Origin of the sequence: Methylovulum sp. (genome assembly GCF_028687615.1) — a bacterium.
In the GTDB taxonomy this organism is placed as follows: Bacteria; Pseudomonadota; Gammaproteobacteria; order Methylococcales; family Methylomonadaceae; genus Methylovulum.
Genome location: NZ_JAQTZU010000023.1, coordinates 1 through 47,876 on the forward strand (window position 1 = coordinate 1; position 47,876 = coordinate 47,876).

Consider the following 47,876-nt stretch of genomic DNA (forward strand, 5'->3'; position numbering starts at 1 on the left):
CTGCGGTAGGCCGCTATTTTGCCAGCATCGCCATATCTTCAGCCACCTTAACCCGCCAAACGTCGGGGCTGGCGGGATAGTGCCGGTACGCCGACAACACCACGCCATAAGCCGCCGCAATGCCAATCGCCGGCGCACCGCGCACCCGCATGGTGGCAATCGCTTCGCTCACGCCAGCGGCATCATCATAGACATCATAAGCAATCGTTTCGGGCAACCGCCGTTGATCCAGCACTTTCAAAGCATCGCCCGTCCATTGCAGGGCTTGTACCGTTAATTTAGTCATTTGTTAAAAAGAAGGCTCTATATGGGTTTTAAGGTCTTTTGCTAAAATGGTCGGATGGAAACCTCAATCATCACCATCAAACAACTGGTCAGTGAAGCCCAATGCTACGACACCATCCGGCTGTATAGCTCCGCGCGATCATATACCCATCCGTAGCTGGCCGTTGTTCCGGGCAAAAGCGTATTTACAAGAACATTATCAGACTGCTAAACAGGAAACAAGCACATGGGCCACCAACATCCATTCCCAAGCAAGAACAACGCCCATAATCCGCCAAGAAATCAAGGGTTCGGCACTGTCAGGCCGGAAGCTGGCCGGGCGGTATCACATTAGCCGTAGCACGGCGAGGAAACCCGCTTCAACTCCGCCGAGGAACTGGAGAAGACTTTGTTGAGTTATTTGATCATCTACAACCATCATATTCCACAACGCGCCATTAACCATCAAACGCCCATGCAAGCTGTTCAAAAATGGCAAGTAGATAAGCCTAGGTTGTTTGTTAAAAAGGTTTATGAACAGGCGGGACTTGGCATCTAATACCTTTATTTTTACAAACTGGTTGATGACATAAGCGCGGACGATGCCGCCGAGCTCGGCCAGTCATTAATAGTTAGTTTGCTTACGGTAAATTTAACAGCAAAAAACTCCCACAGTTCTCCCATTACAGCAACGCCGTTTTATCCGATACTACACACCATGTTGTGAAAGCGGCTACCCAACGCAATGAAAAAGCCGCATTGCCAATTTTAAAGAAATGACCCAAACGCTTTAGGTTAAGGCCATTTATTCCAGCCAAAATCATGGGGAACACCAAAATGACCAGATTGCCAGAAACCGTCACCAGCAAAGTCGCCGACTTGTTCGCCGCGCTGCACTACGCCGCCGATGATTTGAAAATTGTCGGGCAGGAAGCCATGTTAAGCGGCGATTTTTCGCAAGTGACCGACAGCATGGAAGCCTGCCGCAAACTGCAAGCGTTAGAATTGGAAATTAAAACGGCTGTAGACAACTTCGATTACCTCTAAATGCCATTGCTGAATAATACAACTATGCCGAGGACATTAATCCGAAGCGAAAAAACCCAACAACCCAAACAGGACACAGCAATGAACATAGGCGACCACTTGGTGACACCCAGAACCGGATACACCCATCATGGCCTATATATTGGCAATGGCGAAGTGATCCATTACTCTGGTTTCGCCAACGGTTATTCCAGTGGTGAAATCGCCATTGCCTCACTTGAAGAATTTGCTAACGGGCGGGGCATTAGTATCAAAAATCATCCCTTACGCATACACGATGCCGCTAAAAGCGTTAAACGGGCTTATAGCCGTTTAGGAGAAGACTGGTATAACGTATTGCTCAACAATTGTGAGCATTTCGTCACTTGGTGCATTCAAGGCTTTCATTCTAGCTCACAAGTCAACCAGATGATTACGGCAGTTGCCACAGCCTATAGCGTCCTTAAACAAAAAGAAACGCTCCGTACCGTAACAACTGCCGCCGCACACCATGTCATCCAGAAAGAAGCAGAACGCCAAGTAACCCATGCGGTAACATCAAGCCTCGCTAAATCAGTGGCCAATAGATCACTTGAAGCGGCAACGGCGGGAGCCGCCGCATACAGTGCAAGCACAGCCGGAACGGCGTTGGTGTCAACTTTTGTTGGTGTCTCTACAGCCCCTGTTTTGGTTCCGGTTTTAACAACCGTTTTTGTTTTAACGGCAGTTGGGGCTATTTTTAACTGGTTTGATTGATTAGCTATCATCACGGGCAAATGGCAACCAAAGGCATTCTAGCTTTTGGTTGCCGCTGGTGTGAGTGGATGCTGTAAAATTGAATTGAAAGGCGCGTGTACAAAACAACAGGATTAAAAGTAATGGCAAATATTATTTATCCAGATGAAAATGGAAATGTCGATTGGAACGAGATAAGAAGATCGCAAGATCAAGATAACTTTAATCAATATAAAAAAAATGCCGAACAAGGAGATATGCAAGCCCAATATAAATTAGCTGAGAACTATCTCTGTGGAACAGGTGTAGAACAAAATTTTCACGAAGCTGTTAAATGGTTTCAAAAGGTGGCTCAACAAGGAGATAGTGCGGCTCAAGGCCGTTTGGGGGATTGTTATTATTACGGTCGGGGCGTAGAACAAAATTACAGTGAAGCCATAAAATGGTATGAAAAAGTGCTTATCACTAAAGGTTCTTTGAATTTTACGGCCACAAAGAATCTGACAGAGTGTTATATCCAAAAAAACAATCTAGCTAAGATGGTTGGATTGAGGGAAAAAGAAGTTAAATGGCTAGAAGAAGAAATTAAATCAAATAATCAGTATAAAAAGTGTAGATTGCAAGAAATTTTGCCTAGAGAAATAACTGGTCTAAAAAAAATATACTCAAATTTATCAAAAGCTAATCCCGATAATCAACTATTTCCTCCGCTTGAAAACGCAATTGAACAAAAATGCAAAACTGTTGAAAATGACATTGAAAAAAATATAGAGGAATTGTTAGCTCCTATCCGAATTAGGCTGGCAGAATGTTATAAGCAAGGGCTTGGTGTTCAACAAAATTCATCCATCGCTATTGAACATTTAAGAAAAGCCGCTGATAAGCAACGAGGAGGGAATGACAAGCTTGCCCAACGTAAATTAGCTATTCATTTCTTTTTTAAAGAAAATTATGAGGAGGCTTGCAAATATTTTGATATGGCACTTAGAGATAATAATAACTCGCTAGAAGAATACGGACAGAGTGAAGCAGAGCTAGGTATTTTTTATTATTACCGCAGTAAACTGGATCAAGCCATTGAATATTTTATCAATTCAGCGATACAAAAAAATAATGCCGTTGGAATTTTATGGTTAGCGTATGTTTATAACAAATATCTAGAAAGGACTATTGAATTATTAAAAGCTCAGGAAAAGACTTGTCATAGAAGCTCAAATATTTATGTTAATTTCAGTTCATTCGAAAAGTTGCGTGGTCTTACCACTGATTCCTTATTGCGTAAAACAGCCGCTAGTTTGTTTTTAAAAAACGATGAGGATTGCAACGACTCAGAGATGTTGAATTATGCTTTTCCTGTAGAGATTATTCAATTTTTAGAAAATCAAAATAGTTCGCCTGCTCATATTGTTTTGGCGTTTTACTATCAATGCCAAGAAGAAAAAGAAAAATATCTAGTATATTTAGAACAGGCATCCTCAAAAGATATGCTTGGTAGTTATTTATTAGGTAAATACCATAAAAATACAAAGAATTTTGATAAAGCAATCCTTCTATTTGAACAAGTAGAAAAAAATCAAATTGAACAAGTAGAAAAAAATCAAAAAATAAAATATTCTCCAATTGATGAAAAAAAAGCCACTTTAGATGAGTATGATTTAACAACTCAACAGTTCTTAGTTTATTCAGCCCAAGAAGAGATTAGTAATATTGGGCATCAAAGAGAAATAGAAAAAACAAATAATTATATTAAAGATGCAAATCACCGAATGCAAAGATTAGTCGAACAGTTCACGCATTCTTTAGGCAACGTGATTTTTCCCGACACCATTTACCAAGTTGCAGAGCGTTTAAAAAACAATCCTGAATGCCGTAAGGATGTTTTATTGCTCCATGAGGCTTATCACTCAGAAATCATCATCAAGTTACAAGGCGAACTATTGCGCCAACGCTATACCAACACCAATCCTGAAAAATTTCGCCAATTTATTAGGAGTTGCCGCCGAACTCCGAATTCTGCCGAAAACACCAAGTCCATTGAAGATATTTTGGATTATGCGGCTAGCCGGGTAACTGCACGGTTTCTCAATCAACATTATGCGGGGCTTAACAGCATCCGCGATAAAATGCTGTCAAAGAAAAATATCAGCCTTGATGCCTTAAAGCAAAAATTTGAGGATGACATTTTGCTCAACAAATCTTTGCGACCTATCGCATGGATTAACCAAAACCTGCGGCCTATTCAAATAGCCGAAATTAGCCCGCTGTGGAAAAAGGTTTTCATGCTTTCAGAAAGTCATGCCGAAGCCTTATTGTTTGGTTATTTTTCAGAAATTTTGTTTAATGCCTTTAAATATGCAGACCATGACAAGGATGAATTTTTAAGGTTAGATTTTGATGAAAAAACCATCAATGACAAAACGTATTTGACGTGTAGTTGGCTTAACCCTGTTAAAGACAAAAGCCCAGCAATGCTAGGCACCGGGAAAGGCTTGGATGCCATTCAAGAAGATTTAAAACAACTCAACGATACCGTTTACCCAGAAGAAAGTTTGTTGATTTTTCAGCAAAACAATCAATTTCAGGTGACGCTGTTCTTTAAAAAGGACTTGCTAGTGAATGACTTGCCTAGCCTTAAAATAAAACGCAAAGCCAATGTGGAGTAAAAAATGCTGAAAATACTGTGGGTTGAAGATGAGTATTCGGAACAAAAACAAGTTTCTTGGTTTAACAACAGGTCGGTTTGTGTAAAAACTTCCTTTGATGAGGCTGAAAACGCCATTAATCATTGTTTGACGCAATTCGATTTGATTGTATTGGATATTAATTTAGAGAATTCAGAACATACTGACAGAGTAAAAGCACTCGCAAAGCAATTTAAAATTTCCGAGCAGGCGTTTTTACAAGAAAGTGGAATGAATTTGTTTTTAAACTTGCTGGAGCATGGCTTTCCGAAAGACCAAATTATATTTTTAACCGCTAATGCAGATATTAATATCAGCAGGATAGATGAATTGCGGGAATTTTATAGGCAGGGCGATGATGATGCTTTTAATGAAATTCTAGGGGCTATCACAAACGGGCTTAGCGAAGAAACGGTAATAAAATGCGCTGAATTAATCAAGGCTGAAGATATTGAAGGCTTGTGCCAATATCTTGAAAATTATTTCAACAAATTGAATGATGGCGTAACAAATAATACCTACAACAGATTTTGTGAAGCTTATCGGCGTTGTCGTATTGAACCGCCTAAGGCTATCAATAAAAGTTTAAACGAGGCTAAGCACCATCTAAATCATTGGTTAGAAAATCACGAAAGAAACGATTATTTGGTTTTGCGGCGGGGGGTTATTGAGGCTTGCAGTTTTTTAAAATCCCACATTGAAAAAAACGAAGACACTATTCAGTTTAGAGATTTTATAAAAATTGAAAACCAGCAGCCTACTATAGAAATCCCTACCGCAGACATTGGCAACTACCTGGAAACGCTAGCGCAATTTTTGCCCCTCAAACAATCAGATGACCCAATTATTTTTTACCGCCTGTTTTTGCGGACTCTCGTCCATGAATGGGAAGAAAATATTGAGGCGAAATGGCTAAAAGAAAAGCATGGGAATGATTTGAGCAAAATCCGCGATATTTACACCTTCGCATGGCTAATGAAAATGACCCGTAACTGGGTTTCCCACGCCAATTTGCTTGAGCCGTTAAAACCTCAGTTCATTGCCTTTTTATTTTTGGTCAACATGCGGGCGATGTTCAAATTAACGAAAGCAATACAGCCTTACGAAAAGATTTTGTTGCGTTGTATTTCTCTATCACCAACCAACTCAATTATCCCCAAAGAGTTACAGGATTACGTTAGTGGTGTAGAAAAGGATATTGACGGTATTTTGACTGGGTTAAAATTAGACCAAACGGGACATTTCGGCGAAAAAATCAATGCTATTTACCGCCAAAATACAGGTAATCCAGATGCCGAACCACATGATTACCAAAAATTTTTATTGCACTATTTCTGGGTTAACCAAAAAGCTGATTTAATACATTTAACAGCCACTTCGGATGAGTTTTTGCCGACATTGGCAAGGCATATCTACAACCGTAGTTTCCCTTAAAAATACCGAGGTATAAAAAATGCAATGGTCAGACGTGTTAAACGACAAAAGCTTAAGCAATTTACCTTACAAAATCGAACTCAATGAATACGGACAAATCGTGATGTCACCCGCTTCCAATCAACACGGATTTTTACAAGTTGAAATCGCCTTTTTTTTACGCGGCAACAAAATAGGCAAAGTCATCACTGAATGTTCCATTGATACACCCAAAGGGGTAAAAGTCGCCGATGTGGCTTGGGGAACAAATGATTTTTTCTCAAAAAACGGCTTGGCAACACCTTATCAATCTGCACCTGAATTATGCGTGGAAATTTTATCGCCCTCGAATTCAAAACAAGAAATCACTGAAAAAATAAACCTTTATCTGCAACAAGGCGCGAAAGAAGTGTGGACTTGCAATCACAATGGCAACGTAGAAATTTATAACCTGTCGGGAAAAATACCCAACTCGATTCTTTTTGATAATTTGCCGAAAAAGTTTGAGTAGCACGAAGGTTGGGGTGTAAGCAAAAACAGTTAGTTTTGAAACGAAACTTATAAATAAAGTTAGGAGAAAACCATGCTTAACAGCCAAGAGCTTTACCAGCAAGCCAACCAATTGCCACCGCTGGAAAAATTACGGCTAGCGGAATTATTGCTGGCTGATTTGGACACCCCCGACCCCGGCATTGATGCTATCTGGCGCGATGAAGCAGAAAAACGCTGGCAAGCCTATCAAGCCGGAGAGCTAAAAACAGTCAGCCATGAAACGGTAATGGCAAAATATAAATGAAAATTGAATTTCTTGAAAATGAAAATCGAATTTCTTGAAGCGGCACAAGCTGAATTAGATGATGCTTTTGAATGGTATGAAGCCCAGCAAAAAACTTAGGCGTACAGTTTATCAATGAGTTTGAGGCGGCGGTTAAAAGAATATCCACCTATCCTGACCGGACTAATAATGTGATCCGCATTATTTCCGCCAGAAAAGCAACCCGCAACGAAAAAACAACCTATTTGAAGAGGGCTAGAAAATGAAAGATGAATATGATTTTTCCAACGCCGAACAAGGCAAGTTTTATGTGCCTATCGAAGACATTCAAGCACCGATTTATCTCGACCAAGACGTGGCAAGGGTTTTAAGCCAAACATGCAGCCCTGAAAAACTGCAAATGTTGGTCAATGATTTGCTGCGCAAAGATATTGAGATTGCCCAGCGGGTTGCAGTTTAAAACCTTTGCCGAAATATAACTGCCTTTTAGATGATTTTTCACCGACATTGGCCCGGCCTATTTGCAGCCTTAGATTTTTCATAAAATGCGAATCATAGCCAAAAAAGCCCTACGCGACTTTTGGGAGCAATACCCTAATGCACAAGAACCCTTGGAGCAACAGGGCTTAGGCTTAAATGACTTGACTGTTTATTTTGGCACGCTGGAAAAAGTCAAAGCGTTTTTTGATGGCAAAGTGCAACTCACCTTAGAAACCATCAGAAAATTACATGACGCCTTAAATATTCCTTTAGAAAGCCTGATTAATAGATAAAATCGTTCCAAGATGCCAAGGAATATGATTTTAAAAGCTGTTTATTGCAAAATTTCGGGTATCAACCGCGTAAAACTGGCTGGCGTTTATCAATCAAAGCAATGGCTGTTTAGCGGCTGATCCTTTCGGGCATCCAGTTGATGCCTGAGCGGAAAGCCAGCCTTTTAAAAAAACATAAGGGAGAAAATCATGTACACCACCATTAACGGCATTTACGACAATGGCAAAGTCACTTTAGAAGAGCTGCCGCCCACTGAAAAAAGAATGAAAGTGCTGGTTACCTTTGTTGAAGAGACTGAACCGATGCCCAACAAACTCACCGTAGCCGCCCTGCAAGCCGCCGAACAAGGCGATTTTGAAGCGGTTACCTTGGGTGATTTAAAACGGCAATGGGACAGCCTGTGAAAGCAATCGTCCAAACGTCGCAATTTAAGCAAGACTTGAAGCGGTTAAAGTACGCGGGACGTTATGATATAGACGATTTATTGGCGATTGTTGGTTTACTAGCCAAGGATGAGCCACTACCCGAAAATCACAAAGACCATAGTTTGCGAGGCAATTGGAAAAATTACAGGGAATGCCACATTAAGCCTGATTGGCTGCTGATTTATCAAGCCTTAGCAGACAAGTTGGTTTTAGTCCGCACGGGTTCGCACAGTGAATTGTTTTGATTTATGCAAAACAAGAGCCGCTGAAAAAAACGACTGTGCTGGAAAATTATCTTTAGGGCATGGGCGGATTTTAAGCACCGATAAACGCGATTTTCATACCTACCGTTGGAAAAATACCCAGCCTTTTTCTAATCTGCCATGCCCTTAACTTCCATGACAACCCCATTGATCCAAACCCTCATCCTCCATCTGCCCCGTTACGCCGAAGAAGAAGGCGATTTCTACGCCGTTCCACGCACCGCTTTGGTTGATGCGCTGTGCCAAGCGCAGCAGGTTGACTGTGCCGTTGCCGAAATGGCGGTTGCCTTGCTTGAAACCTTGCTCGACACCTTGGCGGTACTGGATACGGATTATTTGCAAAAGGGTGAATGGTGTTTTATCTCGTTTCCGGCGCAATTGCTGGCGTTGTCGTTGTTGACGGCGTGGGGTGATCCCGATTCGCGGTTTTTTGCCGCCCATTTTTGGAACACGCAAGGCATCGCCGATGCCAAGAAAGAGCAACAACGCGATGTGCTCCACGCAATTGAAACCCGCCGCGTAGAACATCACGCGCAACAAGCGGCGCAACCTATCCGCACCATTTATGTGGCCTGGAGCGTCATTAAATTGGATGGCAAGATTTTGTTGCACCAACGTGAAGACACCCGCAAACGCTATGACGTGCTGGCGGGCGATTATGGTTTGGTGGGCGGGCGGCTGAACCAGCGTGATGTGGCGGGTGCTTGGCAAACATCCGATTTGCTCGCCGCTTTGCAAGCCGCCAATTCCCCGTTGATGAAAGCGGCCTTGCCGACCACATTGCAACGCGAATTGCACGAAGAAACAGGGTTGGAATACGGGCGGCATTATCAGTTCAAACCTTGGCGGTGCTTGCGGTCTTATCGGCAAGTGCAAGGTGCCGCGCCTAACCACGCGCTGACGGATTATCATTTTGAGGTGTTCCAGATCGAATTGACGCTGGAAGGTTGTCTGTTCCTGCAACGGCAAGTCCGGCAAGATGAACGGCTGGTCTGGTTTAGCCCAAAAGACATGTTGCCAGGAAAGTCGGCGGGGGATTTGCCGTATCTACATGCGTTATTGGCGGATTTTGACAATGACAGTGTGGCGTTTGAAAAGGCTTTGGCGGCGTTGCCGGACAGTTTTGGCGCAGGTTATTTAGTCGATAAGCTCAAATATGGCGTGACGGTGTTGCTGGATGCGGAAAAACCTGTGTTGGCGGGTATGTTGGGCAAGGAAAAACCGTTAGATGTGGTTTTGACCGCCCGGCAAACGGCCTTATTGTTGGGTTTGGCGGCGCATGGGCGTGGGTTTGAATGGGCTTCGGTGACGGACAATGTGGCGTTTTTGCCTTATGGTTGGGTCGATGTCCACCCTCATCCGGCCTTGCCAGCGGAATTGATGGCGTTGGCGGGGCTTTTGCAAAACACAGATGCCTGTGTTGAGGTTTATCAAGATAGCCTGTTCCGTTTGTCGGTCAATCCGACGATGGTGTTTTTTGATGAAAGCTTGTTCACCTTTTCGGTGCAACAGGCGGATTTGCCAGGCAAGCAAACGAAAATACCCGCCACGTTGACCCGTAAACGTTTCATGACGGCGTTTGGTGAGGTGGCGGAGGCAAAGGAAGTATTCGGCCTTAAACGGGAATTTACAAAACAGTTATGGCAAATTGCCCAAGGTGCATTGGATGCAGTTTTAGATTTTGATTCCGTTCCCAAAGCGTTAAAAATCGAAGATGCTTACGAAAAAACGCTGCATAAGGAAACACGTTTTTTAGCCTTGGGCTTACGGAAGCTGCTACGCCATACGGGTGGTTCCATTAGGTTTTGTTGCCATTTCGATAATGCCTAACGGTTGCCTTTTAGCCTATTCCCTGCATAAGCCTTAGCCTTCGCGCCTTTCTGATTATCCAAAAAATAACTGGGGTCAAAATAACTGGGGTCAGAGCGAATAACTGGGGTCAGCGAATAACTGGGGTCAGAGTAAGCTTAAATCCTGCCATTTTAAGCTTACTCTGACCCCAGTTATTTTTGCGCTTTTGCCCGAAACAACGGCCAGCTACGGATGGGTATATAATCGCACGGAACTATACAGCTATGAAGCCTCCCCCAGCTACAAGTCCCTAAAGACTTTAGCCGTGGGCATCGTCATCAGGTTCATTTTTTGGGGCCGTTCTCGCCATTAATTCCGCTCGGTTTATCGAGTTTTGCAAGTTCCTCCAATTAAAAGATTGGGTAGTCCTGCAATTGGAATGATAATAGATTTGTCAATAAAATATTGCGATGACTGTACGCCTTGAAGTACGGGCATTCGACCCAATAAATCGGTAGGCTTGACTTTTTACAAATCATTCCGATTGCAGGACTACCAAAGATTGTAGACAATCTTTCTGAAAACCTTTACTTTGATGCCAACAAATTATTAGTGTTGTTCTGGTCTTTAAAAATGAAATCATAAGGATAAGAGCATTGAACATTCCCCATTCATCCGCAAAAACTATTCTCCCACCGAAGCTGTTCGATCAGTTGAAGATTAGCGAACAATCCTCAGAACCGGCCTATTTGCAGTTAAAAAGACAGATAGACGCTTTAATCGACAACGGCGTTTTGGAAACGGGACATAACTTGCCTTCGGAGCGGGTTTTGGCAGAAGCGCTGAGCGTAAGCAGGACTACGGTTAAGCGTTGCTACGATGAACTACGCAACAGCCAGCGCTTGAGCACCCACGGACGGGGCGGAACCATTGTGCAAAGCCCTTCCAGGGTTAATCCGACGCTGGGTAAACTGAAAGGCTTCACCGAAGAAATGCGCGAGCAAGGCAAAGTCGCATCCAGCCGCGTTTTGGAATACGGCATCGTTAGCGAACGAACGATAGCCTGCATTTTCAAAAGGCCTTCGGCAGCCATTTTCCTACATATCATACGCCTGCGTTTAGCGGACAATGTGCCAATGACGCGCGAAGTGGCCTGGTACGATTTGTCGGCGGTGCCGGATTTGGAAAAATGGGATACCAGCGGTTCTATTTATACCTTTTTGCAAGATACATGCGGCATCCCTCTGGTTTATGCGGAGCAGACCATAGAGGCGGTTATCAGCAACGAAAAAGAAGCGGAAGTATTCGGGTTTGACAAACCGGAGCCTTGCTTACTATTGAAACGGCACAGCTATTCGGCATCGGGACAGCTCATCGAATATGTGGAGGGTACTTTCCGCGGCGATGCGTATGTTTATAAGCTAAAGCTTCGGTAAATATTCTTGGAAGTCGGCTTGACTGGGAATCAAGTCTTGCATCCCTGCAAGCCTTGAATGTTTACTCCATTATTTTTCCTGATGGGCGGAGCAACAGCTCGCCCGCCCGGTATCCTTCAGTTTTAATTGACGTTCAGGTTGTCAACCGGCCATCCCATGATGCCCGCCGCACGCTTGCGGGCGGCTTCCGGCGTCGCGGCGATGACGCCTTTACAGGTGAACTGGCTAGGATTAAGGTTTTCCGATTCGATTCGGTACAGCGACCACATCATAAGCCCATCCCGGGTTCCCCGTGTTTGGTTGGCTATCTTGATAATATTGGCGAGAGTTTGTACTGAATAAGGACGGTCGATCACGCGCAAAACCGGCGGAGTTTGCCAGATGGCCGAATATTGGTCGTTGAGCATGACCGTACCCGGACACGCTTGGGCGTCCGTGTCCGTGTCATTGACCATCAACAGCGCTTTTTCCGGCCCGTTCGGGCCGCCGATGGTCGCGGAGTCGAGCACTTCCAGCCCTAAATTGACCGGAACGCTTTTAGGCAGTAAAGAACGGTATTGGCGATACGCCAGTTTAGGATCGTAAGCCGTATAGCCTATGTCGTAGGACATGATATTCAACATGTCGACATATTTGGCCATGTGAAGCCCTTTCAGGACACTGCGTTCGATGCCACCGGAACCCCAGGCGGAAGCTAGCTTCAAGTGTTGGCAATAGCTGTCCGTGGTGTTGGCAGGCGAGCAATCGGCGCCGGTTGGCGCGGCCGCCATCGTGAACAATTTAGGGTTGGCGTTGCCTGCCGCATTGATGTCGTTCAGGTTTTTCGCAACGCGGTACAAGGTGGCGAGAATTTTGCTGTACTCAGTTACCGTCGCATCGTTGTTGACATTGGCTGCTTCGTAGTCCATGTCGATGCCGTCCACGCCAAGCGCATTGGCGAGTAGCAACAGCCGTTTCCGGTATTTGTTGTCGTTAATGAGATTTTGCCAGCCGTTGCCGTGTCCTGCGCCATTCAGGGCGTTTTGCGAACCTCCGACCGACAAAATCACTTGGACTCCGTCTTGTTGCAAGGTGGCAATTTGGCTGCGGATTTGGGCGATGCTATCTTGGAACAATAGCCCGGTGTTGCTGAAAGTGGTCGATTGGGCGCTAAGCGGACCGATATCCGGGAAGGCGAAGGCCAAAAAAACATGGGTAAATGTCCGCGACACTTGATCCAGGCTTTTCCCGGGTTGGTTCAACCAGCTCGGATAATAACCTACGAACGGCGTGCGGGTGGCGGGAGTCACGCTCACTTGCCCACCTGCGGCCGCCAAGCTGCGGGTTTTTGCCCCAGCGGATTTGTCGAAGGTGATCCAAACGCTGTACGCTGGTTTTGGATAACCGGAAAAGGCTTCGCTTTCGATATCGTTGATATAAACTTCAGTCAAGTTGCTACCGATAAACGGCGCGGTTCCCCAGGCAAGTTTTTTGTTGTCGGTCGCGCTTGCCGTCAAGCCGTATTGAATCGACTGGTACGACCATTCCCAATCGCAAGGCATCAAGGCGGGCGCACAACCTTTTTTCAATGTCGAATTTTTGCCCCGGTCGTCCGACCAACCGCTGCCCAGGGTGCTGTCCTTGTAAAACTTGTTTTCGACAATGCCCATTTCGTATTGTCCTGCGACAAGCAAGTTATAACGCGCACCTGTGTCCAACGTATCCCACTGCCAGGTTGATTGCGTAGTGATGCCGCCCGTGGCGGTCGGCTGGGCAACGAACAGATATTTGTCGCCCCATTCCAAGCCGCTGATAATGCCGTCGCCGTTATTGTCGAAGCCCATGTTACCGTAAGGGCCGCGCATGTCGGCATAGACCACATTGGTTGGCAAAGCGGAAAAGTCGTATTCCACGCCCCATAATGGATAATCGACACCGTTGATAAATTCCCAGGTGATCTTCACGGGAATGTCGTATTTTTGATGGGTGGCCGGATTGGTCGAGACCAAGGCGTCATTGGCCATCGGATTGACTGTGCCCCAGTGCGGATAGTTGAGGGTAAATTGATGGACGGCCTTTTCCGTATCGGCGGATACGGCGGTGCCGGTACCGACGAAGTATTTGCTGAGCGGCGAATCGTCTTGTCCGTGCAAGCTGGCAATAGTCCCGCTTGTGCCGTTGGAGAAATTCCGGTATAGCTCGTGGGAAACGAAATAGCCAAAGCCGCTGTCGCCGCCAGCCACCGGGTTGATGACGACGGCAGTGCCATCGTCGGCCTGATAGGTGAATTGCCAGGCGTAACCGCCGCAATTCGTCCCGGCGGCGTCTTGACAGGCTAACGAGGCGCTGCGGGGTTTGTTGGCGCTGTCCCGCCAAGTGTAGCGCAACACGGTCTTGCCGTTGACGGTGCCGACTTCGGCTTTTACGTTGCCGCTGGGGTCGAGTACCGGCGGATTTAAATCAGTCGCTAGTGTATTGGTGGCTATGGTCAAAAAAACTAGACCCGATAACCACCGAGTTGTGGTAATGAACATGGTTAATCCCCTAAGTAAAAAATCAAGACTCAATGAAATAGGTTTTGCTATTCTCTCCAGTCTAACAGCGTTCAATTAAAAGCCTGTCAACTTGAGGACTTCTGGGCTGACTTGCTTCCAATCTCTACATACCCGCTGAGATAATCTCAAAACCTATTAACAGGATAACCATAAACCTAAATACATCCAATATAGATCCATTTTCTTTGTGATGGAATTCTCATAAAAGTATCCACTGCTATGACATAACGGCAATAGGCACTAACGTCGGCATCAGTAGAAAAATCAGGACTCCAGTAGGAAATTGACGGTTATTGGCAACCCCCAAATCAGCCTCTAAAAATGACCCTTCTCAGCCCTGTTTTTCCATTATTGAAACTAGCCCCTAGCCTACGGCACCGGGTTTACCCTAAGGTCTTTAGAAGAGTAACGTTGTAGGCGATGTCTATGATTTAAAATAAAATTTCAGTAAAAAATCTTGGAGTTCGGCTTGGCCGGGAAGCACCTCTAATACGCCGCAGTTAGATGCCATGATCGCTCCGCAGGCATTGCCGTAACGCAGTGCTTCCACAAGCGGCGCATGGTTGCCCAATTCTATTAAAAAAGCGCTGGCAAAGGCATCCCCGCAACCGACGCTATCCACGGCTTTCACGGCAAAGGAGGGAACATGATGCACCTGGCCGTCGCGTTCGATAACCAAACTACCGGCGCCGCCCATCGTGACAACCAATAATGAGCCATCCCATTTCAACCAAAATGATGCCAATACCTGCCGTAATTGTCGTAAACAAGCCGGTAATGATCCAGGCAAAGATGAGTCCAAGGCGAGCAATGCTTTCGCTTCCACTTCATTGACAATGAGTACATCAGTGGCGTCCAACAAATGTTGCGGTAATTCCTGCCACGGCGAAGGATTAAGCACGGTGCGTGCACCATAACGTTTGGCCAGATGAAAAGCGGCGCTAACAGCCATAAGCGAGGTTTCCAATTGGCCATAGACGATATCCGCCGCGCCGATAGACTGTTCGGCGGCCTGCACATGTTGTTCCGTCAGCAGTTGATTGGGTCCCGGACAAATAGCGATCATGTTTTGTCCATCGGCGGCTATCAACCCCGCACCGTGACCGGATTGGTTTGATAAGCGCCAAACATGTTGGGCGTCCAATCTTTCTTTAATCAACAACCTCAGCAATGCGTCGCCGGCTTCATCCCTGCCGATACCCAGCAGAACGTCCACCTCGGCACCGAGCCGCCGGGCTCCGATGGCGACATTAAGCCCTTTGCCTCCGGGTTCCATCGACAAAGCCAGAGCGGTCACCGTTTCACCGGGTTTCGGCAACCGCTCCACCTGCCAACAACAAGCTTGGATAAAACTGCCTAGTATGAACAAACGCAATATTTTTTCCTGCTATCAATTTAATAGTTTTGTTAAATAACTGGGGTCAGAGTAAGCTTAAAATGGCAGGATTTAATCTTACTCTGACCCCAGTTATTGGCAGGGATTGCCGGAATGACGACCAATAAAACTTGTGTAGATACTTATGCCATGACAGATAAGGCGTTCTCATCGACACCAATATTTTTTAATCAGCCACCCGCCCGCAAAAACGCCTCAAACATCAATAACGACCAGATCGGCGCACTGTAGTCACGCAAGCCGTTTTGATGCTGGTTGACGATATTCTCCAGCACCGCCGGTTCAAACCAGCCGGATTGCATCATGTTATCGCCTAGCAACGCATCCCTGACCTTGTCTTTTAACGCGCCTTTGAACCACGCATTCAACGGCACACCGAAGCCCATTTTCGGGCGGTACAAAATATCGTCAGGCAAATAATTTTCCAGTGATTTTTTGAAAATATATTTGCCTTCACGGCCTTTGAGTTTCAATTCCGGTTGCAAAGTCGCCAGCCATTCCACCAATTGATGGTCGAGCAAGGGTACGCGCACTTCCAAGGCGTGGGCCATGCTGGCACGATCCACTTTGGTCAGGATGTCGCCCGGCAAATAGGTTTTGATGTCCAGATATTGCACTTGCGACAAGGGATGGTCGGTGGGGGCATTGCGCAGATGTTGGCGGAACACGTCCACGGCTTGGTAGCCTTGCAGGTCATGCTTGAGTTGCTGGCTGAACAATTTGCCGCGCAATTCGTTGGACATGACCGAAACGCTATGGAAATAGCCTTCCACGGAATCGCGGCCTATGGATTCCAGGGTGGATTTGGCGCGGAAGATTTTCGGGGCCCAATCGGCTTTCGGATAGACGCGGCCTAAGGTGCCAAACACCGGCTTGCGGAGGCTGTCCGGCAACCATGAACGCATTTGTTCTTCGTAAGTATGCCATCGGTGGCGGCGGTAGCCACCTAGGTTTTCATCGCCGCCGTCACCTGACAACACCACGGTCACTTGTTTTTTTGCCAATTCACAGACGCGGTACGTCGGCAACGCGGAACTGTCGGCATAAGGCTCGTCATACAAACCAGCCAATTGGTCAATCAGGCTAAAATCATCAGGATCGACTTGTTCGACGCGGTGCGCGGTGTGGTAGCGTTCGGCGACTTGCGCGGCGAATTTTGATTCGTTGTAGGCCGGATCGCCGAAAGAAATCGAACAGGTGTTGACCGGATCAGGCGACAAACCCGCCATCATCGCCACCACGCCGCTGGAATCCACGCCGCCGGACAAAAACGCGCCCAGCGGCACATCCGCCATCATACGGATTTTCACGGCTTCGCGGAAACGTCCGACCAGCTCTTCGCCAATCTCCTTCTCGCTACGCGGCGCGGGATTGACGGCAAATTTGACATTCCAATACTGGCGTGGCTTGATAGCCATTTGTCCTTGTTTTAAAGTCAGGCAGAATCCTGGCTCCAGTTTGTAGACGTTTTTATAAATGGTTTTCGGGTCAGGTACATAGCCAAAACCGAAATATTCTTCAATGGCGGTAGGGTCAAGCTCGCGCGGCAAATCAGGGTGTTCTTTCAGGGCTTTCAATTCGGAAGCGAAAATAAATTGCCCGTTGGCAAGCAGCGCGTAATACAAAGGCTTGACACCGAGGCGGTCACGCGCCAGAAACAAGGTCTGTTGGTTACGGTCCCACACCGCAAAGGCGAACATGCCCCGGAAGCGGTCAACACACCCCTCCCCCCAGGCTTGCCAGCCATAGACGATGACCTCCGTGTCGCAATGGGTTTGGAAGCTATAACCCATCGTTTCCAATTCCTTGCGCACGTCCATGAAATTATAGATTTCGCCGTTGAAGGTGACGACGACATTGTTATCCCTGCTGTGCATGGGTTGCTGGCCGCCGCCCAAGTCGATGATGGACAGGCGTCTATGGCCCAAACCCAAACCCGCTTCGATATGGATGCCGCCTTCGTCGGGGCCGCGATGAAACTGGCTTTCGTTCATGCGCGACAGCAATTCGCGGTTGATCCCACGTCTGGCTTGCAAATCAAAAATACCGACAATACCGCACATAATTATTTTCCTGGTTGGGTAAATGCTTGCCTTGAAAGGCTTAGATCTTAGGTAATTCGCAAAAAATAAACTGTCACAGATTCACAGAACAACGTCATTAAATCCACTAAAAGAGTTGTCCACGAAAGCCAACAGTAGGCGCATTACGACTGCATGGATGCCCCACAAGGGGGTCTATGGACAGAGCAGCGTAGCGGTGTGCCGGGGCGACACGAAAAGCACGAAAACTCTACAACACGATGCATTCGATTGTTTTTTCGTGCTTTTCGTGGACTATTTTTTTCTTGTATTTAATGCGCGAGCTACCTTAAGTATTCTTGCTTATAACGGGTCTGCAAGCGCCTGCAACACGGCTTCGGGATTTTTTGCAATCACCCGCAAATACGATTTTGCCGCGCTGTCTGGCTCCCTGACATGTTGTTCCCAGTCCCTGAGTGTGCCGAGTGGCAATTCGAAACGGGTGGCAAATTGTTGCTGGGTCATTTTTAGACGTTTGCGGATTTCTTTGGGATTAGGCACTGGCCGCAAGGTTTTCAGCTCCTCATCGGTCAACGGCGGATTATCAATATCTGCTTGTGCCGCCGCGTCAATGTTTTGTTCGGTCATCGCTTTTAACCGCGCCCAGTCGGTGCTGTCTTCAATAGCGCGTTTGCTGCCGTCCGCCATAAGCTGCATGACGGCACCGTTTGTTCGTTCAACTGTGATTGGCATATTGGAACCTCTAGGCTGGGCTGGATTGCCTTGTTGTCGCATCGCATAATGCTTCCGTTCATTCTTGCTGGCTAAGCGGGCGGAAATCAGCCGGATTCGCTGCGCCCTATCGGTGGAAACCACCGCCACAATGAACAGGCCGTCCATTTGGCCTATCGTTTTTGTACGGATTTCCCCTTGTCCTGATTGTGTGCAATCCATTTCCAAGCGATTGGGATCATCATACACGGCGGTTGCCGCCACAAAATCTATACCGTGCTTTTGCCTGTTAATCAGGTTTTTCTGCTCATCCCATTCAAATAGTTTCATAATGGCAACTACTAGATACTGGTAACCAGTATAAACCTAATGGCTATCATTGCAAAGCTTCACTTTGAAGGCAAAGAGAGTCATAGACCGCTTGGTAATTCGCCACCATCGCCGTTAATGAGAAATTCTGCAACACCCGCTGGTGGCCTTGCGAGCCATGTTGGCGCAAGGTTTCGGGATTGTGGACGTAAGCGAGGATTTTATCCGCCATTGCTTCGGGGTCGTTGGCGGGAACCAGCCAGCCTGTCACACCATCGACCACCAGCTCTGGATTGCCGCCCACCTCAGTGGCGATGACGGGCAAGCCGCAGGCCATCGCTTCCAAAATGGTGTTGGATATGCCTTCGGCTAAAGAAGGCAAAACAAAAATATCCAGACGGCGGTCAATTTCCGCGACATCGTCCCTCACCCCTGGCAACCACGCTTGCGCCGACAAACCCGCCGCGTCCAATAAAGCTAATGCTTTGGCACGAAGCGGGCCATCACCGATGATTATCAGTTTGAGGCGGTCACCCAGTTCAGTTTCTCGCTGGCAAGCCAAAATAAACGCCTTCGCCAAGGTGGTTTGGTCTTTGACCCCGTGCATCCGGCCTATCGTGCCGATCACTGTATCGGTTTCGGCGAAGGTGAACGGGCAAGCGTCCAGGGGCTGTTTCCGGGCTGGGTGCGGGTAAAAAATCTGCGTGTCCACGCCATTGATGATGCGGGTGATTTTGCGTGGCGGCACATGGACTTTTTCCAGCAAATAGCTTTCCAGATGCCGCGACAAAGGGATGAAGCGATGTACAAACAGGTCCAGCACGCGCCGTAGCCATTGGTATTTGACATTCGTACCGTCCGGGTCGGCGACATCCCAACCGTGTTCGCCGTGGACGCGGTGTTTTACCCCGGCGCAGAAAGCCGAAATTTGATATTCCATAGTGCCAATATTACGGGTATGCACAATGCCGGGCCGAAGCTGTTTCAGCAAACGGTACATGGCAATAAACGATTGCCAGTCTTGCCCGTCTTTTTTATGCAGTTCATGGACTTCCACATCATTTCGGACCAGACGTTGCCTAAAATCGGTGCTGTCTTTCAAGCAGACGATGGCATGACGGTAAGCCTCGGCGGGCATGTTGTTGATCAGGTTGACCAGGCCATTTTCCAAACCGCCGACACCCAGGCGATAAATGATATGGACAACCAACGGCGGTTGGCGCATAAGTTTGTTCCTAGTTGATGGATGATGATTGGCAGTTTGTGTGGATAAACCAAACCAGCCGGAATATCTCTACCCCTGTAAAAATCCGGCAAGCTGATGGACATTTTGCTGCCAACTGAACCCCCCGATAACAAAATCACGGTTGGCGTTGACGGATGTCGCCGCAGGATTTTGCAATGCCTCCCATAATTGCCCGACCATCGCCTCGGCATCATCACTGACCGCCAGGGCCAGGCTTACTTCCTGATAGGGTATACCTTCCATAGCCGCCGAGGTGGCGACGATGGTTTTGTCCATCGCCATCGCTTCCAGCACCTTGTTTTGGATGCCCCGCGCAATACGCAAAGGTGCGATGGCGAGGCGGGCGTAGGCGACATACGGGCGGACATCATCGACCCGCCCCGTGACCGTGATCGCCGGATTGCCGGCCAGCTCCAGCACGGCTTTGCCGGGCTTGCTGCCGACAATATAAAACTTGATAGCCGGATATTGTGCTTGCAGTTGGGGAAATACGTCTTTGGCAAACCATTCCACCGCATCAATATTTGCCCAGTAATCCATCGCACCGGTAAACACCAGCACTTCGTCACCGATTTGATACGGTGAAACGTAATCATGATGCGGTGAAAAATAGTCGGTATCGACACCATTATTGACAAAACCCACCTTGTCGGCGGCTTCCGGCGCGAGGGTTTTAAACAAGGCCGCTTCCTGTTCGGAAACAAACAAGCTGGTTTGGGCACGGGCGGCAAGTTGCCGCTCGTAAGCCAGCAAATACTTGGCTTCACGCTGGTATATCCACCGCGCCAAACCGTGTTTCTTCCCGGCGTATTGCCGCCATTTGTCGGAATCGACATCGACAAAATCGACCACCATGCCAACATCGTGTTGCGGCTTGATGAACCGCGCCATCACGGAGGAAAAAATCAGCACTTTACTGATGGCATGTTTTTGGATGGCATCGTCAACCCAGTTTTGCAGGGCTTGGCTCTGGTAATACGGCAAGCTCAAAGGCTCACCCGTCAACAATCCTTGCAGGCTTTTGATTTTCGCTGGCAAAGCTTGCAATTCTTGATAACACGTCCCGGCACATAGCGCATCAAGCGCATCGGTGTATTGCCAATCGTGCGGGTCATCAACAAACGTGCCTAGATAGACATTGAACTCGTCCGCCAAATATTTCAAAAAATGATAGGAGCGGATTTTGTCGCCTTTATTGGGCGGGAAGGGAATCCTGTGGACGAGGAAGAGTAGGTTTTTCATTATGCCGGTGTTTTTTCAGGATTTCGGTATCTTGGTATCTTGGTTTAATCAGGACGGCGGTGTTGGCATGTCAACCTAAATCTTTCGACAAAAACGGGCCAATAAATTGGCTGATCGGCAACGGCAATTTTTTCCACGCGGCAATGAACAATTGGTATTTCGGGTTCAGTGGATTGATATCCGGCAATTCGGTCGCTTTGACCAGATAAAATTCGTAAAACAAAGGCTCCGGCGTGAAGCCCCAGTTCTTTTTGAAACTATACGAACCCGTACCGATTTTGCTACGCCCATAGTCGAAAATTTTCACGCCCTTTTCGACCGCACGGCGCATCACTTCCCAGTACATGAAATCATTGCCCTTCAAATCCCTCGCCAAATCGGTGCCGCCGCCGTAATAGGGCAACACTTCGTCACGGAAATAAAAATTCATGACGCTGGCGATCAGCTTGCCGTTGTGCTCAACGCTTAACACTTCGCATTGCCCGCCGAACACGTCTTTTAAGGTTCGGAAATATTTTTTCGAAAAAACCGGTGTGCCCAGATTGCGGACGCTTTCCGAATAGGCCAGATGCAGCCGCTCGACATCAGTGTCTATGGTGCTGGTCAAACCCGCTTCCATGCCTTTTCTAACCATCGCCCGCTGTTTGCGGGGAATCGCCAGCATGTTTGTTTCGACATCCGGCTCCAAATGCTTGCGGAACGTCACATACAATTCTTTGTAAGGCCGTTCGGGATGCTTGCGTTCGCGGTGACGCAATTCCAGCGTGTCCACACCGAGTTGTTTAGCCAAACGGCAGGCTTCGGTGTCGAGTAAATCATAACTGGCTTCGTTTTCGGCAATAATTCCGCCGTAGACACAAAATGCGCTTGACACCAGATTATTGCCAAACAGCAGGCTATTGACATGCACCAGCGGCAAAACGCCAGTTATCGCACCGTCATATTCCGTGTAAAGGAAATAGGTTTTATGGCCAAAAGCCTTTTCGATAACTGTTTTCCATCCAGAGAGATGAAAAAAAGTACCGTCAGGATGGGCGTTGACGAAATCATCCCAACGCTTGAAGTTCGCTTTATCCAAAGTCTTTATCACGGATTTCACCTTTATCATAAAAACACCTTTGCCATCGTATCCCAGTCAAAGTCGGTCAATAGTTGTTTGATGCGGCTTTCCATCCGTTGCAAGTTGAGATAATGCCGAAAACGGGTTTTCGCCGCCAACCCGTGTTGGCGCGGTTGGCCGGGATCGATTTCCCAGGGATGGAAATAAAAAATGCCTGCTTGTTGCTCATCACTGTTGACACGCTGGAAAGCCCATTTGGAAACGGCGTAAGGATAAAACCGGAAAAATCCGCCACCGCCGCAAGGCAGGTTTTTCTGCCCAAAACGCAAGGTGGTGATGGGGATTTCTTTAAAATCTGGATGCCCGGCAAGCGGCGAATACATGAAACGCGGTGCGTCAGGCATTCCGTAAAGGTCGTGCTTGACAGGATAAATGCTGGAACTGTACAGAAAACCTTCGTCTTGCAAAATGTCCAAGGCCCATAAATTGCTGGCGTTGATGGAGTAACTGGCGGCGCGGTAGCCTTTGACCCGCACCCCGCCAATGTCTTCCAACAAACTTTTTGTCTTGGCGACATCGGCCCGGAACTGCCCGGGTGTTTGTTCGGTGACGCGGATATGTCCGTATCCGTGGCAAGCGAGTTCATGACCATCGGCGACAATGCGTTTGACTAGCTCAGGATAACGTTCGGCCACCCATCCTAGGGTAAAAAACGTGGCTTTAATGCCGTGTCCGGTAAATAAATCCAGAATAATGTGGGTGTTCCTGTCCACCCGATGCGGCAAATTATCCCATTGATCCCTGGCGATATATGGTTCAAATGCAGAAACTTGGAAATAATCTTCCACATCAACAGTCATGGCATTTTTAATACCCACAATGATCGCCTTATATTTTTAGAATCAACGCATTATTAAAAAATCCGGCGTCTTAAACCCACCGGCGACCCTTAACTTGACCATATCAAACCACCCTGCGTATGTTGCAGGTCACTTCAGCCCTTGATGGTAAGCATTTAAAACTTGATAAAGATCCGCAAGCAATTTCTCCAGGGCAACGACGCGTTGTTCCAAGCCAACGGGATAAGTTTGTTCTGAAAGAAGGGCGACGGGATCGTAGTTTTCATCGACTTCAATCAGCTCTTCCTCTTCAATGTCGGCAATGACTTTTTGCACAACCGATTGGTCAATGACTTGTAGTTCATCCAAAAAACCAAACATCATCACTCTTTCACATAAGGTGTTGATTTTTCTAGGAACACCTTGTGAATGATTGAAAATTAATGGGAAAGCGTCATCTTCAAACAGCGGCGATTGTTGCCAGCCAGCTCTTTTTAAGCGGAAGAAGACGTAATTTTTAGTTTGTTCCAAATCCAGGGATTTTAATTGATAGGTGGCAACGACACGCTGCCTTAGTTGCTCCATTTCTGGTAAGGCCAAGGTTTTATTGAACTGTTTTTGTCCTACCAGAAATATTTGTAGCAGGGTTTTTCCCGAACTTTCAAAATTGGACAACATCCGCAATTCTTCCAATGAATGTTTGGGTAAATTTTGCGCCTCATCAACAATCATCAACACGCGTTTGCCCCTACTCGCTTGATCAACAAAAAAGCGTTCCAATCTGTCCAGCAAGGTGGCTTTGTCGTCACCTTCGTAAGGCACGTTAAGCGTAGCCGCAACCATCCTCAACAAATCGTCGGCGCCAATCTGGGATGACACTATCAGCCCCAAAGTGAATTTTTCCCGATTGATACTGTTCAACAACTGTTTGATCAGCATGGTTTTGCCAGTGCCAGGCTTGCCAGTGATGACGATAAAACCTTCACCTTGGGTTATGCCATAGCGCATATAGGCCAAAGCCCTTTTATGCACTTCACTTTTAAAAAAGAAATCGCTGTCAGAGTTTAACTGGAACGGTTTTCTGCTTAAATGATAAAAGCCGTCATACATCGTCAGAATCTCAAAAATAAGCTGGCAGTCGCGCGATTTTCTTCATAATTATTAGTGGTGACTGCTGAAGATTGATTTAGGTGGCGAAATTCTAAACGACCATTTAGGCGGTTGGTGATTGATCTGTTCAAGCCCAATGCAAAATCATAACGGTTGTCTTTTTGTGATAAGCCCCGGTCTATTTGCTGCCATCCGGGATTGATGTAGGCACTGGTTTTAGGCGCAAACTGCCAATTCCAACGACCATTGATCCCAGTCACTTTTTCATGATTGCCTGTCACTTGAAATGACCGGTCTTGATTAAACGCACTGACGGCAATATTGCTTTTACCCGTGACAAACGACACCGAAAAGTCCCAGGTTTTGGTCAAAATAACTTGATCGGTTTGAGTGGGAAAAAAAAAGGGGAATTGCACAGGCTGGGTGATAAGCGGGTCTGGATTAATGTCAATGGTGATGACGCGCTGCTGTAATAACAAGGTTTGCACCGTCGTTGTGTCATTGTTGTGCGATAAAGACCAAGTAGTGCGTTGGGTGCGGTAATTCAAGGCCGTTTGCCAAGTTTGCCCTGAATTTAGGCCAATTTTGTTGTCCCTGAATGTGGTCACCCAGGTCAAACGCTGCATAGGGGAAATATTTAAGGTGACATGGGCATTATTCCCATATCCGGCCTCAAGACTATAACGCTGGCTAGGCATCCACTGGACACCGGCGGTGTAAAAAAAGCCATTATTGCTACCTGTCAATGACTGAAAACTGTTTTCACTATAGCCACCCTGAGCAAAAACATTAAACTGTTTGTTTAAATAAGTCCTTACGGTCGCATTTGAATTTTGGAAGGAAACATCATTACCAGACGCACGATAATTTTCACGGTTGTTAAATGATAAGTTCCAACTAACCCGTTTGAATGCAGTACCGCTATTTAACTGGAGTTGCTCCCCTAAATTAACGGTGTCAGAAATACCTGCCCTATCCGAAGCAGCAATGGTATCGGTGGTCAAGGTATCAAAATTGGCACCTATAGAACCATTGGCGTAATTACCAAAATGTGGCGTCCAATTTGGCGAAAGGCTAAAGGTATTGACATTGGCCCGGTTTCCAGAACCCGATATATTGTCGTTTGCAACTTGGGTGTTACTGATGTTTTGTTGGCTGACAGAGCTGTTCGCGTTCAAAAAAAATCTATTGGGTATCAAGGTGTTGTAGCTATTAAACTGTAGCTGGTTAAAGGTTGTGGCTTCGTTGTCACCAGATGCATTATATAAATTCTGCATACGGTAATTCAGGTTGAGATTACTCCGCCCTGATTGCCTAACAACAAAAATACTCGGCGTGGCTTCTGTGACAAAAGCTGCCGTTTCATTGCCTTTCTGGGCTAATTTAATATTATCTGAATAAATTTCTTGAAACTGTATATAAGGTCTTAAAGTCCAGTTTCCGGCATGGGATGGTTGGCAAGTGACGCATAATAACAGGCCGGCTAAGCTAACTCTCGGAACAGTGCCATTAAAGTGTCTTGACAAAGTTTCCCCTCGTTTGCAAGATGTTGAAACTTTTATATATAGTTCCATATAGAGTTGTCTGGCAACGGACGATTAAATAAAATGGTGGAAGACGTTGCTGACGGTAAGCTGGGCATCCATAAAACGGGTTTATCTGGATGATTGGATATCAATGGGTGGCATATTGTCCGTAACCATAGCCATAATAATATCCGTCACTCAAACTGATTAATGTTTTGTTAAATACCAGCAAGACCACGTCACAGACAGATAGCTTGCTGACAGATTCCATGACCATGCTCTGCAAGGTCTTTTCGGCTTCTACAACCAAAACAACTTGACCGACCAGCTTTGCCAACACTTCGCCCTGGGTGGCGGCCAATAAAGGCGGCGAGTCGAAAATCACAATACGGTCAGGGTAGCGGTTGCTTAATTCTTCGGCAAACAAGGCCATTTTATTGCTGGACAATAACTCGGTTGAATATTTATGCAGCTTTCCGGCTGGAATAATACGCAATCCTTGCATATCGGTCGCCAATTCTATATCAGAATAAGCCACATTTTCCCCTTCCAGATAATCGATCAAACCTAACATTGAGGGTGAATGAATCCCTAATCTTTTCGACACGGATGGCCTGGCGACATCGGCATCAATCAACAATACCTTTTTGTCACGTTCATTGGCAATGCTCAAAGCCAGATTAATCGCAGTAAAGGTTTTGCCTTCGCCCGGTACGCTGCTTGTCACCAAAATCAGATTCGACCGGGCAATGCCCACACTCCCCGCTCCAAACGCATTGTAAATAAGAGGCCGCTTGATGTTCCTGTATTCCTCTATAGTTTTGGTATTCACATCGCTAGGCGTGACAAAGCCCAATTCAGCCAACCTGGCCCAATCAATATCAACCCTCTCTTGCCGGGCCTGGTGAGGCTCCCCTATATTATGCCCAACGCCAGCCTCATTAGCCGCAGTAAACATAGGTTTGTTTAACGAAGGGGGTTCTGCCTTAAATAATTCCGTTTCGACCGCAAAATCGGCTTTGGCAATCAGTGACGGCTCCGTGTCTTTATTAAAAACCTTTTCAATTGTTGCAGAGACACTAGGCGTGGCGGGAAAGGCGTCGCCCTCAAAATGCAAACTCGTTTCGGTAGACAAATCGATGCTTTTATTAACTTCCTGCTCTGTTTGGTCGGCTTTGTTGACTGCTTTTTCAATAATACTCATCAATGACCTCTAAAGATTTTTTTAGTGTATACGTTGCAATAATTTGACTAAACTTGATACGTCAATATGCAAAATATCAATCATCATAAAAGTGATGTAAATCACAATAAGCCCGAAAGTGCAAAGACCATATTTAAACGGTTCTTTTTTATTCTTTTTAAGCTCAAGATCATTGATTTTCATTGACACACTGCCTAGAACTGGAAGCCCGGTCAATTGCCTAAGTTGCGCGGTTGTCATCACCGTAGGCCTAATTAGATAAATTAAAAACGCAACACCAAAACCTGAAACCACACCGACAAGCAGGACAATTGAATCCATGATGGGCTTGGCTGGTGACGAAGGTAACAGCGGCTTGTCCGGGGCATCAGCAATTTTAAATTTTAAAGATTCAGCTTGGTCATCCACTTTCTTTGATAAGCTTGCCTGCTCTCGCGTCGACAGCAATTGTTCATAATTTTTCTTTATGGCTGAATAATCCCGATTTAAATTCTGCATTTCCGTCTCAAGTGAGAGCCGGGTATTCCATTCGCTTTGTGCCAACTCCAAACGTTTTTCCAACACATTAACACGGGATTGGATCGATGCGACATTTGCCTCCGCTTCATTCAAAGCTATCTTAATCGATTGTGTATAGGGATTGGTCATCACCGAACTGTCAAGCCCTCCCGCTTCTGCTTGTTTGGCGCGTTTTTTTTCGCTGATTTTTTCCAGCTCCTTGATGGTTTTATTTAGATGCGCTATTTCAGGATGATTGGCAGTGTATTTAATGAGCAAATCATCCCTACGCAGTTTAAGTCCGGCAATTTTTTCATCTTCTATAGTGGATTGTTGGTCTGCTAAAACGCCCCACTCTTCGTCGTTAGAAACCAAGGCTTCATCAAATTGTTCTTTTAATGCTTGTTTCCTTGAAATAGCTTCATCCAAAATCAATTTCGCATCTTGCAACGTAACGGTCATTGTATGCATTTGCTCCACTTGATTGCTACCCTGACCAGGTAACATCCCCAAATTGGCACGCATAAAATTTTCTTTAGCTTTTTCTGCATTACGCAGACGGACTTCATATTCCTGAATTTGCCGGTCAATAAAATGATGCGCGGTGTCCGCCCCTGCCATCGTGGACAATTGTGTCTGTTCAGAGAAGACCGTTAATACCGCCTGCACCACATTTTTTGCCAAATCAGGATTATCTGCTTCATATTTTATGGTAAAAATATCATCGCCTAGGGCGGTTATCTTAATATGTTTCTTCAAATCATCTATAAGTTGCTCCTGATCACGGGGATTTTTTATCCTCTTCTCCAAATCGGACAAGTGGATGATTTGTTCGACATTATTTTTGGTAAACATCAATTGTTGCATCACCCTAAGCAATGCCCTGACATCAGATTCGACTGTCATCCCCCTCATCAAGGGCCTGAGCATGGTGCTGGTTTCAACATGCACTTTAGCCTCAGAGGTATATTGCCTGGGCATAACCAACACCACCAGCCAACCTGTCAGGCAGATTATCCACGCCAATACAATCGCTATCCATTTGTACCTTAAGGTTCCTCTTAAATAAAAAAGGATCTCTATTAACTGCTGCATATCTTTTCTGTTCTTGGGAGTTTTTCGTTAGATAGTTAAAAAAATGCTTCAGGTATTATGACAATATCTCCGGGCAAAATTTTCACATTCGCTGACAAATCAGCATTTTCAATCAGATCGTCAATCCTGATGCCAAATTGTTGCATTTCTCCGTTGATGTTACGGACAACACTGGCCCTATTACCATCTGCATATTGCCCCAAGCCGCCCACTTGTATCATAAGGTCCAGTAATGTCATATCTTTCTTATAAGGGAAAGAACGGGCGGAAAAACGCGAGCCGCCACCCGAATTTGCTCCTCCCCCATAACCAGAACCACCAGAGAATCCACCGCCAACGCCACTATTAACTCCACTACTTCCACCGCCACTTAATTGCCCGATTATCCGCACTTGCTGGCTATAAACGCCTTGAAAACCGCTCACCATAATGACCACTTGGGGATCACGTACATATTTTGCCAACGATTTTTCCATAACCCTGGCCAATTGGGTTGGGGTTCTGCCACTGGCGGTCAAATCTTCCGCCAAAGGAATAGTGATTTTGCCATCAGGCCGGACAGTTGCCGTCGTAGAAATGTCCGGATTTCCCCAGACATAAATTGTGATGTTGTCACCAGGGCCAATAATGTAAGTATAATCGGAAGGAATAGTGGCATCATCTTCCTGTGTCAATTGCGGATGCCCACAACCCAACAGCATAAAAATAAGCACTGCTAACAACCATTTTCTGATTTGCAAAATTAACACCTTCATTACCTCATTTTTACCCTATAAAAATATCAACGGACAGAATTATCTAAACCAGTGGCCTTTACCAAACGGAATACGGGCAACGGACTAGCTTGTTTAGTAGAGTTGTTATTATTACAGCCGCCACAAAGTAATACCTTCAGGAACAGTGGCACGATCCAATTTGGCTTTGACATCAATGACCACGCCTTTTTGATGCTCTAACAACGCCGAGAAATAAGACCAATCTTTAGCCATAAAGTAACGGTGGGGAACCACAAACAACACGGCTTGGGCAGGCAGTAACTGACGTTCATCAACAACCATTTCAACCGCATATTCCGCCATTATTTCATGTGCGTCAGCCATCGGATCAAAGATTTGGACACGGATACCATAATCTTGCAATTCCCTGACTATATCAATGGCACGGGTATTCCTAATATCAGGCACATTTTCCTTAAAAGTAAAACCTAACAAAGTGGCAATACTGCCTTTTACGCAATGCCCAGATTTAATCAACTCTTTTACGGTCTGGCTGGCAATAAACCCGCCCATGCTATCATTGATGCTACGCCCGGATAATATAACTTGGGGCGTGTAACCTAGTATGGCAGCCTTATAGGTTAAATAATACGGGTCTACACCGATACAGTGCCCACCAACCAAACCTGGCTCGAAAGGCAGAAAATTCCATTTTGATGAGGCGGCTGCCAATACGTCTTTGGTATCTATATCCATTTTATTAAAAATCAACGCCAGTTCATTCATCAAGGAAATATTTAAATCCCTTTGCGTGTTTTCAATGACTTTTGCCGCCTCGGCGACTTTAATCGTAGCCGCTTTATGCACACCCGCAGTGACCACGGATTCGTAGACGGCTGCGACTATGGCCAGGGTTTCCGGGCTATCCCCTGACACCACTTTGGTGATAGTTTTGAATGTATGTACTTTATCGCCGGGGTTTATGCGTTCGGGTGAATAACCCACTGCAAAATCAACGCGCCATTTTAAACCGGATTCCCGTTCCAATACGGGAATACAGTCTTCTTCAGTTGCCCCTGGATAAACCGTTGATTCGTAAACGACAATATCACCTTTTTTTAGCTGTTGCCCGACGGTTTTTGACGCTTTCAATACTGGTGATAAATCCGGCTGTTTGGCATGATTGACCGGAGTCGGGACGGCGATGATATGGAAATCAGCTTTTTGTAAGTCGTGGGCATCGGAGGTAAATAAAATATCGCTCTCGGCCAACTCAATAGCGGACACCTCGTTAGTCCGTTCAATACCTTCCCTTAACTCGGCGATCCGTTCCTGATTGATATCAAAACCGATGACTTGCTGATCCTTACCAAACTCAACAGCTACAGGCAAACCGACATATCCCAAGCCTATTACCGAGATTTTTCGACCATGAGCATTCATCAGCTTACCCTGTAAAAATTTTTGTACCATTCAACAAAATTACCGATACCCACTTCCAATAAGGTATCAGGCTTATAACCTAGGTCATCCACGAGATCAGAGACATCCGCGTAAGTATCAGGAACGTCACCAGGTTGCAAGGGCAAAAAGTTTTTTATCGCTGTTTTACCAAGGCATTTTTCCAGTGTTTCAACAAAAGTTAATAAATGTACCGGATTGTTATTGCCGATGTTGTAAACGCGATAAGGTGACAGGCTGGTTCCCGGGTCGGGATTTGCCCCTGACCAATCGGCATTGGGTTGCGCCGGTTTATCTATCACCCTGACCACACCTTCAATGATGTCGTCAATATAAGTAAAATCGCGGCGGTGATTACCGAAGTTAAACACATCAATAGGTTTTCCTTCAAGTATACTGCGCGTGAATAAAAACAACGACATATCAGGCCTGCCCCACGGCCCGTAAACAGTAAAAAAACGTAATCCTGTGGTCGGCAACTGATACAAATGGCTATAAGTGTGGGCCATCAATTCATTGGCTTTTTTACTGGCGGCATAAAGCGAGACCGGATGGTCCACGTTATGATGAATGGAAAAAGGCATGTTCGTGTTTGCGCCATAGATGGAACTAGAAGACGCATACGCTAAATGTTCCACGTCATTATGCCTGCATCCTTCAAGAATATTAAGAAAGCCCACTATGTTGGAATCAATATAAGCATGGGGATGGGTAATTGAATATCTGACACCGGCCTGGGCGGCAAGGTGCATGACTCTTTGAAATTTCTCAGTTGAGAAAAGCCCCTCGATTTGTGGCTTATCGCCAATATCAAGCTTAATAAACCTAAAGTTTTTATATGGTTTTAAACGTTCCAGACGCGCCAACTTTAAATTGACATCGTAATAATCATTGAGGTTGTCAATGCCTACGACTTCCTCGCCGCGTTCCAACAACCTAAGGCTAAGCGAGGAACCGATAAATCCTGCCGCACCTGTTACCAGTACCTTCAAAACCCTCTCCTAGTCAATCTGCATCACTATTTATTGCTTAACAGCAATTATTGCCTTGCTTTGGTTATTTCCGCCAATAATGATTCAGCCGCTTTTTTTTCAGAGAAATTAGCATTTGTCTTTGCCAATTCCAAAGCTTGCTTCAATTCAGAACCCGCTAAACCGTCATCGCCATTTTTGTGGTAAGCCATTGCCAAATGGTATCTGAAAGCAGGCACATTAGGGGCAGCAGCCACTATCTGGTTTAGGATACTCAAAGCATCTGAAATCCTATTCTGTTTAATTAGAATCCAGGCGTAAGTGTCTTTGTAATAAATCTGTTCAGAATCCTTGAATTTTTCGGCCAATTGGGCGGCTTTGTTCAACTGCTCTTTATCGGTTGCGTTTTCACCAAGAATCCAGGCCAAGTTATTAACGGCCAAATCCAGACGCGGGTTTTTGTCGATCAATTGCTCGTATAACTTGATAGCCAGATCATTTTTTCCGAGGCTTCCATACAAAGAGGCAAGAGAGATTGTCAGTTCAACACTTTCGGGATTTTTTTTCAAGCCTTCCTGATAGACAGCAACGGCTGAAGGTTTATCATTTTCAGCTAACTTAGTATTAGCTAATAAGGAATATAATTTGGGGATATTGGCGTCTATTTTAATCAGTTGATTCAATAAATTTTCAGTTTTTTCAAACTCTTTATCCAGACTATGCAGTTCGGCCAGTAAAACTCCAGCCGATATGTTTTTAGGCTTTTTGGCCAGAGCGGCGTTTAAATAGGCAACCATCTCCCCCCGTTTACCCATTTTCTCATAGCAACGGCCAAGGCTGACCAAGGCATCACTGTTTTCAGGGTATTTCGCCAATAACTCTTTATAAATCGCAATGGCCTTAGGATATTCACCTTGACCTTGAAATATCTGCCCTTGTAAAAAAGCGGCGAGATCTTTTGCCAAAGGGTTTATGACATTCTTGATTTGCTGCACAACAATTTTGGTTTCATCCCAATTACTTTCCGATAAATTAATTTTTGCCAATTTTTCCAGCAATAGTAAATTATCGGATTTGATTTTTATCGCCTTCTTTAATATATCTTTAGCAAATTTCACATCATTAGTCGCCAAAGCTTTGTCATATACATAGACCAAGGCTTCATAATTGATTGGATTCAGCTCCAATGCCTTGGCAAAGTTTTTATCGGCTTCTTGCTTGTTATCTTTGATTAAATAGGCTTGTCCCAACAAATACAGGACTTCGTCGGAATTTGGTTTTGAAAATATAATTTTATTCAAGATTTCAATTGCTTCATCGGGTAACTGTTTAGCAATAAATAATCTTGCCTTGAGTATTTTGGCAGTTTCAAAATCAGGTTTAGCTTCCAATAACTCATCAACAATCTTACCGGCAACATCATAATTTTTGTTGTCCAGGACATTCTTTGCCAACAGGGCCTTAGCGGCATAAGCGGTATTAGAATCTTTTTCTGAGGCTATAACCTGATTAAAAACAGCGTTGGCTTCATCAAAGTTTTTTCTTGATGCCATCCAATTAGCAAGCTCTATCAAAACCTTGGGCTGGTTTTTTGACTGTTCGACGAACTGATGAAATTCTCCGATTGCCTTATCTTTGGAAAACATGGACAAAAAATCAAGCAACAGTAATTTCGGCCTAACGTCATTAGGAAGCTCGGCAATTACTTGGCGTAACAGTTCTTCCGCTTCTTTTTTCTTGTCTGTCTGAATGTAGATTTTAGCTAAAATCACTTTAAAATCTTTATTCTCAGGATGCGCCAAAATTAACTTATGGTAATCCGCTATCACCGCATCCATATCTTTTGCTTTTGCATGAAGCTGAACTTTAAACAATTGGAGGACAATATTTTTAGGATCGTTTTTTATCGCGCTATCAATTAATTCCAATGCGGTGGATAAATCATTTTTTTCCATAAAAACCATTGCTTTCAAAGACAAAGCATCAGTGTTATTAGGATTTTTCGATAAAATATCGTCAATGATTGCCAAAGCTTCTGCTGGTTTCTTTTGGCTGATAAACGCCGAGGCTTTTAAGGTACGTCCCTGCAAATTTTGACCGTCCTCTTTCAATATAAAATCAGCTTGCTCTTGCGCCTTTACCGGCTCACGCAGAAGGAGCAAAACATTACCCAGTTTTATTCTTGCTTCAGTATGCTTTGGTGCCAATTCAACTGCTTTTATAAGATTTTCTTTCATCGCCTTATACTGTTGATTTTTTTCGTCCAGTAACGCGAGGTAGTAATAAGTTTGTGCGGTATCCTTATTGGTCTGGCTGGAAGTTTCCAATTCCAGCTTAGCTTTTTCATATTCACCTTTATCAAGATACTCAATGCCTTTCTGAAGGTGGGCATTTCCATCGTCCTTGTTATCACACCCTTCCGCAAGCAATATTGTTAAAAAAATCGCACTGGCTATTAGCTTTTTTTTACTACCGTGATGAAAATCGTTCATTTTTTAACCTATTAAAATTGTAAATAGTTACTGGAATAAATTGTAATAAAAGCTGCCCCCTTGAAAAGGCCTTTTCCAGTTAAACAAATTCTAACAGAGTTTGAAGGCCGGCTTTAGAACATATCAAGCAAAAAATCAAACTGGCAAACTGCATTACTTATAAAATCCCGTCCACATCGGAAACGCGGAATGAATAACCTTCGGATTTTTCTTTAGAAAATACAGAAAGACGGATAATTTTGGAAAAAGCGGGTAAATGAAACACAGATTTTAAATCCACATCTATGCCACTTATGATGCTTAAATTATTTAAAAAATAAAAAAGCCCAATTAAGGGCTTTTTTAAATAAAAATGCCTTCTTTTTATTGAAGATTTTCAAGCAAGGCCTTGGCTACTAATTGTTGCTCATTAGTACCTTTTTCAAGCACTTCACGGGCAATTTCATTAGCCGCATCACGATCACCCATATCAATATAAGCCATTGCCAAATCAAGTTTAGTTTCCATTTCGTCCATTTCAGCTAAATTAGTAAGGCCAAAACTTTCACTGCGATCTTTTTCAGCAAATCCCAGTGAGGGCTTAGTTATATCAAAATTGATGCTTAACGAATCATCCTTAAACAAGTCATTCTTTGTTTCTATGTTTGCTGATAAATCAAGCACTCCAATGCTTTCATCGACGTTTTCAAGATTTTTGGGTTTTACCGCTTCTATTTCAATCTTGTTGTCATCATCTAAATCGGCCTCAATAGAACTGAAATCAAAATCAAGTGCAGTAAAATCAGATCCACCCTGTGCTAACGTTTCGCCTAAATCAGCATTTGGTTTTTTTGTTTCTACGTCAGCCGCACTCAAATCAAAGTTGAATGTTTCTAACTCCTCTTTACTATCGGATGATGAAGGCTTCTCAATTGAAACGCCTACAGTCCCGTTAGCAGGCTCTAACGATGGAGTTTCAAAAGCAAGTGCATCCAAATCAAAATCTATACCGTCATTATTTTGATCGGATTGAGTTTTATCATTTACTGGCTGCTTCGTTTTAGCAGTAATGTCCTTATCAAGATCAAGATCAAACAAGCGGTCTGCGGGATTACTAGAATCATCGCTATAAAATAATTCTTCAAAGGAAGCCAAGTCAAAATCCATTTCATCCAATTTACTCTCACCACCGGCCGGGCCATTAGACGTTAGCCCATCACCGCCAAGGGCATTCTTCTTGAGATCAATTGGCACCGTTTTCGAGGCAAAAAATATCGAATCCGGACAAATTTCACCACCCATCTCTGTCACTTTAGACCAAAATGCAATATCGTCTATTTTACCTTCGTCAATCAGTTCTGCCGTATATTTCTCAAAATCCTGTTTATTTTCATTGGCATAAAAAATCTCCAACAACTTCAGTTTAAATTCATCACGGTTAGGTTGTTCTTTTATGGCATGCCGCATCAGATCTTCTGCTTGTTGGTAACGCCCGTAAGCCAAATAAACATCGGCTTCGGAAATCGGATCAATTTCGGCTTGATCCATGTCAAAAACATCAAACTCACCACTGTTAAAATCACTTACAAACAGGTTATCACTACTGATCGCGTCAACGTTGTCAATTCTGATTTCTTGATCGGAATCGGCTAATTGCCCAACCGACACTGACCGACTCCCAACACCCGACGATTTTAGTAAACTTTCGTAATCATTCTTACGTCTTTGCTGCCAAAACCACCCCAAAAATGCTAATAAGCCGATACCTACAACACCGTAACCTAGATAAGCCCACAGGGAAGTGGACTCTTCTGGTGCCGGTGAAACTATCCGGCGCACAGGGGGTTTGGCTAGAGCTGGTTGCTGCCGGGGTTCTGGTTGGGCTTCTTGTTTATTAGGCAAGGCCACATCACCGGTCGGAGACGGCCCTTGTACTACGGGCGGTTGGACTGGTTGGGGCTGATTAGTTGCTGGTTGCGGCGGTGATACAGGTTCTGTTACTGGCGGGCTTACTTGCGGTTGGACAGGCTTCGGTTGCGCTTGATTTTGCAAGGCGGCAAGCTGTTGATCTTTTAATGCGATCAACTCTTGCATGGTCGCCAATTGTTTCTCTAAGGCAGAGATTTTCGATAAAATAGCCTCGTCAGCAGTTCGATCAGTTAACTCTTTTTTAACTTTGTCAGGTGATAAAGATGGTGTTTGAGGCGACGCCTCATTAACGGCCTGATTGGGTGAAGCTACAGCCGCATCATCGCTGACACTATCTTGTGCGGGCGCACTCAATGTCAACTGATTCTCTGATTTCTCTTCTGGTCCAGCAACGACACGGGCAACTGAGGAAGGATTTTTCCAAGCCCGCATTTGCCGATTAAACTCATCCAGAGCATCGCTTTGGGAAAGTTTTAAAATTTCTTCTTTATTAGGTATTTTTAGGGTCTTGTCAGGCAACAACGCATTTATGTTGGCTTTATAAAACGCCCCTTGGTTCGCATCGTATAACGCCACCATGAGTTGTTCCATAGACACGCCATCACCGCCAATACGTCCAGCTATCTTTTCAAGCGTATCATTTTTAACAGTCGGCCCATAACGTTCACTACTTAAACTGGCACTAACCCTGGCACGAGGCTTGGATGACTTTTGTACTGGCGGCCTATATTGGGGTTCAGGTTCATAACTTTCAACTGGTTCAGAAACTGGGGCAACAGCTTGCCCATATTCAGCCGGTGGATCAACCAATACAGTAAACTCGCGATATAAATCACCTTTGGGCCAACTGACTTGCAACAAAAAATCCAGAAAAGGCTCTTTTAATACTTCTCTTGAAGTAATTTTGATAACCAGTCGCTTACTATTTGACTCAATGGTCTGAAACCTAAGTTTCGAAAGAAAATAACTCCAAGGTATCCCTGTTTCATCAAATTTATCGGGGGATGCCAGATTGACTTTAATATCGGCGGCTTTTTCCCCGGACGATAAAAGCAAAGCAATTTCTGCATCCAAATTTTGATTTAGTGCTGAGTGCAATTTAATCTCGCCTATTCCCAAGGGATAAGCACTAGCCGGTACCAACAAAAATGCAACCGCTATAGTTTTAGTTAAATTGCGCACACCGCTCTCCTTCAAAATAGTTACCACAGTTTCATTACCATGAATAGTCAGTCAAATGTTAAACTAATCTTAGACTAGATGTGATTTTTTACCAGCACTTCTGCTATTTGTACACTGTTTAAAGCCGCACCTTTGCGGACATTATCGCTAACCACCCACAAATCAATCCCTTGAGGATGTGATATATCTTCCCTAATTCTCCCCACAAATACATCATCATGGCCCGATGATTCCGTGACCGCTGTTGGATAGCCTCCATCCACACGCTCGTCAATGACTGTCACCCCAGATGCTTTCTTAAGCAACTCCCTGATCGAAGCAATATCAATTTTTTTGCGGGTCTCGATATGCACTGCTTCGGAATGACCGTAAAATACCGGAACCCGCACTGCCGTCGCGTTCACTTTGATTCTATCATCACCAAGGATTTTTTGCGTTTCCCAAACCATTTTCATTTCTTCTTTGGTATAACCATTATCCTGAAAAACATCAATCTGAGGCAATACGTTAAATGCAATTTGTTTTGGGTACACACGGCTGGCAATAGCTTGCATATTTAGCAAGGCTGCCGTTTGTTTGGCCAATTCTTCTATCGCCTCTTTACCAGTACCGGAAACCGCTTGATAGGTGCAGACATTGATACGCTCGATACCTACAGCATCGTAAATCGGTTTCAATGCCACCAGCATTTGAATAGTGGAGCAATTCGGATTAGCGATGATACCGCGATTTTTGTAATCGGCGATTTTTTCTGGATTAACTTCCGGGATTACCAAAGGAATATCGTCGTCATAGCGAAAGTGCGACGTGTTATCGATGACTATACATCCCGCTGCTGCGGCTTTAGGCGCATATTCAGCAGACACGGAGGCACCCGGAGAAAACAAGCCTATTTGCACTTTAGAAAAATCAAAATCAGCCAAATTTTGTACACTTAAAGATCCGCCTTTGAAAGGGATTCTCTTGCCTACTGACTGGCTGCTGGCTAAGGCATAAACCTCGCCGACCGGAAAATCCCTTTCTTCCAAAATGGACAACATGGCTTCACCGACGGCTCCGGTAGCACCGACAACGGCAACATTATAAAGCTTGGTCATTACGCCCTCTCTTTTAAGGCAGAAATTACAGCATCACCCATCGCTGAGGCACCGATTTTTTGCATACCATCAGAATAAATGTCTGCGGTACGGATATTGGCGTTTAGGGCGGCATTTACCGCCTGTTCAATACGTTCTGCCGCTTCATTTTGATTAAAACTATAGCGCAACATCATTGCCGCCGATAGGATAGTCGCTAAGGGATTGGCTATGCCTTTACCTGCTATATCAGGTGCGGAACCATGAATCGGTTCATACATGCCTTTATTATTAGCATCTAGTGACGCTGATGGCAACATGCCGATTGAACCTGTCAACATGGCGGATATGTCAGAAAGAATATCACCGAACATATTCGTAGTCACCAGAACATCAAATTGTTTGGGGGCGCGTACCAATTGCATGGCGGCATTATCGACGTACATATGGCTAAGTTCAACCTCTGGATACTGCTTGCCCGTTTCCGTGACCACTTGCCGCCATAACTCAGTACACTCCAACACATTGGCTTTATCGACTGAGCACAGGCGGCGGTTTCTTTTTTGGGCGGTTTGAAACGCTACATGGGCAATCCGGCGAATTTCTGATTCACTGTATACCAAGGTGTTGTAACCCTGTTTTTCTCCATTTTCCAGCAACCTGACCCCGCGTGGCTGGCCAAAATAAATGCCGCCCGTCAATTCACGGATAATCATAATATCAAAGCCGGAAACAACTTCAGGTTTTAGGGTGGAGGCATCGACCAATTGGGGATATAAAATAGCTGGACGCAAATTGGCAAAAAGCTGCAATTCCGAACGCAAACCCAGCAATCCTTTTTCAGGACGCACAGAAATGTCCAAAGACTCCCATTTATAACCGCCGACAGCCCCCAACAAAATAGCATCCGATTGTCTTGCCAAATCCAAAGTTTGCTGGGGAAAAGGCGTAGCATGCACATCATAAGCGGCACCACCAATCAATCCGTTTTCGAAAACCAAGCCCAAATCCATATCGGCATTCAAATAATCCAGCACTTTAACCGCTTCGGTAATTATTTCCGGACCGATGCCATCACCTGGCAGAACTGCAATTTTTTTTGTCATTATTTTTTAAACCTTTTTTCATCCATTGTTGCTGTTGCTCCCGCTCAATTGGTGAACAACCACGGAGCCCTTTTCGCACGTTCCAATTCATAAGCCGTGATTTTATCAGCTTGTTGCAATGACAAACCAATATCGTCCAGGCCATTCAATAGCCGGAATTTACGGTTTTCATCGATATCGAACCCGATAATCCGCCCCGTGGGGGTGGCAATTTGTTGCACATTTAAATCAATCACCAGCCGGTAAGTTTCCGACAATTCCTGAAACAAACTATCCACTATTGCCGAAGCCAACACAATTGGCAATAAACCGTTTTTAAAGCAATTGTTATAAAAAATGTCGGCAAAACTGGGGGCAATGATAGCCCTGAAGCCAAAATCTTCTAACGCCCAAGGCGCATGTTCGCGTGACGATCCGCAACCGAAATTTTCCCGCGTCAATAAAATTTCTGCGCCCTGATATTCAGGTTGGTTCAAAATAAAATCTGGGTTCAAGGGACGATGGGTGCAATCCATGTCTGGTTCGCCGTGATCCAAATATCGCCATTCATCAAATAAATATGGGCCAAAGCCAGCCCGTCGGATGGATTTGAGGAATTGTTTAGGAATAATCGCATCGGTATCGACATTAGCGCGATCCAATGGGGCGACGAGGCCGTTTAATAAAGTGAATGCTTGCATATTTTTTTAGCACTTAAGAGTGGAAATACAATCGTTAGTGTTGAAATCATGATCTGCCAATGGCTTCACCGACTCTTTCCAAATCCTTTCCAATGCCATGAATTGTGTTGTAGGCCGGTATGGCTAAAATTGCCGCGATGACCAAATAAAATAATCCAATTTTTCATAATTACCTGTTATACCTCAAGATATTGACGTACGTCGACAAAATGACCGGCAATCGCCGCCGCCGCCGCCATCGCCGGGCTGACCAAGTGTGTGCGTCCGCCATAGCCTTGTCGGCCTTCAAAATTGCGGTTGGATGTCGATGCACAACGTTCACCTTCTTCCAAACGGTCGGCATTCATCGCCAGACACATGGAACATCCTGGTTCACGCCATTCAAAACCGGCGTCAAGAAATACCTTGTCCAAACCTTCCGCTTCGGCCTGCCGCTTGACCAGACCGGAACCCGGTACAACCATTGCAAGTTTAATGTTATTGGCAATTTTTTTGCCTTTTGCAACATCGGCTGCCGCCCGTAAATCTTCAATTCTGGAGTTGGTGCAAGAACCAATAAACACTTTGTCTAGTGCGATGTCGATAATCGCCTGCCCGGCATTTAAGCCCATGTATTCCAAAGCCCTTACCATGCTTTGCCTTTTCACGGCATCCAATTCTAACGACGGATCAGGTATGCGCCCAGTTACGGCAAGCACTAATTCTGGAGATGTTCCCCAAGTGACTTGGGGCATTATAGCTGTCGCATCCATCTCGACCACTTTATCAAACACGGCATCCGCATCCGAGTGTAAATAACGCCACAAGCGTTCCGCCATAAACCAGTCACCATCTTTTGGCGAATACGGCCGGCCGCGGTAATAATCAATAGTCACCTCATCAACCGCCACCAATCCGGCGCGTGCGCCCGCCTCTATCGCCATATTGCAAACTGTCATACGGCCTTCCATCGACAAAGCGCGGATCGCCTCACCAGCAAACTCGATGGTATAACCGTTGCCCCCCGCAGTGCCGATTTCGCCGATTATGGCCAGGACTATATCTTTAGCTGACACACCTGCACCAACCTGTCCATTAAACTGGATCAACAGATTCTTGGCTTTTTTCTGCACTAAGCACTGGGTCGCCAAGACATGCTCGACTTCTGACGTACCTATGCCAAAAGCCAAAGCCCCGGAAGCACCATGCGTGGAGGTATGCGAGTCGCCGCAAACCACCGTCATTCCCGGCAGTGTTGCACCTTGCTCCGGGCCAACCACATGCACAATGCCCTGGCGTGGATCGTTCATGGCAAACTCGGTAATGCCAAATTCGGCACAATTTTTATCCAGAGTTTCTACTTGCAAACGTGAAACCGGATCGGCAATGCCTTTATCACGGTCAGTAGTGGGTACATTATGGTCAGCAACGGCAAGATTCCTTGCTTGCCGCCAAGGTTTGCGGCCCGCCAAACGCAGGCCTTCAAAAGCCTGGGGCGAAGTCACCTCATGCACTAAATGCCGGTCGATATATATAAGTGAGGATCCGTCATCTTCCGTAAAGACGACATGGTCTTCCCATAATTTGTCATAAAGTGTTTTACCTGACATAGCTCTTTTCACTGATTGTACAGCACAAGCGGCTGATTTGATTATTTTTTATGCCGACATGATACAGATCAAGCCAAAATGGCAAAGACCTTTTGGGTGATTGCATCAACCGATCCGACACCCGTTATCGAACTAAACCTGATGTCTTTTCCGGTGGCGGAATAGTACAAAACCAATGGCTTGGTTTGTTCATGATAAACACTTAGCCTTTTACGCACCGTTTCTTCTTTATCGTCATCACGCTGGATCAACGCCTCTCCGGTCAGGTCGTCAAGACAGTCAACTTTAGGTGGATTGAATTCAATATGATAACTACGGCCTGATGGCAAATGCACACGCCGTCCCGCCATGCGTTTTACAATTTCTTCATCTTCGACAACTATTTCAATCACTGTGTCAATGTTGACTCCCATAGCCTCCAACCCTTCTGCCTGGGCAATCGTGCGCGGAAAACCATCCAGCAAAAATCCCTTGACACAATCCGCCTGGGTAATCCGCTCTTTAATAAGGCCCAGGATAATGTCATCGGAAACCAACCCGCCCGCATCCATGACTTTTTTTGCCTCAATGCCTAGCTGAGTCCCTGCGCGTACCGCCGCCCTGAGCATGTCACCCGTCGAAATTTGGGGAATACCGTATTTTTCGGTAATAAACTGTGCTTGAGTTCCTTTACCTGAACCCGGACTCCCTAACAGGATGATGCGCATGAAATACTCCGTCGTCTCTTTATAATTAGTTTACTAAATATTTATCCGCCCCCAAATGGGGTGGTGATTGAACAGGGACTGTTTTTCAACTAAGTTACCTCTTTGCAAACTGGATTGGCTATCGCTGTCTAACGACCCTAGCAATCCTTACCGGAAGATACACGTTGACTTGAACAGTTGGACTGCAAGCTCCACCCAAAAGGGTAATAAACAGATAAAAGTATAACTGAACATTTTATAACATTTCTTCGTTTATCTCTTTTAAAAAATAGCCATTTATCACTTTATAACTATTTTTTTAGCCCGGACCTCCAGCATTCGGATAGTGAAAAAATATTATCCGGCACAACAGCCAAACAAACTGAATGCAGACCGCCACTACATTAGCAGTATGGGTCATGTTGCCGCACCCCATCATTTTCGGCATACTTATGACTTTTGCTGTGACGAGTCGCCAACCAGCGGCTTGGTGAGCATTTCCCCCCCATACTCCCCTGCTTTTTACTATGGGACTGGCAGCCCACTTTTGCCTAAGCCCTACAGCAAGCGTTTGCTACAAGACACCAACATAAAACACGTTATTTCGCATTACAATAAACTTTAATAAAGCAGGATGGATCATGGGAAATTTCGTTTTTTATAGTTATTTAACAGCCGCAATCGCCTATTTTTTGTTATTGCTGTTCGCAATATTCGGCACAAAAAAAAACAATGTCTCCATTTCTTTTATCGTTGCCGTGGCTTTTTCCCTATTTTGGGCTGCTTGTATTACGTTCACGCAATACAGTTTTGCCGACGGTTTTCTAATTTCCGACAGTTTGGCTTATGAAACCTTACGCAATGCGGCGTGGTTTTTCGTACTAGGGACGCTGATTTCCCGGCAATATTACAACAACAGCTATCAATTGCTGTTTGAATCGCGTTTTACTTATCTGCTGACCGCATTCATGCTGTTTCTGTTTGCTTTTGAAATCTCTCAAAATTTTCGCAATTACATTTTGGAAATCATCGGTCAAAGCATCAAGTTACGGCTGCTTTCCCATCTCAGTTTTGCGATTATCGGCTTGGCTTTGGTCGAACAGCTTTATCGCAACGCCACCACAGAACTGCGCTGGGTGATTAAATTCCTCTGTATCGGCTTAGGCTCGTTATTTACCGTCGATTTTATTGTTTATAGCAAGTCCTTGTTGTTTACACGGCTTGATTATTCGCTTTGGAGTTCACGGGGCGTAATCAACGCATTGATTGTACCCTTGCTGGCACTGGCATGGCATCGTTCGCAAACAACGAGCATGGCCGGCATCACCCTATCAAGGCAAATCGTTTTCCATAGCACCGTGCTGATGGGAACCGGTTTTTATTTGATCCTGATGTCTTTGGCAGGGTTTTATATCCGCGATTTTGGCGGCACATGGGGAGAATTTGCCGAAATTGTCTTTATTTTCTTGGCAATCTTGTTGCTGTTGGTTTTGTTTCTGTCCGGCAAAGTCAGGGCGCTGGTCAAAATTTTTTTCAACAAGCACTTTTTCAGCTATAGCTACGATTACCGGGAAGAGTGGCTTAAACTTAGCAAAACGATTGCCCAATTGAATTCGCTAAGTGATTTGTCATCTGCGATTATTACAGCCATGTCCGATTTGGTGGACAGTTCGGGAGGCGGTTTATGGCTAAAAGACGATCAAGGTGATTTTTATCTGGCTGAAACCCAAAATATAGGGGTTGAGTTGCCCCAGAACGTCACCGCCAACCACTCAATCCTCCATTTTATGGTTGACAAGGAATGGGTGATTGATTTGTATGAATTCGCGGACAATCCCGACATTTATGAAGGTGCTGACCTGTCGCAATGGTGCCCGGCCGAGAAAAATGTCTGGTTGATCATCCCCTTATTCCTGCAAAATGACCTGGAAGCTTTCGTCGTATTGACCCAAGCCAGGGTGCCAAGGGCATTGAATTGGGAAGACCATGACCTGTTAAAAACGGTTGGCAAACAACTCGCCAACGCCCTTGCCCTCAACCGGGCCAGCGACGCGCTGTCCCGATCCCGACAGTTCGAGGCTTATAACCGCCTCTCCGCCTATCTAGTCCACGATTTAAAAAATTTGATCGCACAAATCGCCCTGATTGTCAAAAACGCAGAAAAACACAAGCGTAATCCAGAGTTTGTTGATGATGCCATTATCACGCTGGAAAACGTCGTGAATAAGATGGAGCACTTGATTACCCAGCTCAAAAAAGGCCACGGCACTGGTAATTCAAACACCCGCCTCAACCTCTCCGACATCGCCGCTGATGTGGCTATTCAGCAAGCGGGCAACAAACCCGTTTTACAGTTGATAAAATCGGCTGGCAGCGATATGTTTATCAACGGTGAGAAAGAAAAATTAACCGCCATCCTGGGCCATCTGGTACAAAATGCCCAGGACGCAACACCCGACAATGGCGCTGTCAAAATGGAATTAAGCAAAACCCAACAACATGCCGTTATTAAAATCTTAGATAGTGGTTGCGGCATGGATAAAAAATTCATCGCAGAACGCTTGTTCAAACCGTTTGACACCACCAAAGGCAATGCAGGCATGGGCATTGGTGTTTATGAAGCGCGTGATTATATCGTCAAACATTCGGGTACTTGCCAGGTTGACAGCAAGCCCGGTATCGGAACGACATTTACCATTACCCTGCCGCTTGCCGATGACATTTTATTACTGTAACGCCCCGTCTTGACCGACAACAACCAAGCCAACCGCTTTGTTATATTGCCCGATGATCAATAGACTAAGCCCCCACTATTTTGGTATAGTTGTTGCGTTTTCCGAATTTTTGCCACACATCCGTGTAATTTTCATTTCATCCCCCCCCTCTGGAGAAACTCAATGCCAATTAAAGTTGCTATCAATGGTTATGGCCGTATCGGTCGCAATATCGTCCGTGCCTTATACGAAGCAGGCCGTACCGATGAAATCCAAATCGTCGCCATCAATGACTTGGGCGACGCCAACACTAACGCTCATTTGACGCAATATGACTCCGTGCATGGTAAATTTCCTTTCGATGTCGTCGTCGATGGTGATTGCATAGTGATCAATGGCGACCGGATCAAAGTTTTCTCTGAACGCGACCCTTCCAAATTGCCTTGGGGCGACTTGGACATTGATGTCGTCCATGAATGCACCGGTTTGTTCACCAGCAAAGCCAAAGCCTCCGCCCACATCACGGCAGGCGCGAAAAAAGTCATTATTTCTGCGCCAGGCGGTGATGATGTCGATGCCACTATCGTTTACGGTGTAAACCATAACATCTTGAAAGCGTCAGATACCGTCATTTCCAACGCTTCTTGCACAACCAACTGTTTGGCACCGCTGGTCAAACCTTTGCACGACGCCATCGGCGTTGTCCACGGCTTGATGACCACCATCCATTCTTACACCAACGACCAAGTCCTGACGGATGTTTACCACAGCGACTTGCGCCGTGCCCGTTCCGCCACGCAATCCATGATCCCCACTAAAACTGGCGCGGCGGCGGCGGTAGGTTTAGTCTTGCCTGAACTTGCCGGCAAACTCGATGGCTTCGCTATGCGCGTACCAACCATCAACGTTTCTGTTGTTGATTTGACCTTCACTGCCGCCAAAAGCACCAGCAAAGCGGAAATTGATGAAATTTTGAAAGCGGCTGCGGCAAGTTCGTTAAAAGGCATTCTGGACATCAACGAAAAACCATTGGTGTCAGTTGATTTCAACCATAATCCTGCTTCATCCATTTACGAAGCCCCATTGACCAAAGTGGTTGACGGAAATTTTGTAAAAGTCCTGTCTTGGTATGATAACGAATGGGGCTTCTCAAACCGTATGTTAGACACTTCTATCGCCCTAGTAAACGCGGGATAAACCACCATGTTAAGAAGAACCAAAATTTTAGCCACACTAGGCCCCGCTACGGACAAACCCGGTGTGCTTGAGGGTCTATTTGCGGCTGGCGTTGATGTTGTACGCATGAACTTCTCTCATGGTTCTGCCGAAGACCATATCGCCAGGGCAAATGCCATCCGTGAACTCAGCAAAAAAACCGGACGGCGTGTAGGCATCCTAGCTGATTTGCAAGGACCGAAAATACGCATCGCCCGCTTTACCAACACCAAAGTCGTGTTGGAAGAAGGCCAGGATTTCGCCCTGGACATCAACTTCGACCCGATGGCGGGTGACAATACCCAAGTGGGCATCACTTACGAACCCTTGGCCTTGGAAGTCAAACCAGGCAGCCGGTTGTTACTGGATGACGGGCGCATCGTTCTGGATGTGGTCAACGTAGCCAACATGCGTGTCAACTGCACCGTTGTGGTGGGTGGCGATTTATCCAACAACAAAGGCATCAACCTGATGGGTGGCGGCCTTTCTGCGGCGGCACTGACAGAAAAAGACAAAGAAGACATCAAAACCATCGCGACGATGAAATGCGATTATGTCGCCGTGTCTTTCCCGCGTTGTGCCGAAGATTTAAACGAAGCGCGCCGCTTGTTGGAAGCCGAAGGTTGCTATGCGGGCATAGTCTCCAAAGTTGAACGTGCGGAAGCGATTATTGATCCGGTTATGGATGAAATCATTCTTGCCTCCGATGCGGTGATGGTGGCGCGTGGTGATCTGGGTGTGGAAATTGGCGATGCCAATCTGCCTGCGATCCAGAAAAAGCTGATTAAACGTACCCGCGAGTTAAACCGCGTGGCGATTACGGCAACCCAAATGATGGAGTCGATGATTGAAAATCCGATCCCTACCCGTGCCGAAGTGTTTGACGTCGCCAACGCGATCTACGACGGCACGGATGTGATCATGTTATCGGCGGAAACCGCATCGGGAAAACATCCGATTAAAGCAGTCGAAGCCATGCACCGCATTTGCGTGGAAGCTGAAAAGCAACCCGTCGTACGTGAATCTGACCACCGCATCAACATCCAGTTTGAACGCATCGACGAAGGCATTGCCATGTCTGCAATGTATTTGGCTAACCATACCAAAATCAAAGGCATTGTGGCATTGACTGAATCGGGTTCGACTCCGTTATGGATGTCCAGGATCAGCTCAGGCATCCCTATTTTTGCTTTTAGCGGCGTAGAAGAAACCCTGGGCAAAGCCACTTTGTTCCGTGGCGTATTCCCAATCTATTTCAAACTTGAAGACACTCAAGACCATGCCGAAGTCAACCGCAGTATCGTCAAGGAACTTAGAAAGTGGAATATCGCCAAAGACAGCGACAAATTCATCATCACCAAAGGTGATTTGAACGGTGTAAAAGGCGGAACCAATGCTTTAAAAGTTATTGTCGTCGGTCAGGGCTTAACGCCCTAGCAATCTCTTCTGCACTCAACCCTTAGTTGGGTGCAGAACTTCCTCCCTCCTTCCCCAAATCCAGTCCGTTTATTTCTATCTGTAAAACAGGCTTCATTAAAGCACACCATTTCGTTGCATTAAGCCCCGGCGTTTATCAATCCGGTAGTCCTGCAATCGGAATGATTTGTAAAAAGTCAAGCCTACCGATTTATTGGGTCGAATGCCCGTACTTCAAGGCGTACAGTCATCGCAATATTTTATTGACA

General features: G+C 45.6%; 38 protein-coding genes and 3 pseudogenes. 17 read left to right on the forward strand and 24 right to left on the reverse strand.

Translation table 11 applies throughout. The features are described from left to right. Positions 1-16: 16 nt before the first annotated feature. A pseudogene (locus tag PHH59_RS13275) lies at positions 17-286 on the reverse strand (S-methyl-5-thioribose-1-phosphate isomerase); the annotation flags it as partial. A 351-nt stretch (positions 287-637) separates the two neighbouring features. Here PHH59_RS13275 and PHH59_RS13280 point away from each other — a divergent pair. The 14 genes and pseudogenes from PHH59_RS13280 to PHH59_RS13340 all read left to right on the forward strand — a co-directional run. Then, positions 638-823, forward strand: a pseudogene (locus PHH59_RS13280) (IS481 family transposase); the annotation flags it as partial. Positions 824-1,101: 278 nt separating this feature from the next. Continuing rightward, a complete protein-coding gene (locus PHH59_RS13285; RefSeq protein ID WP_300016971.1) occupies positions 1,102-1,311 on the forward strand; it encodes a hypothetical protein in 210 nt (69 codons plus the stop codon). Positions 1,312-1,392: 81 nt separating this feature from the next. Beyond that, positions 1,393-2,046: a lecithin retinol acyltransferase family protein gene (locus PHH59_RS13290; protein ID WP_300016974.1), complete on the forward strand. Its 654-nt coding sequence runs from the start codon at positions 1,393-1,395 to the stop codon at positions 2,044-2,046. Between the two features lie 122 nt (positions 2,047-2,168). Continuing rightward, complete coding sequence (locus PHH59_RS13295; RefSeq protein ID WP_300016978.1) at positions 2,169-4,688, forward strand: tetratricopeptide repeat protein; 2,520 nt, start codon at positions 2,169-2,171, stop codon at positions 4,686-4,688. 3 nt (positions 4,689-4,691) lie between these two features. Next, positions 4,692-6,140, forward strand: coding sequence for a hypothetical protein (locus PHH59_RS13300; protein ID WP_300016981.1), 1,449 nt, complete (start codon positions 4,692-4,694; stop codon positions 6,138-6,140). A gap of 19 nt (positions 6,141-6,159) precedes the next feature. Further along, on the forward strand, positions 6,160-6,630 hold the full coding sequence (locus PHH59_RS13305) for a Uma2 family endonuclease (protein ID WP_300016984.1): 471 nt from the start codon (positions 6,160-6,162) through the stop codon (positions 6,628-6,630). Positions 6,631-6,702: 72 nt separating this feature from the next. Then, positions 6,703-6,915, forward strand: a complete 213-nt coding sequence (locus PHH59_RS13310; RefSeq protein ID WP_300016987.1) for an addiction module protein — start codon at positions 6,703-6,705, stop codon at positions 6,913-6,915. Between the two features lie 241 nt (positions 6,916-7,156). Further along, on the forward strand, positions 7,157-7,354 hold the full coding sequence (locus PHH59_RS13315; protein ID WP_300016990.1) for a hypothetical protein: 198 nt from the start codon (positions 7,157-7,159) through the stop codon (positions 7,352-7,354). An 85-nt stretch (positions 7,355-7,439) separates the two neighbouring features. Next, on the forward strand, positions 7,440-7,667 hold the full coding sequence (locus PHH59_RS13320) for a hypothetical protein (protein WP_300016992.1): 228 nt from the start codon (positions 7,440-7,442) through the stop codon (positions 7,665-7,667). Between the two features lie 189 nt (positions 7,668-7,856). Then, a complete protein-coding gene (locus PHH59_RS13325) occupies positions 7,857-8,072 on the forward strand; it encodes a hypothetical protein (RefSeq protein WP_300016995.1) in 216 nt (71 codons plus the stop codon). Next, positions 8,057-8,338, forward strand: coding sequence for a type II toxin-antitoxin system YafQ family toxin (locus PHH59_RS13330; protein WP_366905032.1), 282 nt, complete (start codon positions 8,057-8,059; stop codon positions 8,336-8,338). Before PHH59_RS13325 ends, PHH59_RS13330 begins: the two co-directional genes overlap by 16 nt. Positions 8,339-8,390: 52 nt before the next feature. Then, positions 8,391-8,486, forward strand: a pseudogene (locus tag PHH59_RS16955) (VapC toxin family PIN domain ribonuclease); the annotation flags it as partial. A 5-nt stretch (positions 8,487-8,491) separates the two neighbouring features. Beyond that, positions 8,492-10,186, forward strand: coding sequence for an NUDIX domain-containing protein (locus PHH59_RS13335; protein WP_300017001.1), 1,695 nt, complete (start codon positions 8,492-8,494; stop codon positions 10,184-10,186). Between the two features lie 617 nt (positions 10,187-10,803). Continuing rightward, entirely contained in the window at positions 10,804-11,583 is a 780-nt protein-coding gene (locus PHH59_RS13340; RefSeq protein WP_300017004.1) for a GntR family transcriptional regulator, read from the forward strand. Positions 11,584-11,705: 122 nt separating this feature from the next. Here PHH59_RS13340 and PHH59_RS13345 read toward each other — a convergent pair whose 3' ends face one another. The 23 genes from PHH59_RS13345 to adk form a co-directional block, all read right to left on the reverse strand. Next, positions 11,706-14,096 carry a glycoside hydrolase family 18 protein gene (locus PHH59_RS13345; RefSeq protein ID WP_300017007.1) on the reverse strand — a complete coding sequence of 797 codons (2,391 nt, stop codon included), beginning with the start codon at positions 14,094-14,096 and terminating at the stop codon, positions 11,706-11,708. A 445-nt stretch (positions 14,097-14,541) separates the two neighbouring features. Further along, a complete protein-coding gene (locus PHH59_RS13350) occupies positions 14,542-15,492 on the reverse strand; it encodes a ribokinase (protein ID WP_300017010.1) in 951 nt (316 codons plus the stop codon). A 191-nt stretch (positions 15,493-15,683) separates the two neighbouring features. Beyond that, the gene (locus PHH59_RS13355) at positions 15,684-17,576 is read right to left on the reverse strand and encodes an XrtA/PEP-CTERM system amidotransferase (RefSeq protein ID WP_300017012.1); all 1,893 of its coding nucleotides are present in this window, start codon (positions 17,574-17,576) and stop codon (positions 15,684-15,686) included. A 321-nt stretch (positions 17,577-17,897) separates the two neighbouring features. Further along, positions 17,898-18,596 (reverse strand): BrnT family toxin, encoded by a 699-nt coding sequence (locus tag PHH59_RS13360; protein WP_300017015.1) that lies wholly within the window; start codon positions 18,594-18,596, stop codon positions 17,898-17,900. A 46-nt stretch (positions 18,597-18,642) separates the two neighbouring features. Further along, entirely contained in the window at positions 18,643-19,800 is a 1,158-nt protein-coding gene (locus tag PHH59_RS13365; protein WP_300017018.1) for a TIGR03088 family PEP-CTERM/XrtA system glycosyltransferase, read from the reverse strand. 69 nt (positions 19,801-19,869) lie between these two features. Continuing rightward, complete coding sequence (locus PHH59_RS13370; protein ID WP_300017021.1) at positions 19,870-21,063, reverse strand: TIGR03087 family PEP-CTERM/XrtA system glycosyltransferase; 1,194 nt, start codon at positions 21,061-21,063, stop codon at positions 19,870-19,872. A 70-nt stretch (positions 21,064-21,133) separates the two neighbouring features. Beyond that, positions 21,134-22,171, reverse strand: a complete 1,038-nt coding sequence (locus PHH59_RS13375) for a FemAB family XrtA/PEP-CTERM system-associated protein (RefSeq protein ID WP_300017024.1) — start codon at positions 22,169-22,171, stop codon at positions 21,134-21,136. Next, entirely contained in the window at positions 22,168-23,001 is an 834-nt protein-coding gene (locus PHH59_RS13380; RefSeq protein WP_300017027.1) for an XrtA system polysaccharide deacetylase, read from the reverse strand. The genes PHH59_RS13375 and PHH59_RS13380 overlap by 4 nt, the downstream gene beginning before the upstream one ends. 111 nt (positions 23,002-23,112) lie before the next feature. Then, positions 23,113-24,072 carry an XrtA/PEP-CTERM system-associated ATPase gene (locus PHH59_RS13385; RefSeq protein ID WP_300017030.1) on the reverse strand — a complete coding sequence of 320 codons (960 nt, stop codon included), beginning with the start codon at positions 24,070-24,072 and terminating at the stop codon, positions 23,113-23,115. A 2-nt stretch (positions 24,073-24,074) separates the two neighbouring features. Continuing rightward, a complete protein-coding gene (locus PHH59_RS13390) occupies positions 24,075-25,646 on the reverse strand; it encodes a TIGR03016 family PEP-CTERM system-associated outer membrane protein (RefSeq protein WP_300017033.1) in 1,572 nt (523 codons plus the stop codon). A gap of 100 nt (positions 25,647-25,746) precedes the next feature. Next, on the reverse strand, positions 25,747-26,802 hold the full coding sequence (locus PHH59_RS13395; RefSeq protein WP_300017036.1) for an XrtA-associated tyrosine autokinase: 1,056 nt from the start codon (positions 26,800-26,802) through the stop codon (positions 25,747-25,749). Between the two features lie 21 nt (positions 26,803-26,823). Then, positions 26,824-28,395, reverse strand: a complete 1,572-nt coding sequence (locus tag PHH59_RS13400; RefSeq protein WP_300017039.1) for an XrtA system polysaccharide chain length determinant — start codon at positions 28,393-28,395, stop codon at positions 26,824-26,826. A gap of 35 nt (positions 28,396-28,430) precedes the next feature. Beyond that, positions 28,431-29,150 carry a polysaccharide biosynthesis/export family protein gene (locus tag PHH59_RS13405; protein ID WP_300017042.1) on the reverse strand — a complete coding sequence of 240 codons (720 nt, stop codon included), beginning with the start codon at positions 29,148-29,150 and terminating at the stop codon, positions 28,431-28,433. Positions 29,151-29,261: 111 nt separating this feature from the next. Next, positions 29,262-30,554 carry a nucleotide sugar dehydrogenase gene (locus PHH59_RS13410; protein ID WP_300017045.1) on the reverse strand — a complete coding sequence of 431 codons (1,293 nt, stop codon included), beginning with the start codon at positions 30,552-30,554 and terminating at the stop codon, positions 29,262-29,264. Then, positions 30,554-31,564, reverse strand: coding sequence for an NAD-dependent epimerase (locus tag PHH59_RS13415; RefSeq protein ID WP_300017048.1), 1,011 nt, complete (start codon positions 31,562-31,564; stop codon positions 30,554-30,556). The genes PHH59_RS13410 and PHH59_RS13415 overlap by 1 nt, the downstream gene beginning before the upstream one ends. Before the next feature lie 47 nt (positions 31,565-31,611). Then, positions 31,612-34,035, reverse strand: coding sequence for a tetratricopeptide repeat protein (locus PHH59_RS13420; protein WP_300017051.1), 2,424 nt, complete (start codon positions 34,033-34,035; stop codon positions 31,612-31,614). 363 nt (positions 34,036-34,398) lie between these two features. Next, complete coding sequence (locus PHH59_RS13425; protein WP_300017054.1) at positions 34,399-37,125, reverse strand: FimV/HubP family polar landmark protein; 2,727 nt, start codon at positions 37,123-37,125, stop codon at positions 34,399-34,401. Between the two features lie 74 nt (positions 37,126-37,199). Beyond that, a complete protein-coding gene (locus PHH59_RS13430; protein ID WP_300017057.1) occupies positions 37,200-38,222 on the reverse strand; it encodes an aspartate-semialdehyde dehydrogenase in 1,023 nt (340 codons plus the stop codon). Beyond that, positions 38,222-39,307 carry a 3-isopropylmalate dehydrogenase gene (leuB, locus tag PHH59_RS13435; RefSeq protein WP_300017060.1) on the reverse strand — a complete coding sequence of 362 codons (1,086 nt, stop codon included), beginning with the start codon at positions 39,305-39,307 and terminating at the stop codon, positions 38,222-38,224. Before leuB ends, PHH59_RS13430 begins: the two co-directional genes overlap by 1 nt. 44 nt (positions 39,308-39,351) lie before the next feature. Then, entirely contained in the window at positions 39,352-39,987 is a 636-nt protein-coding gene (gene leuD, locus PHH59_RS13440; RefSeq protein WP_300017063.1) for a 3-isopropylmalate dehydratase small subunit, read from the reverse strand. Between the two features lie 46 nt (positions 39,988-40,033). Continuing rightward, positions 40,034-40,132 carry an entericidin A/B family lipoprotein gene (locus PHH59_RS16960; RefSeq protein ID WP_366145501.1) on the reverse strand — a complete coding sequence of 33 codons (99 nt, stop codon included), beginning with the start codon at positions 40,130-40,132 and terminating at the stop codon, positions 40,034-40,036. Between the two features lie 31 nt (positions 40,133-40,163). Further along, complete coding sequence (gene leuC, locus PHH59_RS13445; protein WP_300017065.1) at positions 40,164-41,576, reverse strand: 3-isopropylmalate dehydratase large subunit; 1,413 nt, start codon at positions 41,574-41,576, stop codon at positions 40,164-40,166. Between the two features lie 68 nt (positions 41,577-41,644). After that, positions 41,645-42,283, reverse strand: a complete 639-nt coding sequence (adk, locus tag PHH59_RS13450; RefSeq protein ID WP_300017068.1) for an adenylate kinase — start codon at positions 42,281-42,283, stop codon at positions 41,645-41,647. A 620-nt stretch (positions 42,284-42,903) separates the two neighbouring features. On the opposite strand from adk, the gene prsK reads away from it, so the two are divergent. From prsK to pyk, 3 genes are all read left to right on the forward strand, one after another. Beyond that, positions 42,904-44,997, forward strand: a complete 2,094-nt coding sequence (gene prsK / locus PHH59_RS13455; RefSeq protein WP_300017071.1) for an XrtA/PEP-CTERM system histidine kinase PrsK — start codon at positions 42,904-42,906, stop codon at positions 44,995-44,997. A 162-nt stretch (positions 44,998-45,159) separates the two neighbouring features. Then, positions 45,160-46,173, forward strand: a complete 1,014-nt coding sequence (gap, locus tag PHH59_RS13460; RefSeq protein ID WP_300017074.1) for a type I glyceraldehyde-3-phosphate dehydrogenase — start codon at positions 45,160-45,162, stop codon at positions 46,171-46,173. A gap of 6 nt (positions 46,174-46,179) precedes the next feature. Continuing rightward, entirely contained in the window at positions 46,180-47,628 is a 1,449-nt protein-coding gene (gene pyk, locus PHH59_RS13465) for a pyruvate kinase (protein ID WP_300017077.1), read from the forward strand. Positions 47,629-47,876 lie beyond the last annotated feature (248 nt).

Bases quoted from the DNA above. Each gene is read 5' to 3' on its own strand.
- PHH59_RS13385 (WP_300017030.1), bottom strand. From the start codon at position 24,072: ATGTATGACGGCTTTTATCATTTAAGCAGAAAACCGTTCCAGTTAAAC.
- PHH59_RS13305 (WP_300016984.1), top strand. From the start codon at position 6,160: ATGCAATGGTCAGACGTGTTAAACGACAAAAGCTTAAGCAATTTACCT.
- PHH59_RS13420 (WP_300017051.1), bottom strand. From the start codon at position 34,035: ATGAACGATTTTCATCACGGTAGTAAAAAAAAGCTAATAGCCAGTGCG.
- PHH59_RS13285 (WP_300016971.1), top strand. From the start codon at position 1,102: ATGACCAGATTGCCAGAAACCGTCACCAGCAAAGTCGCCGACTTGTTC.
- PHH59_RS13430 (WP_300017057.1), bottom strand. From the start codon at position 38,222: ATGACCAAGCTTTATAATGTTGCCGTTGTCGGTGCTACCGGAGCCGTC.
- PHH59_RS13355 (WP_300017012.1), bottom strand. From the start codon at position 17,576: ATGTGCGGTATTGTCGGTATTTTTGATTTGCAAGCCAGACGTGGGATC.
- PHH59_RS13400 (WP_300017039.1), bottom strand. From the start codon at position 28,395: ATGCAGCAGTTAATAGAGATCCTTTTTTATTTAAGAGGAACCTTAAGG.
- PHH59_RS13345 (WP_300017007.1), bottom strand. From the start codon at position 14,096: ATGTTCATTACCACAACTCGGTGGTTATCGGGTCTAGTTTTTTTGACC.
- gap (WP_300017074.1), top strand. From the start codon at position 45,160: ATGCCAATTAAAGTTGCTATCAATGGTTATGGCCGTATCGGTCGCAAT.
- PHH59_RS13325 (WP_300016995.1), top strand. From the start codon at position 7,857: ATGTACACCACCATTAACGGCATTTACGACAATGGCAAAGTCACTTTA.
- PHH59_RS13395 (WP_300017036.1), bottom strand. From the start codon at position 26,802: ATGAGTATTATTGAAAAAGCAGTCAACAAAGCCGACCAAACAGAGCAG.
- PHH59_RS13390 (WP_300017033.1), bottom strand. From the start codon at position 25,646: ATGGAACTATATATAAAAGTTTCAACATCTTGCAAACGAGGGGAAACT.
- PHH59_RS13330 (WP_366905032.1), top strand. From the start codon at position 8,057: ATGGGACAGCCTGTGAAAGCAATCGTCCAAACGTCGCAATTTAAGCAA.
- PHH59_RS13290 (WP_300016974.1), top strand. From the start codon at position 1,393: ATGAACATAGGCGACCACTTGGTGACACCCAGAACCGGATACACCCAT.
- PHH59_RS13315 (WP_300016990.1), top strand. From the start codon at position 7,157: ATGAAAGATGAATATGATTTTTCCAACGCCGAACAAGGCAAGTTTTAT.
- leuB (WP_300017060.1), bottom strand. From the start codon at position 39,307: ATGACAAAAAAAATTGCAGTTCTGCCAGGTGATGGCATCGGTCCGGAA.
- PHH59_RS13360 (WP_300017015.1), bottom strand. From the start codon at position 18,596: ATGAAACTATTTGAATGGGATGAGCAGAAAAACCTGATTAACAGGCAA.
- leuC (WP_300017065.1), bottom strand. From the start codon at position 41,576: ATGTCAGGTAAAACACTTTATGACAAATTATGGGAAGACCATGTCGTC.
- PHH59_RS13410 (WP_300017045.1), bottom strand. From the start codon at position 30,554: ATGAATGCTCATGGTCGAAAAATCTCGGTAATAGGCTTGGGATATGTC.
- PHH59_RS13375 (WP_300017024.1), bottom strand. From the start codon at position 22,171: ATGATAAAGGTGAAATCCGTGATAAAGACTTTGGATAAAGCGAACTTC.
- PHH59_RS13335 (WP_300017001.1), top strand. From the start codon at position 8,492: ATGACAACCCCATTGATCCAAACCCTCATCCTCCATCTGCCCCGTTAC.
- PHH59_RS13405 (WP_300017042.1), bottom strand. From the start codon at position 29,150: ATGAAGGTGTTAATTTTGCAAATCAGAAAATGGTTGTTAGCAGTGCTT.
- prsK (WP_300017071.1), top strand. From the start codon at position 42,904: ATGGGAAATTTCGTTTTTTATAGTTATTTAACAGCCGCAATCGCCTAT.
- PHH59_RS13370 (WP_300017021.1), bottom strand. From the start codon at position 21,063: ATGAAAAACCTACTCTTCCTCGTCCACAGGATTCCCTTCCCGCCCAAT.
- PHH59_RS13310 (WP_300016987.1), top strand. From the start codon at position 6,703: ATGCTTAACAGCCAAGAGCTTTACCAGCAAGCCAACCAATTGCCACCG.
- adk (WP_300017068.1), bottom strand. From the start codon at position 42,283: ATGCGCATCATCCTGTTAGGGAGTCCGGGTTCAGGTAAAGGAACTCAA.
- PHH59_RS13295 (WP_300016978.1), top strand. From the start codon at position 2,169: ATGGCAAATATTATTTATCCAGATGAAAATGGAAATGTCGATTGGAAC.
- pyk (WP_300017077.1), top strand. From the start codon at position 46,180: ATGTTAAGAAGAACCAAAATTTTAGCCACACTAGGCCCCGCTACGGAC.
- leuD (WP_300017063.1), bottom strand. From the start codon at position 39,987: ATGCAAGCATTCACTTTATTAAACGGCCTCGTCGCCCCATTGGATCGC.
- PHH59_RS13320 (WP_300016992.1), top strand. From the start codon at position 7,440: ATGCGAATCATAGCCAAAAAAGCCCTACGCGACTTTTGGGAGCAATAC.
- PHH59_RS13365 (WP_300017018.1), bottom strand. From the start codon at position 19,800: ATGCGCCAACCGCCGTTGGTTGTCCATATCATTTATCGCCTGGGTGTC.
- PHH59_RS13300 (WP_300016981.1), top strand. From the start codon at position 4,692: ATGCTGAAAATACTGTGGGTTGAAGATGAGTATTCGGAACAAAAACAA.